At 65.8% G+C, this 56,993-nt stretch carries 52 protein-coding genes and 3 tRNA genes (1 of these 55 only partly in view); 43 read left to right on the top strand and 12 right to left on the bottom strand.

Annotation, left to right across the window (positions count from 1 at the left end; translation table 11 throughout):
* A protein-coding gene (gene greB / locus K4043_RS05600; protein ID WP_121038490.1) for a transcription elongation factor GreB crosses the window boundary here: on the bottom strand, positions 1-441 show its 5' portion. 63 nt of this gene lie to the left of the window's left edge; the window shows 441 of its 504 coding nt (coding positions 1-441); the start codon lies at positions 439-441; the stop codon falls past the left edge of the window.
* 55 nt (positions 442-496) lie between these two features.
* Complete coding sequence (locus K4043_RS05595) at positions 497-2,002, bottom strand: helicase HerA-like domain-containing protein (RefSeq protein WP_123730614.1); 1,506 nt, start codon at positions 2,000-2,002, stop codon at positions 497-499.
* A 121-nt stretch (positions 2,003-2,123) separates the two neighbouring features.
* Between K4043_RS05595 and K4043_RS05590 the strand changes: the two genes are divergently transcribed.
* Positions 2,124-3,728 (top strand): transglycosylase SLT domain-containing protein, encoded by a 1,605-nt coding sequence (locus K4043_RS05590; protein WP_265308477.1) that lies wholly within the window; start codon positions 2,124-2,126, stop codon positions 3,726-3,728.
* Positions 3,729-3,842: 114 nt separating this feature from the next.
* Complete coding sequence (locus tag K4043_RS05585) at positions 3,843-4,184, top strand: ribonuclease E inhibitor RraB (protein ID WP_121038480.1); 342 nt, start codon at positions 3,843-3,845, stop codon at positions 4,182-4,184.
* A 135-nt stretch (positions 4,185-4,319) separates the two neighbouring features.
* Here the strand turns inward: K4043_RS05585 and asd are convergent, their stop codons facing one another.
* Both asd and K4043_RS05575 read right to left on the bottom strand, forming a co-directional pair.
* Positions 4,320-5,162 (bottom strand): archaetidylserine decarboxylase, encoded by an 843-nt coding sequence (asd, locus tag K4043_RS05580; protein ID WP_265308476.1) that lies wholly within the window; start codon positions 5,160-5,162, stop codon positions 4,320-4,322.
* Positions 5,159-5,809: an SCO family protein gene (locus K4043_RS05575; protein ID WP_265308475.1), complete on the bottom strand. Its 651-nt coding sequence runs from the start codon at positions 5,807-5,809 to the stop codon at positions 5,159-5,161. The genes asd and K4043_RS05575 overlap by 4 nt, the downstream gene beginning before the upstream one ends.
* 476 nt (positions 5,810-6,285) lie before the next feature.
* Between K4043_RS05575 and prmB the strand changes: the two genes are divergently transcribed.
* From prmB to K4043_RS05535, 8 genes are all read left to right on the top strand, one after another.
* Positions 6,286-7,215 carry a 50S ribosomal protein L3 N(5)-glutamine methyltransferase gene (prmB, locus tag K4043_RS05570; RefSeq protein WP_123730619.1) on the top strand — a complete coding sequence of 310 codons (930 nt, stop codon included), beginning with the start codon at positions 6,286-6,288 and terminating at the stop codon, positions 7,213-7,215.
* The gene (gene aroC, locus K4043_RS05565) at positions 7,212-8,315 is read left to right on the top strand and encodes a chorismate synthase (protein WP_123730620.1); all 1,104 of its coding nucleotides are present in this window, start codon (positions 7,212-7,214) and stop codon (positions 8,313-8,315) included. The genes prmB and aroC overlap by 4 nt, the downstream gene beginning before the upstream one ends.
* Positions 8,308-9,363, top strand: a complete 1,056-nt coding sequence (locus tag K4043_RS05560) for a D-glycerate dehydrogenase (RefSeq protein WP_265308474.1) — start codon at positions 8,308-8,310, stop codon at positions 9,361-9,363. Before aroC ends, K4043_RS05560 begins: the two co-directional genes overlap by 8 nt.
* A 161-nt stretch (positions 9,364-9,524) precedes the next feature.
* Positions 9,525-10,550: an aspartate-semialdehyde dehydrogenase gene (locus tag K4043_RS05555; RefSeq protein ID WP_265308473.1), complete on the top strand. Its 1,026-nt coding sequence runs from the start codon at positions 9,525-9,527 to the stop codon at positions 10,548-10,550.
* An 88-nt stretch (positions 10,551-10,638) separates the two neighbouring features.
* Positions 10,639-12,687, top strand: a complete 2,049-nt coding sequence (locus tag K4043_RS05550) for a FimV/HubP family polar landmark protein (RefSeq protein ID WP_265308559.1) — start codon at positions 10,639-10,641, stop codon at positions 12,685-12,687.
* Positions 12,684-13,067 (top strand): VOC family protein, encoded by a 384-nt coding sequence (locus K4043_RS05545; RefSeq protein ID WP_123730623.1) that lies wholly within the window; start codon positions 12,684-12,686, stop codon positions 13,065-13,067. Before K4043_RS05550 ends, K4043_RS05545 begins: the two co-directional genes overlap by 4 nt.
* Positions 13,068-13,117: 50 nt before the next feature.
* On the top strand, positions 13,118-13,891 hold the full coding sequence (truA, locus tag K4043_RS05540) for a tRNA pseudouridine(38-40) synthase TruA (protein ID WP_123730624.1): 774 nt from the start codon (positions 13,118-13,120) through the stop codon (positions 13,889-13,891).
* Complete coding sequence (locus K4043_RS05535; RefSeq protein ID WP_123730625.1) at positions 13,888-14,544, top strand: phosphoribosylanthranilate isomerase; 657 nt, start codon at positions 13,888-13,890, stop codon at positions 14,542-14,544. The genes truA and K4043_RS05535 overlap by 4 nt, the downstream gene beginning before the upstream one ends.
* 45 nt (positions 14,545-14,589) lie before the next feature.
* Here K4043_RS05535 and K4043_RS05530 read toward each other — a convergent pair whose 3' ends face one another.
* Complete coding sequence (locus K4043_RS05530; protein ID WP_265308472.1) at positions 14,590-15,480, bottom strand: LysR family transcriptional regulator; 891 nt, start codon at positions 15,478-15,480, stop codon at positions 14,590-14,592.
* 95 nt (positions 15,481-15,575) lie between these two features.
* On the opposite strand from K4043_RS05530, the gene trpB reads away from it, so the two are divergent.
* The 5 genes from trpB (at position 15,576) to glmM (ending at position 20,686) form a co-directional block, all read left to right on the top strand.
* On the top strand, positions 15,576-16,802 hold the full coding sequence (gene trpB / locus K4043_RS05525; protein ID WP_265308470.1) for a tryptophan synthase subunit beta: 1,227 nt from the start codon (positions 15,576-15,578) through the stop codon (positions 16,800-16,802).
* Entirely contained in the window at positions 16,799-17,497 is a 699-nt protein-coding gene (locus tag K4043_RS05520) for a hypothetical protein (RefSeq protein WP_265308469.1), read from the top strand. The genes trpB and K4043_RS05520 overlap by 4 nt, the downstream gene beginning before the upstream one ends.
* Position 17,498: 1 nt before the next feature.
* Positions 17,499-18,320, top strand: a complete 822-nt coding sequence (trpA, locus tag K4043_RS05515; protein ID WP_265308468.1) for a tryptophan synthase subunit alpha — start codon at positions 17,499-17,501, stop codon at positions 18,318-18,320.
* Between the two features lie 129 nt (positions 18,321-18,449).
* Positions 18,450-19,334, top strand: a complete 885-nt coding sequence (gene accD, locus K4043_RS05510) for an acetyl-CoA carboxylase, carboxyltransferase subunit beta (protein ID WP_019182669.1) — start codon at positions 18,450-18,452, stop codon at positions 19,332-19,334.
* Complete coding sequence (gene glmM, locus K4043_RS05505) at positions 19,334-20,686, top strand: phosphoglucosamine mutase (protein ID WP_265308466.1); 1,353 nt, start codon at positions 19,334-19,336, stop codon at positions 20,684-20,686. The genes accD and glmM overlap by 1 nt, the downstream gene beginning before the upstream one ends.
* A 72-nt stretch (positions 20,687-20,758) precedes the next feature.
* Here the strand turns inward: glmM and K4043_RS05500 are convergent, their stop codons facing one another.
* Both K4043_RS05500 and K4043_RS05495 read right to left on the bottom strand, forming a co-directional pair.
* Positions 20,759-21,613, bottom strand: a complete 855-nt coding sequence (locus K4043_RS05500; RefSeq protein ID WP_123730632.1) for a polysaccharide deacetylase family protein — start codon at positions 21,611-21,613, stop codon at positions 20,759-20,761.
* Positions 21,600-22,751: a glycosyltransferase family 4 protein gene (locus K4043_RS05495; RefSeq protein ID WP_123730633.1), complete on the bottom strand. Its 1,152-nt coding sequence runs from the start codon at positions 22,749-22,751 to the stop codon at positions 21,600-21,602. The genes K4043_RS05500 and K4043_RS05495 overlap by 14 nt, the downstream gene beginning before the upstream one ends.
* Positions 22,752-23,144: 393 nt before the next feature.
* On the opposite strand from K4043_RS05495, the gene K4043_RS05490 reads away from it, so the two are divergent.
* The 27 genes from K4043_RS05490 to pnp all read left to right on the top strand — a co-directional run bounded on the left by K4043_RS05490 (position 23,145) and on the right by pnp (position 51,277).
* Positions 23,145-24,080, top strand: coding sequence for a 2-oxoglutarate and iron-dependent oxygenase domain-containing protein (locus K4043_RS05490; RefSeq protein ID WP_123730634.1), 936 nt, complete (start codon positions 23,145-23,147; stop codon positions 24,078-24,080).
* Positions 24,081-24,653: 573 nt separating this feature from the next.
* Positions 24,654-25,409 (top strand): triose-phosphate isomerase, encoded by a 756-nt coding sequence (gene tpiA, locus K4043_RS05485; RefSeq protein ID WP_265308464.1) that lies wholly within the window; start codon positions 24,654-24,656, stop codon positions 25,407-25,409.
* A gap of 55 nt (positions 25,410-25,464) precedes the next feature.
* Complete coding sequence (gene secG / locus K4043_RS05480; RefSeq protein WP_123730889.1) at positions 25,465-25,905, top strand: preprotein translocase subunit SecG; 441 nt, start codon at positions 25,465-25,467, stop codon at positions 25,903-25,905.
* A 49-nt stretch (positions 25,906-25,954) separates the two neighbouring features.
* Positions 25,955-26,039 (top strand) — tRNA-Leu (locus K4043_RS05475).
* A gap of 112 nt (positions 26,040-26,151) precedes the next feature.
* Positions 26,152-26,508: an NADH-quinone oxidoreductase subunit A gene (locus K4043_RS05470; RefSeq protein WP_026069699.1), complete on the top strand. Its 357-nt coding sequence runs from the start codon at positions 26,152-26,154 to the stop codon at positions 26,506-26,508.
* Complete coding sequence (locus K4043_RS05465; protein ID WP_019182677.1) at positions 26,499-27,053, top strand: NADH-quinone oxidoreductase subunit B; 555 nt, start codon at positions 26,499-26,501, stop codon at positions 27,051-27,053. Before K4043_RS05470 ends, K4043_RS05465 begins: the two co-directional genes overlap by 10 nt.
* Before the next feature lie 32 nt (positions 27,054-27,085).
* Positions 27,086-27,838, top strand: coding sequence for an NADH-quinone oxidoreductase subunit C (locus tag K4043_RS05460; protein WP_121038427.1), 753 nt, complete (start codon positions 27,086-27,088; stop codon positions 27,836-27,838).
* Positions 27,835-29,142: an NADH-quinone oxidoreductase subunit D gene (locus K4043_RS05455; RefSeq protein WP_121038424.1), complete on the top strand. Its 1,308-nt coding sequence runs from the start codon at positions 27,835-27,837 to the stop codon at positions 29,140-29,142. Before K4043_RS05460 ends, K4043_RS05455 begins: the two co-directional genes overlap by 4 nt.
* A 94-nt stretch (positions 29,143-29,236) precedes the next feature.
* Entirely contained in the window at positions 29,237-29,764 is a 528-nt protein-coding gene (gene nuoE, locus K4043_RS05450) for an NADH-quinone oxidoreductase subunit NuoE (RefSeq protein ID WP_121038421.1), read from the top strand.
* 3 nt (positions 29,765-29,767) lie between these two features.
* Complete coding sequence (nuoF, locus tag K4043_RS05445) at positions 29,768-31,108, top strand: NADH-quinone oxidoreductase subunit NuoF (protein WP_265308462.1); 1,341 nt, start codon at positions 29,768-29,770, stop codon at positions 31,106-31,108.
* Positions 31,105-33,339, top strand: coding sequence for an NADH-quinone oxidoreductase subunit NuoG (nuoG, locus tag K4043_RS05440; RefSeq protein ID WP_265308461.1), 2,235 nt, complete (start codon positions 31,105-31,107; stop codon positions 33,337-33,339). The genes nuoF and nuoG overlap by 4 nt, the downstream gene beginning before the upstream one ends.
* A complete protein-coding gene (nuoH, locus tag K4043_RS05435; RefSeq protein WP_102788058.1) occupies positions 33,336-34,427 on the top strand; it encodes an NADH-quinone oxidoreductase subunit NuoH in 1,092 nt (363 codons plus the stop codon). The genes nuoG and nuoH overlap by 4 nt, the downstream gene beginning before the upstream one ends.
* A 3-nt stretch (positions 34,428-34,430) precedes the next feature.
* On the top strand, positions 34,431-34,919 hold the full coding sequence (nuoI, locus tag K4043_RS05430; protein WP_121038409.1) for an NADH-quinone oxidoreductase subunit NuoI: 489 nt from the start codon (positions 34,431-34,433) through the stop codon (positions 34,917-34,919).
* 9 nt (positions 34,920-34,928) lie between these two features.
* Positions 34,929-35,585, top strand: coding sequence for an NADH-quinone oxidoreductase subunit J (locus K4043_RS05425; protein WP_121041162.1), 657 nt, complete (start codon positions 34,929-34,931; stop codon positions 35,583-35,585).
* The gene (gene nuoK / locus K4043_RS05420) at positions 35,582-35,887 is read left to right on the top strand and encodes an NADH-quinone oxidoreductase subunit NuoK (protein ID WP_019182685.1); all 306 of its coding nucleotides are present in this window, start codon (positions 35,582-35,584) and stop codon (positions 35,885-35,887) included. The genes K4043_RS05425 and nuoK overlap by 4 nt, the downstream gene beginning before the upstream one ends.
* Before the next feature lie 7 nt (positions 35,888-35,894).
* On the top strand, positions 35,895-38,093 hold the full coding sequence (gene nuoL, locus K4043_RS05415) for an NADH-quinone oxidoreductase subunit L (protein ID WP_265308459.1): 2,199 nt from the start codon (positions 35,895-35,897) through the stop codon (positions 38,091-38,093).
* A gap of 23 nt (positions 38,094-38,116) precedes the next feature.
* Positions 38,117-39,625 carry an NADH-quinone oxidoreductase subunit M gene (locus K4043_RS05410; protein ID WP_123730639.1) on the top strand — a complete coding sequence of 503 codons (1,509 nt, stop codon included), beginning with the start codon at positions 38,117-38,119 and terminating at the stop codon, positions 39,623-39,625.
* A gap of 36 nt (positions 39,626-39,661) precedes the next feature.
* Positions 39,662-41,122 carry an NADH-quinone oxidoreductase subunit NuoN gene (gene nuoN, locus K4043_RS05405; RefSeq protein ID WP_265308457.1) on the top strand — a complete coding sequence of 487 codons (1,461 nt, stop codon included), beginning with the start codon at positions 39,662-39,664 and terminating at the stop codon, positions 41,120-41,122.
* A 121-nt stretch (positions 41,123-41,243) separates the two neighbouring features.
* A tRNA-Met gene (locus K4043_RS05400) sits at positions 41,244-41,320 on the top strand.
* 188 nt (positions 41,321-41,508) lie between these two features.
* Positions 41,509-41,585, top strand: a tRNA-Met gene (locus K4043_RS05395).
* Between the two features lie 615 nt (positions 41,586-42,200).
* Positions 42,201-42,791: a ribosome maturation factor RimP gene (gene rimP, locus K4043_RS05390; RefSeq protein WP_123730641.1), complete on the top strand. Its 591-nt coding sequence runs from the start codon at positions 42,201-42,203 to the stop codon at positions 42,789-42,791.
* Between the two features lie 4 nt (positions 42,792-42,795).
* A complete protein-coding gene (nusA, locus tag K4043_RS05385; RefSeq protein ID WP_121038394.1) occupies positions 42,796-44,307 on the top strand; it encodes a transcription termination factor NusA in 1,512 nt (503 codons plus the stop codon).
* A gap of 95 nt (positions 44,308-44,402) precedes the next feature.
* Positions 44,403-47,042: a translation initiation factor IF-2 gene (infB, locus tag K4043_RS05380; protein ID WP_265308454.1), complete on the top strand. Its 2,640-nt coding sequence runs from the start codon at positions 44,403-44,405 to the stop codon at positions 47,040-47,042.
* Positions 47,043-47,117: 75 nt separating this feature from the next.
* Positions 47,118-47,555 (top strand): 30S ribosome-binding factor RbfA, encoded by a 438-nt coding sequence (gene rbfA, locus K4043_RS05375; RefSeq protein WP_265308453.1) that lies wholly within the window; start codon positions 47,118-47,120, stop codon positions 47,553-47,555.
* Between the two features lie 118 nt (positions 47,556-47,673).
* On the top strand, positions 47,674-48,585 hold the full coding sequence (truB, locus tag K4043_RS05370; RefSeq protein ID WP_265308452.1) for a tRNA pseudouridine(55) synthase TruB: 912 nt from the start codon (positions 47,674-47,676) through the stop codon (positions 48,583-48,585).
* Positions 48,586-48,757: 172 nt separating this feature from the next.
* Positions 48,758-49,018 (top strand): 30S ribosomal protein S15, encoded by a 261-nt coding sequence (gene rpsO / locus K4043_RS05365; protein ID WP_038687260.1) that lies wholly within the window; start codon positions 48,758-48,760, stop codon positions 49,016-49,018.
* A gap of 147 nt (positions 49,019-49,165) precedes the next feature.
* Positions 49,166-51,277, top strand: coding sequence for a polyribonucleotide nucleotidyltransferase (gene pnp, locus K4043_RS05360; RefSeq protein ID WP_121038382.1), 2,112 nt, complete (start codon positions 49,166-49,168; stop codon positions 51,275-51,277).
* A 132-nt stretch (positions 51,278-51,409) separates the two neighbouring features.
* Here pnp and K4043_RS05355 read toward each other — a convergent pair whose 3' ends face one another.
* Positions 51,410-51,793 carry a VOC family protein gene (locus K4043_RS05355; protein WP_265308554.1) on the bottom strand — a complete coding sequence of 128 codons (384 nt, stop codon included), beginning with the start codon at positions 51,791-51,793 and terminating at the stop codon, positions 51,410-51,412.
* Positions 51,794-51,941: 148 nt separating this feature from the next.
* On the opposite strand from K4043_RS05355, the gene K4043_RS05350 reads away from it, so the two are divergent.
* Positions 51,942-53,540, top strand: coding sequence for a winged helix-turn-helix transcriptional regulator (locus K4043_RS05350; RefSeq protein WP_265308451.1), 1,599 nt, complete (start codon positions 51,942-51,944; stop codon positions 53,538-53,540).
* Here K4043_RS05350 and K4043_RS05345 read toward each other — a convergent pair.
* The 4 genes from K4043_RS05345 to K4043_RS05330 form a co-directional block, all read right to left on the bottom strand.
* Positions 53,509-54,585 (bottom strand): serine hydrolase, encoded by a 1,077-nt coding sequence (locus K4043_RS05345; RefSeq protein ID WP_265308450.1) that lies wholly within the window; start codon positions 54,583-54,585, stop codon positions 53,509-53,511. The two genes, K4043_RS05350 and K4043_RS05345, sit on opposite strands and share 32 nt — an antisense overlap.
* A 108-nt stretch (positions 54,586-54,693) precedes the next feature.
* Positions 54,694-56,259, bottom strand: a complete 1,566-nt coding sequence (locus K4043_RS05340) for a PepSY-associated TM helix domain-containing protein (protein ID WP_265308449.1) — start codon at positions 56,257-56,259, stop codon at positions 54,694-54,696.
* Between the two features lie 10 nt (positions 56,260-56,269).
* Entirely contained in the window at positions 56,270-56,533 is a 264-nt protein-coding gene (locus tag K4043_RS05335; protein ID WP_123730649.1) for a hypothetical protein, read from the bottom strand.
* Entirely contained in the window at positions 56,533-56,829 is a 297-nt protein-coding gene (locus K4043_RS05330) for a hypothetical protein (protein WP_123730650.1), read from the bottom strand. Before K4043_RS05330 ends, K4043_RS05335 begins: the two co-directional genes overlap by 1 nt.
* Positions 56,830-56,993: the final 164 nt, after the last annotated feature.

The following is a 56,993-nucleotide window of genomic DNA, read 5'->3' as shown; positions in this document are numbered from 1 at the left end:
GAACTCATCGTCCACCCGCTTCTTCAACAACGCGCGCGCCAATGGCGAATCGATGCTGATCCAGCCCGCACCGGCATCGGTCTCGTCCGGGCCGACGATGCGATACACGTGGATGTCGCCCGAGTCGACGTTCTCCAACTCGATCGTCGCGCCGAAGAACACCGCGTTCGGATCGGTCGGTGCGGTATCGACAATGCGCAGTGCCTCCAGCCGTTTGGTCAGGTAGCGCACGCGCCGATCGATCTCGCCCAGCTGCTTCTTGCGGTAGGTGTACTCGGCATTCTCTGAGCGGTCGCCCTCCGCGGCGGCGGCCGCCAGTGCCTTCACCACTTCGGGGCGCTTGTGCCGCCACAGTTCGTCCAGCTCGGTCTTCAACCGCTGGTGGCCCTGTGCGGTGATCAGGGCCGTGCTTTTTTCCGCGGGGGGACGCCAACGCGACATCTGGTCTGCTTGTGCTCGTCAAAAGGTGCCGCGCCACAGGGCGCGACACGAAGTATCAGCGCTTTCCGCCGAAAATACCGCCGAGCAGTCCGCGCACGATCTGGTTGCCCAGCTTGGTGCCCACGGTGCGCGTGGTCTGCTTGGCCATGGTTTCGATCATGCCCTGGCGGCGCTTGGTGCCGAAGATCGCATCCTTGATGCTCTGGCCGAAGCCGCCTTCCTGTGCCTCATCCTGCTGGCGTGTCCGGGCTTTCGGTGCATCGGTCTGCTCGACGGTCTTCTGCGCACGCTGTGCCAGCAGTTCTGCAGCGGATTCGCGGTTGATCGCGGTGTCGTAACGGGTGCCGACCGGGCTGCCGGCGCGTACCTGCGCACGTTCGGCCTCGGTGATGGCGCCCATCCGGCAACGCGGTGGCGCGATCTGGGTCTGCTGCACGGGCGAGGGAATGCCCTTGTCCTGCAGCGTGGACACCAGCGCTTCACCGGTACCCAGCTTGGCCAGCGTGGCGGCCACATCCAGCTTCGGGTTGGGCACGAAGGTTTCGGCGGCGACCTTCACCGCTTTCTGGTCGCGCGGCGTGAACGCACGCAGCGCATGCTGCACACGGTTGCCGAGCTGGCCGAGAATGTTGGCCGGCACGTCATCCGGGAACTGTGAGCAGAAGTACACGCCCACGCCTTTGGAGCGGATCAGCCGGACCACCTGCTCGATGCGCTGCACCAGTGCCGGCGGTGCGTCATCGAACAGCAGGTGCGCCTCATCGAAGATGAAGACCAGTTTGGGCTTTTCCAGATCGCCCACTTCCGGCAGCGTTTCGAACAGCTCCGAGAGCAGCCACAGCAGGAAGGTGGAATACAGCCGCGGCTTGAGCACCAGCTGGTCGGCGGCGAGGATGCCGATCACGCCGCGGCCATCGTGGTTGACGCGCATGAGGTCGGCCAGCTCCAGCGCAGGCTCGCCGAAGAACGCTTCGCCGCCGTCCTGCGACAGGCGCAGCAGCGAGCGCTGGATTGCCGCCACGGTCTGGGCACTGACCAGGCCATATTCGGTGGAGATGTCCTTGCGCTCCTCGGCGACCAGGCCGAGCAGGGCACGCAGATCATCCAGATCGAGCAGCAGCAGGCCGCGGTCGTCGGCGAGCTTGAACACGATGTCCAGCACGCCGGCCTGGGTATCGTTGAGTTCCAGGATGCGCGCAAGCAGGGTCGGGCCCATCTCGCTGACCGTGGTGCGTACCGGGTGGCCGAGCTTGCCGTACAGGTCCCAGAAAATGGTCGGGCTGGCAGCGGGGGCGTAGTCGGTTACGCCGAGGTCGGTCGCGCGCTGCAGCAGCGCCTCGGTCCCGGCGCCGGCCACGGCCAAGCCGGACACGTCACCCTTCACATCGGCCAGGAACACCGGCACGCCGATCCGTGAAAAGCCTTCGGCCAAGGTCATCAGAGTGACGGTCTTGCCGGTGCCGGTGGCGCCGGCCACCAGGCCGTGGCGGTTGCCCAGCCGCGGCAACAGGGTCACGGGGATGTCGTCGGTGATGCCTTTGCCGAGCAGAATCGGATCCATGGTCAACTCGCAGTGTGAATAGGCGGGATTCTAAACGTCGGCATGGGCTGGCCGGCAGACGGGTTGCCCCGATGCAAGCGGCGCGGCTACTCTGCCCCATCGTTCGCACACAGTGCCAAAAATGCCCGTTCCTGTCTTGCTTGTCCGTGGTTGGCCGCTGTTGGCCGTTGCCGCGATGCTGTCGATTGTCCCCGAGGCCCATGCCCAGCGCGTCTCCGCCCGCGACAAGGCCAAGGTGGAGGCGCTCGACCAGCGCATGACAGCCGCCGAGAAGCGCTACAACGCGGCGCTGGTGCTGGTGAACAATGCCGACCCCAAGGGCACCAACGAGGCCGACGCCGCGCTGGAGGACATGGAGGATGTGATCAGCGCCTGTGTGGCCCAGAAGGGGTGTGCGGTCAGCAATCTGCTGCCGACCTACAAGCGCCTGCTCAAGAGCAACGCCGACAGCCAACAGGACAGCGAGGACGGCACGGCCATCGCCGACGGCACCCTGCTGGAGGCCGACCCGGACCATGTCGGCCCGCTGGCCGCCGATGTGCCCGAAGCCGCCCGTGCCGCCGCGCTGCTCAACGACAAGCGGCACGCCTTCGACACCATGGTCGAGTACAACCCGGCCGTGCAGGCCGGCATCCGCCGCTGGCTGACCGACATGCGCCCGGCGCTGCTCACCAGTTACGAGAACTACCAGAACCTGCGTGCGGTGATGTGGCCGGAGTGGGAAAAGCGCGGCCTGCCCGAGGCGCTGCTGTTCGGGATCATGGCCAAGGAATCCAACGGCCGCGTGCACGCCTCCTCGCGTGCCGGCGCCGCCGGGCTGATGCAGTTCATGCCCGCCACCGGGCGTCGCTTCGGGCTGGGCCCGGACGGCACCGGCTTTGATACGCGCTTTGATGCCCGCAGCGCGGCCGAGGCCAGCGCGACCTACCTCAACGAACGCATGCGTGAGCTCAACAACAGCGTCGAGCTGTCGCTGGCCGGTTACAACGGCGGTGAAGGCCGCGCCATCCGCGTGTTCCGCCAGTACCCGGGGCAGGGCTTCTGGACCGACAGCGTCTACAACCAGTTCCCGGGCGAGACCAAGGACTACGTGCCGATGGTGATCGCCGCGGCGTGGATCTATCTGCACCCGCAGCAGTACGGCGTGGAGTTCCCGAAGATCAGCGCGCAGCCGGCCACCATCCGCCTGGCCAAGTCGACCACGATCTACGAGCTGACCATCTGCCTGGGCAGCGCCGGCACCCGTGACGGCTACATGCGCGCGCTGCGCAACCTCAACCCGCGCTATGAGGCCGACGGCTGGATTCCGGCCGGCACCACCATCAACGCGACCACCCGCATCGCCGGTCTGTACAACCGGTTCTGCGTCAGCGGCCCCCGCGCCGATCTGGCCCGCACCCTCATCACCGCCGACCTCAATGCGGCGATCGTGCGGCCTACGGCGGTCAGCTACACCGGCAACGTCGCGGTGGGCAGCGTGGTGCCGGTCGCGCAGGCGCAGGCCATGCCCGCGGTGACCCCGGCCGCGCCGGTAGCCGTCCCGGCCGCCAAGCCCAAGGCCAAGCCGGCCCGCAGTTACAAAGTCGGCAAAGGCGAGACGCTGGGCAGGATCGCGGCCAGGTTCCAGTGCGATGTGCCGACCCTGGCCCGGGCCAACGGCCTCAAGGCGCCGGCCTATTCGCTCAGGCAGGGCCAGAGCATCAAGCTGCACGGCTGCGACAAGTAAGCCATAACCGGGTAGGCTCGCCGGCATTACGCCTGCGGCCGCCCGGCCCAGCGCATCCATCGCAGCGTCGGCCACGTGCCGGTGCTCACCGCAACACGCATACAGGACACCAAGATGGATATCACCGCAATCAACGAGATGTTCGCCAACATCCGTGAAAACACCGATTGGGACCTCAACGGCCCGATGCTGTGGGGCTACTTCTTCGTCAACACCACCCCGGAGCCGCTGCACGGCCTGGGCGAGAAGCTGGTCGAACTGGGGTATACCCTGGTGGAAGTGTTCGAGCCGGACCTTGAAGAAGGCGAAGACCCGTACCACGTGCTGCACGTGGAGCGCGCCGAGGTGCATACCGAAGCCTCGCTGGATGCCCGCAACCATGAGCTGCAGGCCCTGGCCGAAGCGAACGGCGTGGAAGACTACGACGGCATGGACGTCGGCCCGGTCGAGATCTGATCGCAGCGCAACGCGCCACAAAAAAACGCCCCGGTGTCCCGGGGCGTTTTTTTGTGGGCGTGAGCCCCAGGTAGTGCCGGCCGCTGGCCGGCTCCCCGTAATGCCTGCGATGCCGGCCAGCGGCCGGCACTACCGTCACTTCAGTGTGGCCAGCGCCTGCCCCAACTGAACCGCATGCTCGGCATCCAGATGCGGCGCGAACTCGGCCACGCCGGGCGGGAGCAGCACGATCACGGTCGAGCCGTAATTGAAGCGCGCCATCTCCGCGAAGCGCTCCAGGGTGATGCCCTTGCCGCGGTAATCCTTGCGCGTGATCGTATCGCCGTAGGCCGGAATCTCCTCGCCGCCCCACACCGTCTCCACGCCGGAGACCAGCAGCGCGCCGACCATCACCGAGACCATCGGGCCGAAGTCGGTATCGAAGTGACACACCAGGCGTTCGTTGCGGGCGAACAGCCCCGGCACCGTGTTCACCGCAGCCGGGCCGACACTGAACAACCGTCCCGGCACATGCACGGTCTCGCGCAGGGTACCGGTCCACGGCATGTGCACACGGTGGTAGTCCTTCGGCGACAGATACACCGTGGCGAACAGGCCCTGGTGGAACACCTCCGCATCCTTGGCATCGCCCAGCAGCTCGGCGGCGGTGAAGGACCGGCCCTTGGCCTGGAAGATGCGCCCGTCTTCAATCTTGCCCAGCTGGCTGATCCGGCCGTCGGCCGGCATCACCAGCGTGCGCGGATCGGCATCGGCCACGCGGGCGCCCGGCTTCAACGCCCGGGTGAAGAACTGATTGAAGGTCGGGTAGCTGCGCGGATCCGGATTGGCCGCCTCGGCCAGATTCACGCCGAACTTGGTAGTCACCGTATCGATCAGCCAGCGCGAGACCCGCGGGTTGCTGGAGTACGCCAGTCTGCGCGCCATGGACGACAGCAGGCGGTGGGGCAGGGCGTAGCTCAGCGTGGTCATCAAACTCATGGGGCGGATTTCTCGGTCAGCAGTTGCAGGTCGCGGGCAATGGCCTGCGCTTGGAAAGGAGGGCGGATCAGACCGGCCAGGCGGCCTTCCGGGTCCAGCACGGCCAGGCTGGCCGAGTGTTCGAGGGTGTAATCCTCGGGATTCTCATCGAAGTGCTTGCCCGGCACCTTCTGGAACACGAAGCCCAGCGAGGTGGCAAAGCGTTCCAGCGAGGGCACATCGGCCGTCGCGGCCAGCGTGTCCTTATGGAACGCATGCACGTACTCGCCCAGCCGTGCCGGCGTGTCGCGCTCGGGATCGACCGAAATGAAGACCAGCCGCGGGCGCAGCGTCTCGGGCAAGGCTTCCCATTGTTTCTGGGCCTGCGCAAGATCGGCCAGCGTGGTCGGGCACACATCCGGGCAGAAGGTGAAGCCCAGGAACACCAGGGTCCAGTGGCCCTTCAGCTCGCCCGGGATCAGGCGAGTGCCATCGGACTGGCCCAGGTTGAAATCGGGCAGCGGGCGCGGCTGCGGATAGAACGTGATCGACTCGGTGGCGGGGCGGTCACCGCTTGGCTTGGGCGCGAAGACCTTCTGCGCCACGACCAGGCCCAGCCCGGCGGCCAGGGCGATCAGCAGGATGATGCCGACATTGCGATTGAACATAAGGGCCCCGTCCCGGAAGTGGCCACCATGATAGAGGGATGCGGGCTGTGGAGCGAAGCTGCCGACTTTCGGCTCAGGGCGTCGGCACGGGTTGCTGTTGGCGAAATGCCGAGCATGGCTCGGCACTACAAAAACCGCCTTCGATGCGTGATTCGTGCGCACCCCGCCTTGGCGTTGGCTGTTCCCGAAAGAACCAACCCACTGTCAACGGCGTGGTGGGGGTGGGAGGGTGGGACCGTCAAGCGGCATGGATGCCGCTTGTCGAGCCCCCAGGGATGGGTTTACGGCGTGTCCCGCCCTCCCACCCCCGCCACGCCAGCCCACGGACTGGCAACCGCCGCATTGGCTTCTGTCTTGATCCTCGCCGTGGCCGTGGCCGTGGCCCTGGCCCTGGCTCCGGCTCGTTTCGACTGCAACGGATGCCCCGGCCCGCCCCAGCGCCTATAATCGGGGGCCACATTGCCTGTTGCCCCGCCATGACCGCCGAAACGGCCGCCGAACTCCACACGATCATCGACCTGATCCGCTACGGCACCAGCCGTTTCAACGCCGCAGGGCTGACCTTCGGGCACAGCTACGACAACGCACTGGACGAAGCCACCCAGCTCGTCCTGCACAGCCTGCACCTCCCGCATGACCTCGGCCCCGCCTACGGCCAGGCCCGCCTGCTGCAGGACGAAAAGATCCGCGTGCTGGACCTGTTCCAGCGCCGCATCGACGAGCGCATCCCGGCTGCCTACCTCACCGGTGAAGCCTGGTTCGCCGGCCTGAGCTTCAAGAGCGACACGCGCGCCCTGGTGCCGCGCTCGCCGATCGCCGAACTGATCGAGTGTGGCTTCGAGCCGTGGCTGGCCGGCCGCGATGTCCATCGCGCCCTCGACCTGTGCACCGGCTCGGGCTGCATCGCCATCGCCATGGGCCACTACTACCCGAACTGGGACGTAGACGGCGTCGACCTCAGCGACGAGGCATTGTCGCTGGCCGAAGAGAACAAGGAACGTCTGCAGACGTCCAACGTCACCCTGCTCAAGTCCGACCTGTTCAACGGCCTGACCGGCCGTCACTACGACCTGATCGTCACCAATCCCCCGTACGTCACCAACGATGAGACCGATGCCCTGCCGCAGGAATACTCCTACGAGCCGGAGATGGGCCTGCGTGCCGGCGACGACGGCCTGGACCTGGTGCTGAAGATCCTGCGCGACGCCCCGCTGCACCTGAGCGAGGATGGCCTGCTGATCTGTGAAGTGGGCGAGTCCGAGCAGCACCTGTACAAGCTGCTGCCGGAAGTGGATTTCCGCTGGGTCGAGTTCAAGGTCGGCCAGATGGGCATCTTCGCCGTGGAGTGCCGCGAACTGATCGCGCACAACGCCCGCATCACCGAACTGGCAGCGCAGCGGCCGTGAGTTCCAACAGCTTCGGCAAACTGCTGACCGTCACCACCTTCGGCGAATCGCACGGTCCGGCGATCGGCTGCGTGGTGGACGGCTGTCCGCCGGGGCTGGAGATCAGCGCCGACGAATTCGCCCATGACCTGCAGCGGCGGGCCACCGGCAAGAGCCGGCACACCTCCGCGCGGCGTGAAGCGGATGAGATCGAGATCCTGTCCGGGGTGTACGAGGGCCGCACCACCGGCACCCCGATCGGACTGCTGATCCGCAACACGGATCAGCGCAGCAAGGATTACACCAACATCGCCCAGCAGTTCCGCCCGGGCCATGCCGACTACAGCTACTGGCAGAAGTACGGCATCCGCGATCCGCGCGGTGGTGGTCGTTCTTCCGCGCGCGAAACCACCATGCGCGTCGCCGCCGGTGTCATCGCCAAGAAGTGGCTGCTGCAGCGTCATGGCGTCACCGTGCGCGGCTATCTCTCGCAGCTGGGCGAGATCACCCCGACTGGGTTTGACTGGTCGGCGGTGGAAGACAACCCGTTCTTCTGGCCGGTCGCCGATCAGGTGCCTGCGCTGGAAAGCTACATGGATGCGTTGCGCAAGTCCGGCGATTCGGTCGGTGCGCGGGTCAACGTGGTGGCTGACGGCGTACCGCCGGGCTGGGGCGAGCCGATCTACGGCAAGCTCGATGGCGATCTGGCCGCGGCGCTGATGAGCATCAACGCGGTCAAGGGCGTGGAGATCGGCGACGGCTTTGCCAGCGCCGCGCAGAAGGGCACCGAACACCGTGACCTGCTCACCCCGCAGGGTTTTGCCAGCAACCATGCCGGCGGCATTCTCGGTGGCATCTCCACCGGCCAGCAGGTCACCGCCTCGATCGTGCTCAAGCCAACCTCCAGCCTCCGCCTGCCCGGTGCAACGGTGGACGCCAGCGGTGCCTCGGTCGAGGTGATCACCACCGGCCGTCACGATCCGTGCGTAGGCATCCGCGCCGCCCCGATCGCCGAGGCGATGATGGCGCTGGTGCTGATGGACCAGGCGCTGCGCCACCGCGCCCAGTGCGGCGATGTCGGCGAAATCACGCCACGTATTCCGGGCACGATCGATGGCTGATCGGCGCCCCAAGGTCTGGGTCAGCCAGCCCCTGTTCGACGATGTCGTCGAACAGCTCGGGCAGCATTTCGACCTGACCATGACCGGCGACGTCACCCGCTATACGCCGCAGAAACTGGCCGAACAGCTGGCCCACGTCGACGGCGCGCTGATCACCCTCAACGAACGCATCGGTGCGGCCGAGATCTCCAACGCGCCGCAGCTGCGCGCGATCGCCAACGTCGGTGTGGGCTACAACAACCTGGATATCGACGCGCTCAGCGCCGCCGGCATCCTGGCCAGCAATACGCCGGACGTGCTGACCGAAACCACCGCCGATCTCGGCTTCGCGCTGTTGATGGCCACCGCCCGCCGCATCACCGAATCCGAGCGCTGGCTGCGTGACGGGCAGTGGGGGCAATGGTCGTTCCAGACCATGCTCGGTGCGGACATCCACGGTAGCACGCTGGGCATCCTCGGCATGGGCCGCATCGGCCAGGGCATCGCCCGTCGCGGTGCGCACGGCTTCGGCATGCGCGTGCTGTACCACAACCGTTCGCAGCTGCCCGAGGCCACCGAGGCCGAGGTCGGCGCGCAGTATGTGGACCTGGATACCCTGCTGGCGCAGGCCGATCACCTTGTGCTGGTACTGCCGTACAACGCCGCCTCGCACCACATCATCGATGCCGATGCACTGGCGAAGATGAAGCCGACCGCCACGCTGATCAACATCGCCCGCGGCGGCATCGTGGATGAGATCGCGCTCGCCGATGCCCTGGCCAACGGCCGCCTCGCCGCGGCCGGGCTGGATGTGTTCGAAGGCGAGCCGACGGTGCGCCCGGAGCTGCTGGCCCTGCGCAACATCGTGCTGACCCCGCATATCGGCAGCGCCAGCCAGGCCACCCGCCGCGCGATGGTGCAGCTGGCCGTGGACAACCTGACCGCCGCACTGGGGCAGGGCCCGGATGCCGGCCACCCGCCGAGTGCGATCAACGCCGACGCCGTCGCTGCCGTGAAAACCGGCGGCGCGAGCGTTGGCGGCAAAAAAATCGACGACGCAAAACGATAGGGAACCGCGCTGGCCAACAGGCGAGGTTCCCGAACCGGTAGGTACCGACCGATGGTCGGCACATATCTCCAAGGCACGGCAGGTACCGATCGTTGGTCGGTACACATCCCCAACGCACGTTACGTATCGGCCACGGGTCGGTACACCCAACAGAGGTTTTCATGAGCAATCCAGATCGTCGTTTCCACGTCGCCGTCGTCGGTGCCACCGGTGCTGTCGGCGAAACCATGCTGGCCATCCTGGCTGAGCGCAACTTCCCGATCGCCACGCTGAGCCTGCTCGCGTCCTCGCGTTCGGCCGGTGGCGAGATCGAGTACCAGGGCAAAAAGATCAAGGTCCAGGACCTGGGCACCTTCGATCCGAGCGGCGTGGACATCGCGCTCTTCTCCGCCGGTGGCAGCGTCTCCAAGGAGTTCGGCCCCAAGTTCGCCGCCGCCGGTGCGGTGGTGATCGACAACTCCTCGGCCTTCCGTTACGACGATGACGTGCCGCTGGTCGTCTCCGAAGTGAACCCGGAAGCGTTGAAGAACCGCCCGCGCGGCATCATCGCCAACCCGAACTGCTCGACCATGCAGATGCTGGTCGCACTCGCGCCGCTGCACCGCCAGTACGGCATCGAGCGCATCAACGTGGCCACCTACCAGTCGGTGTCCGGCGGCGGTCGCTCGGCGCTGGAAGAACTCGGCAAGCAGACCGGCCAGCTGCTCAGCTTCCAGGAAATCGATCCGCAGCGCTTCCCGGTGCAGATCGCGTTCAACCTGATCCCGCACATCGATGATTTCCTGGAGAACGGCTTCACCAAGGAAGAAATGAAGCTGGTCTGGGAAACCCGCAAGATCCTGGGCGATGACAGCATCCTGGTGAACCCGACCGCCGTGCGCGTGCCCGTGTTCTATGGTCACTCCGAAGCGGTCACCATCGAAACCCGCGACAAGGTCACCCCGGACGCCGCGCGTGAGCTGCTGGCACGTTCGCCGGGCGTGGAAGTGGTCGACAAGCATGAAGCCGGTGGCTATCCGACGCCGGTCACCCATGCCTCGGGTACCGATGCGGTGTATGTCGGCCGCATCCGCGAGGATCTGTCGCACCCGCGCGGCCTGAACCTGTGGATCGTCTCGGACAACATCCGCAAGGGTGCTGCCCTCAATGCCGTGCAGCTGGCCGAGCTGGTCGCCGCCGAAGGCTGATCGCGCGGTGGTCGGCGGCATGGGGATGCCGCCGACCACCCGCATCGAAACATCGCCGATCACGGGGGGAGCCGTTATATTGGCCGCCATGAAGAACCGGGTTCCGGGCGCAGTGCGTCCGCTGAAGTATGTGTCGACGCTGCTGCTGGCCCTGGCCAGCAGTTCCGCCATGGCCCTGGGCCTGGGCGATATCCGGGTGCTGTCCAAGCCGGGCCAGCCGTTGCTGGCCGAGATTCCGGTCATTTCCGCCGATCCGTCCGAACTGGAAAACCTGCGCGTCGCGCTGGCCTCTCCGGCCACCTTCGCCCGGGTCGGGCTGGAGCCGCCGTCCGGGTTGGTCAGCGAGCTGCAGTTTGAATTGACCCGCAATGCGCAGGGCCGCGCCGTGGTGCGCGTCAGCAGCCAAGCGCCGGTGGCGACGCCCTCGTTGAATTTCCTGATCGAAGCCGATTGGGGGCAGGGCCGTCTGGTCCGTGAATATTCCGCCCTGGTGGATGCGCCCAACAGCGCCGCTGCCGTGGCCGAGCCGGAGATCGTGGCTCCGGCAGGCGCGATGTCCAATGCCATCATCCGCGAGCCTGCGCCGGAGGCGGCAGCCGTCGCTGCGCCGTCGCGCCGTGCTGAAGCCGCTGCCGCACCGCGGCCGGCCACGCCGCGCCCTGTACAGAGCGCTCCTGCCGGGCCCGTCGCCGCCGATGGCAGCGTCACCGTCCAGCGCGGACAGACGCTCTCGCAGATCGCCGGTTCGCTGGCGCGCGAGCAGGGCATCAACCGCGACCAGGCGATGATCGCGCTGCTGCGGGCCAATCCCGAGGCCTTCATCCGTGGCAACGTGAACCTGCTCAAGCAGGGCGCGGTGCTGCGCACGCCGGGCGCCGAGGGCCTGGCCGGGATCGATGCACAGCAGGCCGCGGCGATCGTGCGCGAGCACACCGCGCAATGGCGGCAGTCGCGCGCTGCGATTCCGCAGCCCGCCGACAGCGGGGTCGCCGCCGTGCCATCTCCTGCACCGGCCGCACCGACCGCTGCTGGGCAGGGCGCACGCCTGGAAATCGCGCCAGCCGTCGCCGCCGGCACCACCGCAGGCACAACCACCGGCACCGCTGCCGGCACCGAGGGCGACATGCTGGGTAACGAACAACTGCGTCAGGCCAAGGAAGACGTCGCCACGCGCGATGCCGAGATCCAGGAACTGCGCGAGCGCGTGGCCGAGCTGGAGAAGCTCAAGGCCCAGCAGCAGTCCCTGATCACGATGAAGGACAACGACCTGGCCGCTGCGCAACAGCGTCTGGAGCAGGCACCCGGGACGCGCGACAGCGCCAGCGGTGGCTGGTACTGGCTGGGCCTGATCGTGTTGCTGCTGGTGGTAGGTGGTTGGGCGCTGGTGCGCCGGCGCAAGCCATCGCCGCTGCCGCCGCTGTCGCGCGATGGGCTCGATGGCACCGCATCGGCGGCTGCCGTGCCGGCCGCTGACTATGTGGACGAACTGGCCGAGCAGCGCGATGACGCACACCGCGCACCCGACGAAGAGGCCATTGCAGAGGCCGACGTCTATGCCGGGCTGCGCCGCGAGCCAGTCTTCTCGCTCGCGCCTTCCCCGCACGATGCCGAACCGCACGATCCGCTCGATGATCCTCGCTGGAGTGCCACCGCGACCGACGACGCACCGGTGCTGCCGGAGGTCGAGGCGACGGCTGCCTCCGCTTACGGCATCGAGGCTGATGCGCAGCACGTGAACGTGGATGAGGCGCTGTTCCGCGAGCCGGCGCCGCTGATCGAGCCGCCGGCCCATGCGCTGGAAGCCGCCGCGCAGCCGTCGTTCCGCGGCGTGTTCGAATTCCCCGATGAAACCGCGACTGCCGAACGCGCGGCAGACGCAAGCGAAGACAGCATCGGTGCCGACGTTGAGCCGTTGATGGCCGTCCATGACGACACCACCGACGGTGCAGACCCGGTCGCCGACAACGCACCGGTCGCGCCGATCGGCAGCCCCGGTCGTGATCGACTGGAACTGGCCATCGCCTACCTGGACCTCGGCGATGCCGAGACCGCCCGCACCCTGCTGCAGGAAGTGGCGGTGGGCGCCGACCCGCACAGTCAGGCCGAAGCGCGCGAACTGCTGGCGCGACTGGGATGAGCGACGCCCGGCCGATAGCAGCGCGGGAACGCCGCCTGGACTATGTCGAGTTCGCCTCGCGTGATCCTGCCGTCAGCCGTCGTTTCTTCGAGCAGGTGTTCGGCTGGTCATTCGTGGATTACGGCCCGGATTACACCGCGTTCGACGATGGCCGTTTCCAGGGCGGTTTCTTCCGTGCGGAGCCGCAGACCGCTTCGGCGGGTGGCGCGCCGCTGCTGGTGATCTACGCCGATGATCTGCAGCCCATGCTCGAGGCCGTGGTGGCCCAGGGCGGACAGATCATCAAACCGGTGTTCGCCTTCCCCGGCGGCAGCCGGTTCCAGTTCGTGGAGCCCGGCGGCAACGAGCTGGCCGTCTGGTCCGAACGCGACGCTGCGTGATGCAATACCCGGCGCCTGCGCCGGTTTTCCCGACAACACAGAGGTTCACCATGCGCTACGCACTGGGCGTGGAATACGACGGCAGCGAATTCAAGGGCTGGCAGCAGCTGGGCGAGAGTGGCTGCCCGAGCGTGCAGGCCAGCCTGCAGGATGCGCTGTCCTCGGTGGCCAATGCGCCGATCCAGGTGGTGTGTGCCGGGCGTACCGATGCCGGCGTACACGGCGAGTGCCAGGTCGTGCATTTCGATACGGAGGTCGTGCGCGATCCGCGCAGCTGGATGCTGGGCACCACCACGCGCCTGCCGCGCTCGATCGCCGTGCGCTGGTGCGTACCGGTGGCCGACGAGTTCCATGCGCGCTTCGCCGCGCGCGCGCGCCGCTACCGCTATCGTCTGCTCAACCGTCAGGTCCGCCCGGCGCTGTACCGGCAGACCCTGAGCTGGGAGCGCCGGCCGCTGGATGCCGAACTGATGCACGCGGCCGGGCAGGCCCTGTTGGGCGAGAACGACTTCAGCGCCTTCCGCAGCGTGCAGTGCGAGGCCCTGCATGCGCGCCGGCATATGCAATCGCTCTCGGTGACCCGTCAGGGCGAGGTGGTGGAGGTTGCCGTTCAGGCCAATGCATTCCTTCATCACATGGTGCGCAATATCGTCGGTTCATTGATCCTGGTCGGTTGTGGTGAGCAGCCGGTCGCGTGGATGGGGCAACTGCTGGCCGGGCGCGACCGCACCGTGGCCGGCCCGACCGCTCCGCCGCAGGGATTGGTCTTCGTTGGTCCCCTGTACCCCGACAACTGGCAGCTGCCTGCCGAGGTCACCTTATGAGCCGCTCCTTCTACCGCACCCGTATCAAGTTCTGCGGCATGACCCGTGCCGGCGATGTGCGCCTGGCCGGCGAGCTCGGCGTGGACGCCGTCGGCTTCATCTTCGCCCGCGAGAGCAAGCGCCGGGTCGCCCCCGCCGAGGCGCGCGCCATGCGCCAGGCGATCGCACCGATGGTGGACGTGGTGGCCCTGTTCCGCGACAACACCAAGGAAGAGGTGCGCGAAGTGCTGCGCACCGTGCGGCCGACCCTGCTGCAGTTCCACGGTGACGAAGACGAATCGTTCTGCCGCAGCTTCAACATGCCGTACCTGAAGGCCGTGGCGATGGGGGGCAAGGACGAGGTCAACGCCCGCCAGCTGCAGCTGCGTTTTCCCAGCGCGGCCGGTTTCCTGTTCGACAGCCACGCCCCCGGTGGCGGCGGTGGCACCGGCGTGGCCTTCGACTGGACCCGCCTGCCCACCGGCCTGCACCGGCCGTTCCTGCTGGCCGGCGGGATCACCCCGGACAACGTGTTCGACGCGATCGTGGCCACGCTGCCGTGGGGTGTGGATGTGTCCAGTGGCATCGAATCCGAACCGGGCATCAAGGACGGCTACAAGATGCGCAAGTTCGTCGAAGAAGTGCGTCGCGCGGACTGCCACGAAGCGGATTGATCCGCAGGCCCCACGTGTAGGCCACGACCGTGGGTCGTGGCGGCGTCATCCCGCCAGCTGCGCCGTCAGCCACCCGGCCAGCGCGTCCACCCGCGGATCGGCCGCACCCTCCGGCGTCGCCAGTACCCAGAACCCCCCGGTGGCCCCGAATCCCCACGGGGCCAGCAGCCGGCCGGCGGCCAGCTCATCGGCCACCAGCGGCTCCGGCGCGATCGCCACGCCCAGTCCGGCTACCGCCGCTTCCAGCAGGTAATACAGATGCTCGAAGCCACTGCCCAGCTGCAGCTGGGCCGGCTCCAGCCCATGCGACAGTGCCCAGGCCGGCCACGCCTGCGGGCGTGAGGTCGTATGCAACAGCGATTCGCCCAACAAGGAGGAGGGCGGCTGATGCGCCAGCCGCGCCGCGGCCGGGTGCTGCGGACTCACCACCACGCCCACCCGCTCCGGCGCCAGTTCGCGCACCTGCCAGCCGCGTGGCCACGGCGGCTGGGCGAGCAGCAGGACCGCATCCAGGCCCTGCTGCTCGGCGGTGAAGCTCCCGTCCTGGGCGGACCAATGCAGCGGCAGCTGGGGCAGGGCGCTCTGCAGCGCCTGCAGACGGGGAATCATCCAGCGCGCCAGGATGCTGCCGCTGCAGCCGAGCACCAACGCTTCGGGCCGCTGTTGGCGCTTGAGCGCCACCACCGCCTCGCGGATCTGGTCGAAGGCGCCTGTGCAGGCGGCCTGCAGATCCTCACCAGCGCGGGTCAGGCGCAGCCCACGCCCTTCGCGCTGGAACAGCACGACACCCAGGTGCTCCTCCAGCAGGCGCAGTTGGCGGCTGATCGCGCCATGGGTGACATGCAGTGCCTCCGCCGCACGGCCAACCCCGCCCAGCCGGGCGGCCGCTTCAAAGCTGCGCAGCGCATTGAGCGGGGGTAGCGGTCCGTCGGTCATGTGAGTTTTCCTGACAGGTCGTGGGAGATATTATCGATATTCCTGTCATGACAGGTGCGTTAAATTGGCAGTCTGTCTCCACCGGCTGTCGCGCTATGTCTGCTCCCCCCGTCTCCCCCATCGTCGATTTCCACGCCTACCCCGATGCCAACGGCCATTTCGGCCGCTACGGCGGGAGTTTCGTCGCCGAAACCCTGATCGGGCCGTTGCAGGAGCTGGCAGCCGCCTATGACGAAGCGCGGCGCGATCCGGCCTTCATCGCCGCCTACGACAAGGACCTGACCCACTACGTGGGCCGTCCCAGCCCGATCTATCACGCCGAGCGCCTCAGCCAGCAGGTCGGCGGCGCGCAGATCCTGCTCAAGCGCGAGGACCTGAACCACACCGGCGCGCACAAGATCAACAACACCATCGGCCAGGCGCTGCTCGCCGCGCGGATGGGCAAGACGCGCATCATCGCCGAGACCGGCGCCGGCCAGCACGGCGTGGCCAGTGCCACCGTGGCCGCCCGCCTGGGCCTGGAATGCGTGGTGTACATGGGCGCCACCGACATCGAACGGCAGAAGATCAACGTCTACCGCATGAAGCTGCTCGGGGCGACGGTGGTGCCGGTCACCTCCGGCTCGGCCACGCTCAAGGATGCACTCAACGAAGCGATGCGCGACTGGGTCACCAACGTGCGCGACACCTTCTACATCATCGGCACCGTCGCCGGCCCGGACCCGTACCCGCGCATGGTGCGTGACTTCAACGCCATCGTCGGCCGCGAAGCGCGCGCGCAGATGCTGACCGACTACGGCCGCCTGCCCGATGCGATCACCGCCTGCGTCGGTGGCGGCAGCAACGCAATCGGTCTGTTCCATGCCTTCCTCAACGACCGCGACGTGCGCATCGTCGGCGCCGAAGCCGCCGGCGACGGCATCGAGACCGGGCGCCATGCTGCTTCCATCGCGGCCGGTCGTCCGGGCGTGCTGCACGGCAACCGCACCTATGTTATCTGCGACGACGACGGCCAGATCACCGAGACCCATTCGGTCTCGGCCGGCCTGGATTATCCGGGCGTCGGCCCGGAGCATGCGTTCCTGGCCGATGCCGGCCGCGCCGAGTATGTCGGCATCACCGATGACGAAGCGCTGGCCGCGTTCCATCAACTGGCGCATAGCGAAGGCATCCTGGCCGCGCTGGAATCCAGTCATGCGGTGGCCCAGGCGATCAAGATCGCGCGCGATCTGCCGCGCGACAAGCTGGTGCTGTGCAACCTGTCCGGCCGTGGCGACAAGGACGTACATACCATCGCTGCCCGGGAGGGTCTGGTGCTGTGAATCCGCTGCTGCGCCAGGGAAGTGCGCTGCTGATGGTGGTCGGCCTGACCGGATGTACGCCCCCGGACCCGCCGGTGCTGCCCGCGCCGGCCGCACCGGTCGGTGCAGTGGCGCCGGCGCGCGAGTCGGCCAGCAATGACGATGACATCGCCAACGGCCCGATCGAGGACGCGCCGGAGCCGCCCAAGGCTGCCGATCTGCCCGCTGCGGATGACACTGCGCCGTCTGTGGTCTCGGTCGCGCTGGATCATGCCGGCGATGTGCTCATCGGGCAGCGCTTCACCGAGCTCGCCGCCGATGGCCCGTGGCATTCGGCCGGCCTGAGCGAAGGCGAGCCCAACGGCGCCTGCGAGTACTACGAGCGTGGCAACCTGCCCGAAGGCGTGTCGATGATGGTCGAGGACGACCACGTGCAGCGCTTCGAGCTGGCCCCGATCGAGGAGTCCTACGAGGCGATCACCCAGCCGGGGCCATTCGGGCTGCGCCTCGGCATGACGTTGGATGAGGCGCTCAAGCGCCTGCCGACCGGCAGCACCCGCGCGCCGCATGCCTATGACCCGGAAACGGGCGAATACCTGACCTGGCAGGACCCCGGTTCGGATCTGGCGATCCGGCTGGAGATCTTCGACGGGGTGATATCGAAGCTGTACTGGGGCGCCAGTGGCGCCGTTGAACTGATTGAAGGATGTGCCTGAGATGTCCGTGGACCGTATCGATGCCTGTTTTGCCCGCCTGCGCGATGAACGTCGCAAGGCGCTGATCCCCTTCATCACCGCCGGCGATCCGGGCCTGGAGGCCACCGTGCCGGTCATGCATGCACTGGCCGCGGCCGGCGCGGACGTGATCGAGCTCGGGGTGCCGTTCTCCGACCCGATGGCCGACGGCCCGACCATCCAGCGCAGCTCCGAGCGTGCGCTGGCGCGTGGGGCAGGGCTGCGCTATGTGCTGGAGACCGTCGCGGCCTTCCGCAAGGACGATGCCACCACGCCGGTGGTGCTGATGGGCTACCTCAACCCGATCGAGATCCATGGCACGGCCCGCTTCGCACAGTCCGCCATTGCCGCGGGCGTGGACGGCATCCTGCTGGTCGATCTGCCGCCGGAAGAAGCGGCCGAAACCCGTGAGATCTTCACCGCGGCCGGCCTGGCGTTGATCCTGCTGGCCTCGCCGACGACCGCTGATGCGCGACTGGATACGCTGTCCGCGATGGCGCAGGGCTACCTGTATTACGTCAGCTTCGCCGGCGTGACCGGCGCATCCGATCGCCTGGACAGCAGTGCCGCCGGTGCCCGCCTGCGCGACCTGCGCCGCCGCTCCAGCGTACCGGTGGTGGCCGGCTTCGGGATCAAGGATGCGGCCAGTGCCGCGGCCATGGCCGTGGAGGCCGATGGCGTGGTGGTGGGCAGTGCGCTGGTGGCTGCACTGGGTGAGGCGCCCGACGCGGCGGCCGCCGCAGCAACCGCGCAGGCATTCCTCACGCCGCTGCGACGCGCGCTCGACGCCGCCCGAGGCTCCTAAACGTACGTACCAGAATGGTTTACGCCAGCCCCCCGGCAACCGCCGGGGGGTGCCCGAGCATGGAAACGGTGAGCTAGACTGTCCGCCTTTGCGGCCCCCGGGCCGCCCTGAACGGAAGTAGCATCCCGCATGAGTTGGCTCAGCAAGTTGATGCCGTCTGGCATCCGCACCGACAACGTCCCCAGCAAGAAGCGCAGCGTCCCCGAGGGCCTGTGGGAGAAGTGCAGCAGCTGCGGCAGCGCGCTCTACCGTCCTGAGCTGGAAGAGAACCTGGAAGTCTGCCCCAAGTGTGGCCACCACATGGCCATCCGCGCGCGTGCGCGCCTGGCCGCGCTGTTCGATGCGGACAGCACCACCGAGATCGGTGCGCGCCTGGGGCCGACGGACCTGCTCAAGTTCAAGGACCAGAAGAAGTACAGCGAGCGCATCAAGGCCTCGCAGAAAAACACCGGCGAGTACGACGCACTGATCGCCATGCAGGGCCTGATGAAGGGCCGCCCGCTGGTCGCCTCGGCCTTCGATTTCGCCTTCATGGGCGGCTCGATGGGCTCGGTGGTCGGTGAGCGTTTCTCGCTGGCCGCGGAAAAAGCGCTGGAGATCGGCGCGCCCTACGTGTGCTTCTCCGCCAGTGGCGGCGCGCGCATGCAGGAAGGCCTGTTCTCACTGATGCAGATGGCCAAGACCTCGGCCGCGCTGGGTCGCCTGCGCGATGCCGGCCTGCCGTACATCTCGGTGCTGACCCATCCGACCACCGGCGGCGTGTCGGCCTCGTTCGCGATGCTGGGCGATATCAACATCGCCGAGCCGCAGGCACTGATCGGCTTCGCTGGCCCGCGCGTGATCGAGCAGACCGTGCGCGAAAAGCTGCCCGAAGGCTTCCAGCGTTCGGAGTTCCTGCTCGAGCACGGTGCGATCGATCAGATCTGCGACCGCCGCGAGATGCGCGACCGCCTGTCGGAAATCCTCGCCATGCTGGCGCGTCAGCCCGCACCCGCACCGGATGCGGCGGCCTGATGGCGTCGCGCAAGTATTTCGGCACCGACGGCATCCGCGGCAAGGTCGGTGAGGGCGTCATCTCCGCCGATTTCGTGCTGCGCCTGGGCAATGCGCTCGGGCGTGCGCTGACCGAGCGCAACGGGCACCGCCCGGTGGTGGTGATCGGCAAGGACACCCGTATCTCCGGCTACATGTTCGAAGCCGCACTGGAAGCCGGGCTGGTCGCCGCCGGCGCCGATGTGCAGCTGCTCGGCCCGATGCCGACGCCGGCGGTGGCCTTCCTCACCCGCACGCTCGGTGCGGATGCGGGCATCGTCATCAGCGCCTCGCACAACCCGCACTACGACAACGGCATCAAGTTCTTCTCCGCCGATGGCGAGAAGCTCGATGACGCCACCGAGCTGGCGCTGGAAGCCGCGCTCGATGCGCCGTTCACCACGGTCGAGTCCGAGCGGCTGGGCAAGGCCATGCGCGCCCGCGATGCGGTCGGTCGCTACATCGAATTCTGCAAGGCCAGCGTGCCGCGCGGGTTCGATCTGCGTGGGCTGAAGATCGTGCTCGACTGCGCGCACGGCGCCACCTACCACGTCGCCCCGCTGCTGTTCCGCGAGATGGGCGCGGAGGTGATCAGCATCGGCGATGCGCCCAACGGTCTGAACATCAACGATGGCGTCGGCTCGATGCACATCGACAATCTCGCGGCGAAAGTACGCGAGGTCGGTGCCGATTTCGGTATCGCCTTCGACGGTGATGGCGACCGCGTGCTGATGGCCGATGACCAGGGCAATCCGGTCGATGGCGATGACCTGCTGTTCGTGCTGGCCCAGGCCTGGCAGCGCAGCGGTCGCCTGCATGGCCCGGTGGTCGGTACGCTGATGACCAACTTCGGCCTGGAGCAGGCGCTGGAGCGGCTGAACATTCCGTTCCAGCGCAGCAACGTCGGCGACCGCTACGTGCATCAGGCCCTGGTCGAAAACAACGGCGTGCTCGGCGGCGAAGCCTCCGGCCACCTGCTGTGCCTGGATCGCGCCACCACCGGTGATGCGATCGTCAGTGCGCTGCAGGTGCTGGAAGTGCTGCGCCGTGATGGCACCTCCCTGCGCCAGGTGCTGTCGGTGCTCAACAAGGTGCCGCAGAAGACCGTCAACGTGCGCCTGCAGGGCGCGGCCAAGGCCACCGTGCAGGCCGGGAGCGTGCAGGCCGCGCTGGCGGTTGCGCAGCAGGCAGTGAAGGGGCGCGGTCGTGCGTTCCTGCGCCCGTCGGGCACTGAGCCGGTGGTACGTGTCACCGTCGAGGCGGACAGCGCCGAGCTGATGCAGTCCACGCTGGACAGCCTCTCGGCGGCGGTGAGGGCGGCTGCCGCGGCCTGAGCCGGGTAGTGAGGCCGGAAACTGAAAACGCCCCGGGGAACCGGGGCGTTTTCGTTGCAGCGCGGGAGTCCGTTACGGCCCTGCCACCATCTTCTTTTTCTTTGCCTTGAAGCGGTTGAACAGCGGCGCGATCAGCGGGTGGTAGCTGTAGGCGATGCGCTTGCGCAGCCAGCTGGCCGGGCGGTCGCGGATCGCGAACCGGTAGATGTGTTCCGGGTCGCCCCCGACCACGTTGCGGCCGAACGGATGGGTGGTATGCAGGTACTTGAAGCCGTTGGCCCGTGCGATCTGCACGTAGTCCTCGTCGAAATCCCCGTAGGGCCAGCACAGCGTGTCCGAGACTTCACCCAACTGCTGCTGCAGCACGTCGCGCGCCACCGAGAGGTCGCCGCTGATGCCCTGGCGCTTGTGCTCGCGGGAGATGTCCTGCTTGAGCCAGCGCGTATGCGTGTGCGTGTGGCAGTGCACCTCGAAGGTGCCGGCGGCGATCATCGCGCGCGCCTCGCTCCAGCGCATCATCACCTCGTCCGGGCGGTTCTCGCGCAGGATCGCCGCCTCGCAGCCGCGATGGTCCGGCGTCGCGGGCAGGGCGGCACCGGGCTGGCCCGCATGCGCGCGGACATCGCCTTCGCCCATCCAGCCGGTGACCACGAACACCACCGCGTGCATCCCGTACTTGGCCAGGATCGGGTGCGCGTACACCCAGTTGTCCAGATAGCCGTCATCGAAGGTGATCACGATCGATTTGGCCGGCGTCGGCTTGCCCGCCAGGAAATCCGCATACTGATCCAGCGTCAGCGAGGTCCAGCCGTTGGCGGCGAGCCAGGCGATCTGGCTTTCGAAGTTCGCCGGCGACACCGTGATCATTCCGGGAGACGGCGAGACGTGGTGGTGCATCAGCACCGGGACGGATCTAGCGGTGGCCATGGCCCAGTTCCTTCAACCACTGGTGATAATAGAATTCGGTCGCTTCAGTGTGACCGGTCGGGGTGAAGCGGTGTGCGCTGCGCATCCATTCCCAGCCGGCCAGGCCCATCTGCTGGCGGCGGTCAGGCTGCTCGATCAGGGTGCGCAGTGCGTTGGTCAACGCAGTCTGATCGCCCAGTGGTGCGAGCAGGGCATTGCTGCCTTCCACCACCATTTCCGGCACGCCACCGACGCGCGTGGCGACGATCGGCACGCCGACATAGGCCGCTTCCAGGAACACCGTGCCAGCGGCTTCCTTGTGCGTGGCGAGCGCGAAGATATCGAAGCCGGTCATCAGCCGGCAAGCACCCTGGCGGTAGCCCAGCAGATGCACCTGTGCGGCAATGCCGAGCTGCTCGCGAAGTCCGATCAGGCGATCCATCACCGGCTGCCCGTCGCCGACGATCACCAGCTGGACGCGCGGGTTGGCGCGGCACAGCGGTGCCATCGCCTGCAGCAGTTCCAGGTGACCCTTGGGCTCGCGCAGGACGGCGACGCAGCCGACCACGATCTGTTCGTCATCGAAGCCCAGCTCCGCGCGCACGTCCGCGCGGGTGTCCTGCAGGCACTGCCAGGGGTCGCGCTTGGCGATCTGCGACCACTGCGGCGGCACCGCGATCGGTGGGACGATGCCGACGTGTGCCTCCTCGATGCCGCGGCTGACCATCAGCCTCTTGACGAAGCTGCTGACGGTCATCACCCGATGGGGCAGGCCGGTATAGGTCAGCAGCGAGTTGATCGGGCTCATCAGATGGCGCGAGCGCACCACCAGCGGGGTCCCGCCCAGCCGGGCACCGGCGGCGGCGATCAGGCTGTCGCGGCGGCTGGTGGTATTGACCACATCGTAGCCATGGCGCCGCACCAGGCGCGAGACCGACCAGATGCCGCGCAGCATGCGCAACAGGCCGCCCATTTTCAGCGCGTGGACGGTGAAGCCGGCTTCGCGCGCCATCTCGCCCAGGCGGGCGCCGGGCTGGCAGAGCAGGGAGACCTCGTGGCCGCGGTCGCGCATGGCCAGCATGTGGCGGTAGATGTAAATCTCCTGCCCACCAAAACCCTTGGCGGCTTCCGTATGGAGAATTTTCAGTGGCGCGTTCATCGTTGGACGATCCATGTGTAAAAAAGCGCCCGCACTGCGCGAGCGGCTGTCGTTGTTGCCTGCGGGTCGCGCCAGCGCATCCGATGCGCTGTGCAGTGCCGTGGGTTTGGGGTAGTTCGGGCGGCCGGGCACGGTCTCGCCATTGCCGGCGTGAGCCGGCACAACGCCATCGGCGATGAGGGGGAGAACAGGGGCATCCATGAGGCGGATCGGGCGACGCAAGGAGTAATGGGGGCGTCGCCTGGGCGTCGCCGGTGGCCCGTTCTGGCCGTCTGGGCGCGCGCATTGTATCGGTTTGTATCAATGTATCGGTGGCGGGGTTGGCCTGATCTGGCACAATGTTCAGCCGGGCCACAGCTGGCCCACCGACCACATGAACAAGCAGGAATCGCTGTGAGCCAGATCCCCACCCTCGACATCACCCGTTTTGACACCGACCGCGACGCGTTCGTGGCCGAGCTGGGTGCGGCCTACCGCGAATGGGGCTTTGCTGGCATCCGCAACCACGGCATCCCGCAGGCTGACATCGACGCCGCCTATGAGGTCTTCAAGGCCTTCTTCGCGCTGCCGGAAGAGACCAAGCGCCAGTACCACGTGCCCGGCAGCGGCGGCGCACGCGGCTACACCGCCTTCGGCGTGGAGACGGCCAAGGGCTCGCAGCACTTCGATCTGAAGGAGTTCTGGCACATCGGTCGCGAGATTCCGGACGACTCCAAATACCGTGACGTGATGGCCCCGAACCTGTGGCCGAGCGAGGTCCCGGGCTTCCGTGAGCGTGGCTACGGCATCTACCAGGCCCTGGACACGCTGGGTTCGCGCGTCCTGTCGGCCCTGGCCCTGCACATTGGCCTGCCGGAAGATTTCTTCGCGGACAAGACCAATAACGGCAACTCGATCCTGCGTCCGATCCATTACCCGCCGATCACCGCGGACAACATCCCGAACGTGCGCGCCGGTGCCCATGGCGACATCAACTTCATCACGCTGCTGGTCGGCGCCAGCGCGGCCGGCCTGGAAGTGCAGTCGCATGAAGGCAAGTGGGTACCGTTCACCTCGGACGCGGACACCATCGTGGTCAACATCGGCGACATGCTGCAGCGCCTGACCAACCACGTGTACCCGTCGACGATCCACCGTGTGGTCAATCCCCCGGGCGAGCAGGCGCGCCAGCCCCGTTATTCGGTGCCGTTCTTCCTGCACCCGAACCCGGATTTCCTGATCGACGTGCTGCCGACCTGCATCACCCCGGAAAACCCGAGCCGCTACCCGGAGCCGATCACCGCCCACGGCTTCCTCGAAGAGCGCCTGCGCGAGATCAAGCTGAAGTAAGCCACGAAGGCCGCCGAAAGGCGGCCTTCTTCATTCGGCGTAGTGCCGGCCGCTGGCCGGCTCCAGACAATGCTGGCCCGGCTGCATTCGGCTATTCGCTGCCCCGTGCTGGGCGAGCACTGCCATGCCCAGCCGGGACGCGCCGTAAACCCGTCCCTGGGGGCTCGACGGGCGCCATCCATGGCGCCCGACGGTCCCGGCTGGGCACGGCAGCGCTCGCCCCCGACAGATTGCCTCGGCGGAGGGCAGGGCAGCCTCAAATCCGATCCGGCGCTTTGTAGCTGTCCCATGCAAGCCGACACACTGTCAGAGGGTGGGCGTGGGTGGGTTGGCGGGACCGTTATGCGCCATGGATGGCGCATCTCGAGCCCCCATGGACGGGTTCACGGCGTGTCCCGCCAACCCACCCACGCCCGCCCAGTCCGGGCACGTCCACCGGCCCCGTCGCCCTCGCTTTTGACTTGGGGCCGCAACGAAAAATAAATATCCAATTGAAATGTAAGCGTTTTCCCGCCAACGCCAATTCGTTGCATCCGTTATCATGGCCGGCTGATACCCAAAGGAGCCCCCGCCATGCGCCGCAAGATCGTCGCCGGTAACTGGAAGCTGCACGGCAGCCGCCAATTCGCCACCGACCTGGTCAGTGACCTGGTTGCCGACCTCCCACTGCAGGGCGTCGAAGTCGTGGTCCTGCCGCCGCTCCCGTATCTGGGCGAACTGGTCGAAGCCTTCGAAGGGCGCGCCGTCGCCTTCGGCTCCCAGGACGTCAGCAGCAACGAAAAGGGCGCCTACACCGGCGAAGTGTCTGCCACCATGCTGGCTGAAGTCGGTGCCCGCTACGGCCTGGTCGGCCACTCCGAACGCCGCCAGTACCACGCCGAAAGCAGTGAACTGGTCGCCCGCAAGTTCGCCGCCGCCCTGCATGCCGGCCTGACCCCCATCCTGTGCGTGGGCGAAACCCTCGAGCAGCGTGAGGCCGATCAGACCGAGGCGGTCATCGCCGCCCAGCTCGGTCCGGTGCTGGAGCTGGTGGGCGCCGCCGGCTTCGCCCACGCCGTGGTCGCCTATGAGCCGGTCTGGGCCATCGGTACCGGCCGGACCGCCTCCAAGGAGCAGGCCCAGCAGGTCCACGCGTTCATCCGTGGCGAAGTGGCCAAGCTCGATGCTAGAATTGCGGATTCACTGTCGATCCTCTATGGCGGCAGCGTGAAGCCCGACAACGCCGCGGAACTGTTCGCACAGCCCGATGTCGATGGTGGGCTGGTGGGCGGCGCCTCCTTGGTGGCCGCGGACTTCCTTGCCATCGCTGCCGCGGCGGCGGGGCGCTAATTAGTTACGTTGTCGGCCCAGCGGCCGGCACGACATGTCCGAGGACGGATTCGAAATGCTGATGTTGATCCTCAATGTGGTCTACGTGCTGGTCGCAGTGGCCATGATCGCGCTCATCCTGATGCAGCGTGGTTCCGGCGCGGCCGCAGGGTCGGGTTTCGGTGCCGGCGCCTCGGGCACTGTGTTCGGCGCGCGTGGCGCGTCCAACTTCCTGTCCAAGTCGACCAAGTGGCTGGCCGTGGTGTTCTTCGGCATCAGCCTCTTCATGGCCTGGTACGCCAGCCATGGCTCGCGCCCGGCGGCACAGCAGGATCTGGGTCTGATGTCGGCGCCGGCCGCCACTGCGCCGGCCGCACCCGCAGGCGAGCTTCCGGCCGTGCCCAAGGCCCCGGAAACCCCGGTGCAGCAGCCTGTTCCGTCGGCCACTGTGCCGGCTCAGGCGGAAACTCCGAAATCTGGTGAAGAAAAGCCTTCGGAAGGCACCCAGACTCGCTGAAGACGGTTACAATATGCGGCGCACTGGAGAACAACCGGTGCGATCGTAAGCCCAGGTGGCGGAATTGGTAGACGCACTACCTTGAGGTGGTAGCGACGAGAGTCGTAGGGGTTCGAGTCCCCTCTTGGGCACCATTTGTTTGTAAGCGGGTTCGTCTGGCGCGCAAAGCGCCAGGTAGCGGTATCCGTCCACTCCCCCATGCCAAAGCGCCTGCAGGCGCAGCGGCAGAGGCAAGAGAGAATCGCTGTGCTGGCCGAATATTTGCCGTCTCTGCTGTTTCTGATCGTTGCCACCGGTATCGGCGTTGCGCTGATGCTGGTTGGCCGATTCCTCGGTCCCCGACGTCCTGATCTGAAAAAGCTCTCGCCGTACGAATGCGGCTTCGAGGCTTTCGAGGACGCGCGCATGAAGTTCGATGTGCGCTACTACCTGATCGCGATTCAGTTCATCGTATTTGATCTGGAAATCATCTTCATCGTGCCGTGGACCCAGGTCTTCATGGAACTGGGCGCACGTTCGCTGGTCACGATGGGCCTCTTCGTAGGCATGCTTTTCCTCGGTTTCATTTACGTCTGGAAGAAGGGAGCGCTGGAATGGGAGTAATTCAGACGCTCGACGGCCTGATGAACAACCCGGTCCCGGAAGGGCGGGTCGATGACATCCTGCGCCCCGAAGGCGACAACCCCCTGCTCGAAAAGGGCTACGTGACCACCAGCGTCGATGCGCTGTTGAATTGGGCGCGTACCGGTTCGATGTGGCCAATGACCTTTGGTCTGGCCTGCTGTGCAGTGGAAATGATGCACGCCGGTGCGGCGCGTCTGGATCTTGACCGTTACGGTGTGGTGTTCCGCCCGTCGCCGCGTCAGTCCGACGTGATGATCGTGGCCGGCACCCTGGTCAACAAGATGGCTCCGGCCCTGCGCAAGGTCTATGACCAGATGCCGGACCCGAAGTGGGTCATCTCGATGGGCAGCTGCGCCAATGGTGGCGGCTACTACCACTACTCCTATGCAGTAGTGCGTGGCTGTGACCGCGTGGTGCCGGTGGACATCTATGTCCCCGGCTGCCCACCTACCGCCGAAGCGCTGGTGTACGGGATCCTGCAGTTGCAGAAGAAGATCTGGCGTACGCAGACCATCGCCCGCTGACATCCCTCCTGACAAGAGCACGCCAAGCCCCCATGGCAGAGCAAGCACATTCCTTCATCGACCGACTTTCCGCACGTTTCGCAGGTGCGCAGGTCTTCGTGGTCGAACCCCGCGGCGAAGTGACGCTGGAAGTGCCCGCCGCTGACTGGCATGCCACCGCTCTGGCGCTGCGCGACGAATTCGGTTTCGAGCAGGCGGTTGACCTGTGCGGCCTGGACTACCTCGGCTATGGCAGCGACGAATGGGATACGGCCGATGTGTCGTCCCAGGGCTTCAGCCGTGGCGTGGAGGGCAAGTCCGTCGGTCGTTTCGCCTGGGGTGAATTCCCCACCCGCGAAACCAGTGATGGCGCCCAGCCGCAGCCGATCCCGCTGCAGCGTTTCGCCGTGGTTACCCAGCTGCGTTCCTACCAGCACAACCTCACCATGCGCATCCGTTGCTTTGCGCCGAACGAGGAGCTGCCGGTGGTCGCGTCGCTGACCAACATCTGGCCGGGCCTGAACTGGTTCGAGCGCGAAGCGTTCGATCTGTTCGGCGTGATCTTCGAAGGTCACCCGGACCTGCGCCGGATCCTGACCGACTACGGTTTCGTCGGCCACCCGTTCCGCAAGGATTTCCCGCTGATCGGCAACGTCGAAGTGCGCTACGACGAAGAGAAGCAGCGCGTGATCTACGAGCCGGTGACCTCGGTCGAGCCGCGCGTCGGCGTGCCGCGTGTCATCCGTGACGACGCCCGTTTCCAGACCGCTGCCGGCGAAAGCGCGCAGACGGAGGCAAGCAAGTGAGTGAATTCCACCAGGCCAGCCAGGCCTTTGCGAGCAATCCAGCCGAACTCCGGCAGGAGATTCGCAACTACACGATGAACTTCGGCCCGCAGCATCCGGCCGCGCACGGTGTGCTGCGCCTGATCCTGGAAATGGACGGCGAAACCATCATGCGCGCGGACCCCCACGTGGGCCTGCTGCACCGTGGTACCGAAAAGCTGGCCGAGTCCAAGCCGTTCAACCAGTCGATCGGCTACATGGATCGCCTGGATTACGTGTCGATGATGTGCAACGAGCACGCCTACGTGCGCGCGATCGAGACCCTGATGGGAATCGAGGCGCCTGAGCGTGCGCAGTACATCCGCACCATGTTCGACGAAATCACCCGCATCCTGAATCACCTGATGTGGTTGGGGTCCAACGCGCTCGATCTGGGCGCGATGGCGGTCATGCTGTATGCCTTCCGCGAACGCGAAGAGCTGATGGACTGCTATGAAGCGGTCTCCGGCGCGCGCATGCACGCGGCGTACTACCGTCCGGGCGGCGTCTACCGCGACCTGCCGGACCACATGCCCAAGTACAAGGAATCGCGCTGGCACAAGGGCAAGGCCCTGAAGAACCTCAACGCCTCGCGCGAAGGTTCGCTGCTGGATTTCCTGGAGAACTTCACCGTCGAGTTCCCCAAGCGCGTGGACGAGTACGAAACCCTGCTGACCGACAACCGTATCTGGAAGCAGCGTACGGTCGGCATCGGCGTGGTCACCCCGGAACTGGCGCATGCCTGGGGCATGACCGGCGTGATGCTGCGCGGCTCGGGCATTGCCTGGGATCTGCGCAAGAAGCAGCCGTATGCCAAGTACGACGCGGTCGAGTTCGACATCCCGCTCGGCAAGGAAGGTGACTGCTACGACCGTTACCTGTGCCGCGTGGCCGAGATGCGCGAATCCAACCGCATCATCAAGCAGTGCGTGACCTGGCTGAAGGCCAACCCGGGTCCGGTCATGGTCAAGAACTTCAAGGTCGCGCCGCCCAGCCGCGAAGACATGAAGGACGACATGGAAGCGCTGATCCATCACTTCAAGCTGTTCAGTGAAGGCTACTGCGTCCCGGCCGGTGAAACCTACGCCGCCGTCGAAGCGCCCAAGGGCGAGTTCGGCTGCTACCTGATGTCCGATGGTGCCAACAAGCCGTTCCGCGTGCATCTGCGCGCGCCGGGCTTCGCCCATCTGTCTTCGATCGACTCGATCGTGCGCGGGCACATGCTCGCCGACGTGGTGGCCATGATCGGCACCTACGATCTGGTGTTCGGTGAGGTGGACCGGTGATCGCATCCGCTTGCACGACGCCTGACACCCGCCGGCTGCTGCCGGCGCTGCAGGTTCTGGTTTTTAACGATTTCGTATTCGCTGAGGTCGGCCGATGAAGGCGACAGGTAATTTCGAGGCGGCGCGCGACGTCGACCCGATGGTGGTCTTGAATGACAAGACCCGTGCGCACATCGATCACTGGCTGGCCAAGTTCCCGCCGGATCGCAAGCGCTCGGCTGTCCTGCAGGGCCTGCACGCCGCACAGGAACAGAATGCGGGCTGGCTGACCGACGAGCTGATCGCCGGCGTCGCCAAGTACCTGGATCTCCCGCCGGTGTGGGCCTACGAGGTCGCCAGCTTCTACTCGATGTTCGAACTGGAGAAGGTCGGCCGCCACAACGTCGCCTTCTGCACGAACATCAGCTGCTGGTTGAACGGTGCCGAAGACCTGGTCGCGCACGCCGAGAAGAAGCTCGGCTGCAAGACCGGTCAGTCCACCGCCGATGGCCGCATCTACCTCAAGCGCGAAGAAGAATGCCTGGCCGGTTGCGCCGGTGCGCCGATGATGGTCATCAATGGCCATTACCACGAGCGCCTGACCGTCGAGAAAGTCGACGAGCTGCTGGACGGGTTGGAGTAAGACATGGCACATCATCACGCACCCAGTGGTCCGGTCGGTCCCGCACCGTTGCCGCACCAGGTGGTCTACACCACCCTGCATTACGACACTCCGTGGTCGTATGAAAGCTACCTCAAGACCGGTGGCTACGCTGCCCTGCGCAAGATCCTCGAAGAGAAGATCTCGCCGGAGCAGGTCATCGAGATGGTCAAGCAGTCCAACCTGCGCGGCCGTGGCGGCGCGGGTTTCCCGACCGGCCTGAAGTGGTCCTTCATGCCCAAGGGCACCATGCAGAAGTACATCCTGTGCAACTCGGATGAATCCGAGCCGGGGACCTGCAAGGACCGCGACATCCTGCGTTACAACCCGCATTCGGTCGTGGAAGGCATGGCGATCGCCTGCTACGCCACCGGCTCGACCGTGGGTTACAACTATCTGCGTGGTGAGTTCCACCACGAGCCGTTCGAGAACTTCGAGCAGGCCCTGGCCGACGCGTACGCGCACGGCTGGCTGGGCAAGGACATCCTCGGCAGCGGCGTGGATATCGACATCTACGGTGCGCTGGGTGCCGGCGCGTACATCTGCGGCGAAGAAACCGCGCTGATGGAATCGCTGGAAGGCAAGAAGGGCCAGCCGCGCTACAAGCCGCCGTTCCCGGCCAACTTCGGCCTGTACGGCAAGCCGTCGACGATCAACAACACCGAGACCTATGCCTCGGTGCCGGCGATCATTCGCAACGGCCCGGAATGGTTCGCAGGCCTGAGCCTGACCAAGAACGGCGGTCCGAAGATTTTCTCGGTCTCCGGTTGCGTGCAGAAGGGCGGCAACTTCGAAGTGCCGCTGGGCACCACCTTCGACGACCTGCTGGAAATGGCCGGTGGTCTGAAGCCGGGCCGCACGCTCAAGGGCGCGGTCCCGGGCGGCGTTTCGATGCCGGTGCTGAAGGCCGAAGAGCTCAAGGGCCTGCAGATGGACTACGACACCCTGCGTGCCCTGGGCACCGGTCTGGGGTCGGGCGCCATCGTGGTGCTGGACGACAGCGTCTGCTGCGTCAAGTTCGCCTGCCGTATCAGCCAGTTCTTCCACAAGGAATCCTGCGGGCAGTGCACCCCGTGCCGTGAGGGCACCGGCTGGATGCACCGCGTGCTGGAGCGCATCGTCGCCGGCAAGGCCACGATGGAAGACCTGCATCAGTTGAAGACGGTGGCCGGCCAGATTGAAGGTCACACCATCTGCGCGTTCGGTGAAGCGGCGGCATGGCCCATCCAGGGCTTCCTGCGCCAGTTCTGGGACGAATTCGAGTACTACATCGTCAACGGTCATTCGATGGTTGACGGCAAGAAGGTGGAGGCAGCCGCCGCATGAGCGCGCAACCCGTAAACCCGAGCGTGCCACCGGATCATGTGACCGTCGAAATCGACGGCCAGTCCCTGGTCGTGCCCAAGGGCTCGATGATCATCCAGGCCGCCGACAAGGCGGGCATTCCGATCCCGCGCTTCTGCTACCACGAGAAGCTGCCGATCGCCGCCAACTGCCGCATGTGCCTGGTCGACGTGGAAAAGTCGCCCAAGCCGGCACCGGCCTGCGCCACGCCCGTCATGGATGGCATGAAGGTCGCCACCCGCAGTGAAAAGGCGCTGAAGTTCCAGCGCTCGGTGATGGAATTCCTGCTGATCAACCATCCGCTGGACTGCCCGATCTGCGATCAGGGCGGCGAGTGTGAGCTGCAGGACGTTTCGCTGGGCTATGGCCGTTCGGTCAGCCGCTTCAACGAGCGCAAGCGCGTGGTGCCCGACGAGGACATCGGTCCGCTGGTCGCCACCGAAATGACCCGCTGCATCCAGTGCACCCGCTGCGTCCGCTTCACCGCCGACGTTGCCGGTACCTATGAACTGGGTGGCATGTACCGCGGTGAGAACCTGCAGATCGGCACCTACGACGGCAAGCCGCTGACCACCGAGCTGTCCGGCAACGTGGTTGACGTCTGCCCGGTCGGTGCGCTGACCAACAAGGTGTTCCAGTTCCGCGCCCGTCCGTGGGAACTGACCGCACGCGAATCGCTGGGTTACCACGACGCGATGGGCTCGAACCTGTTCCTGCACGTGCGCCGCGGCGAAGTGCTGCGCGCGGTGCCGCGCGACAATGAAGCCGTGAACGAATGCTGGCTGTCCGATCGCGACCGCTATTCGCACCAGGGCCTGTACAGCGAAGACCGTGCGGTCAAGCCGCTGCGCAAGGTCAATGGCGAGTGGAAGGAAGTGAGCTGGGCGGAAGGCCTGGCCGCGGCCAAGGAGATCTTCGCTGCCAACCAGGGCGACGACCTCGGCGTGCTGGTGCACCCGTCGGCCTCGAACGAGGAGGGCGCACTGCTGGCCCGTCTCGCCGCCGGCCTGGGCACCACGAACATCGATCACCGCATCAACAACCGCGACTTCTCCGACGCCGCCACCGCCGAAGTCTTCGGCCTGCCGCTGGCCGAGATCGAAGGCGCGGACAGCATCGTCGTGCTCGGCAGCAACATCCGCCACGAGCTGCCGCTGCTGCATGCCCGCCTGCGCAAGGCGCAGACCACGCGCAACGCCAAGATCCACGCCGTCAACCCGGTGGACTTCGATTTCGCGTTCAAGCTGGCCAGCAAGCAGATCGTTGCCCCGTCGGCCTTCATCGACGCACTGGGCAACGCCGAGCTGCGTGATGCGGTCAAGGGCGCCAGCAACGCCGTGCTGATCGTCGGTGGCATCGCTGAAAACCACCCGCAGGCTGCCGCGATCCGCGCCGCCGCGCGTGATTTCGCCGCTGCAACCGGTGCCAAGCTGTGCCGCATCCCGCAGGGCGCCAATGCCGTGGGTCTGACCCGCGCCGGCGTGCTGCCTGCCGGCAAGGACGTCAACGCCATGCTGGCCCAGCCGCGCAAGGCCTATGCCATCTACGGCATCGAGCCGGGCCTGGACTTCGCCGACGCCGCCGCTGCCCGCAAGGCACTGGCCGGTGCCCAGGTGGTGGCCTTCAGCCAGTTCGCCTGTGCCTCCACCCGCGATGTCGCCGATGTGATCCTGCCGATCGGCGCGCTGCCGGAAGTGGATGCCACCCTGACCAACCTTGATGGTCGCGAGCAGTCGGCCCGTGCCGGCGGCAAGCTGCCGGGCGAGGCGCGTGAAGGCTGGCGTGTGCTGCGCGCACTGGGCGGCGAACTGTCGTTGGCCGGTTTCGAGTTCACCGACCTGGCCGGCCTGCGCGCCAGCCTGGCACCGGTCAGCGTCACCGTCTCGTCCTCGGCGGCAACGCCGGTGGCAGGTGAGGGCCTGGAAGTGACCTCGACCGCCGCGATCTACCGCACCGATGCGGTGGTCCGTCGCGCCCAGGCACTGCAGTCGCATCCGCTCAACACCGCCCCGCGCATCGTGCTCAACGCCGACGACGCTGCCCGCCTGCAGTTGGTGGAAGGCCAGATGGCCAAGGTCGGCACCGATGCCGGCCGCGCCACCCTGCCGGTGGTGGTCGACGCCCGCGTCGCCGCGGGTTCGGTCTGGATTGAATCGGGCCACGGTGCAACCGCACCGCTGGGTGCCGCACGCGTAACGGTGGTGGCTGCATGAACGAATTGCTGTTGAACGCGGTCGACCCGCTGCACCAGTGGCTGCTGTCACTGGGCGATATCGGCGCGCTGCTCTGGATCATCCTGAAGATCCTGGTGATCGCCATGCCGGTGATCATCTCGGTGGCCTTCTACGTGGTCTGGGAGCGCAAGCTGATCGGCTGGATGCACGTGCGTCATGGCCCGATGTATGTCGGCATGGGCATCTTCCAGGCCTTCGCCGACGTCTTCAAACTGCTGTTCAAGGAAATCATCCAGCCGAGCAGCTCGCACAAGGCGATGTTCATCCTTGCGCCGCTGATCACGCTGGGCCCTGCCTTCGCGGCCTGGTCGGTGATTCCCTTCGACGCGCAGATTGTGCTGTCCAACGCCAACGCCGGCCTGCTGTATCTGCTGGCGATGACCTCGCTGGGCGTGTACGGCATCATCCTGGCCGGTTGGGCGTCCAACTCGAAGTACGCGTTCCTGGGTGCCATGCGCGCCTCGGCGCAGATGATCAGCTACGAAATCGCGATGGGCTTCGCCCTGGTCGGCGTGATGATCGCCTCGGGCAGCCTCAATCTGAGCAACATCGTGATGGCGCAGGCGGGCAACTCCGGTCTGTTCGACTGGTTCCTGCTGCCGCTGTTCCCGTTGTTCATCGTGTACTGGGTGTCCGGCGTTGCCGAAACCAACCGCGCGCCGTTCGACGTCGTGGAAGGTGAATCGGAAATCGTGGCCGGCCACATGGTCGAATACTCCGGCGGTGCCTTCGCGCTGTTCTTCCTGGCCGAATACGCGAACATGATCCTGATCAGCTTCCTGATCTCGATCTTCTTCCTCGGTGGTTGGCTGAGCCCGCTCCAGGGGTGGATCACGGCAGACATCTCGCCGTGGATCGACTGGATCTGGAAGGGCGGCTGGCCGTGGCTGCTGCTGAAGGTCTTCTTCTTCGCCAGCTCCTACATCTGGTTCCGTGCCAGCTTCCCGCGCTTCCGTTACGACCAGATCATGCGTCTGGGCTGGAAGGTCTTCATCCCGCTCACCATCTTCTGGATTGCAGTGACGGCGTTGATGGTGTTTTACGGCGTGATCCAGAAGGGCGTCTAAGCGATGAACCGAATTACTCATTACTTCAAAAGCCTGCTGCTCCTTGAGCTGCTCGGTGGTCTGTGGCTGACCCTGAAGTACGCCTTCAAGCCGAAGTACACGATGATGTACCCGATGGAGAAGTTCCCGCAGTCGCCGCGTTTCCGCGGTCTGCATGCACTTCGCCGCTACCCCAACGGTGAGGAACGCTGCATCGCATGCAAACTGTGCGAAGCGGTGTGCCCGGCGCTGGCGATCACCATCGATTCGGCCAAGCGCGAGGACGGCACCCGCCGTACCACCCGTTACGACATCGATCTGTTCAAGTGCATCTTCTGCGGCTTCTGTGAAGAAAGCTGCCCGGTGGACTCGATCGTCGAGACCCATATTCTCGAGTACCACTTCGAGAACCGTGGCGAGAACATCGTTACCAAGCCGCAGCTGCTGGCCATCGGTGATCGGCTTGAAGCCGAGATCGCCGAGCGTCGCGCCGCCGATGCCGCTTTCCGCTGAGGTCGAATGATGGATTGGGTAAATATCAGTTTCTGGGTCTTCTCCATCGTGGCGGGCATTTCCGCTGCGGCGGTGATCAGCGTGCGCAATCCGGTCTATGCCGTGTTGTGCCTGATCCTGACCTTCTTCTCCGTGGCCTGCATCTGGATCCTGGTCGGGGCCGAGTTCCTCGGTGTCGCGCTGGTGCTGGTCTACGTCGGCGCGGTCATGGTGCTGTTCCTGTTCGTGGTGATGATGCTGGACATCGATCCCTCCAACCTGCGTGAGGGCTGGGTGCGTTACCTGCCGCTCGGCCTGGTGGTGGCGGTGACGATGCTCGTGCAGATGCTGGTGCTGATCGGCGTGAAGGGCAGGGCGGTCAATCCGTTCCCGGCCGACAACGCTGCCGCGCTGGCGGCTGACACCTCCAACATCACCTGGCTGGCCCGCAGCCTGTTCACCGAGTACCTGCTGCCGTTCGAGTTCGCCGCCGTCATCCTGACCGTGGCCGTGGTTGCCGCCGTGATGCTGACCCTGCGTCGCCGCACCGGTCTGAAGACCCAGAACCCGTCCGAGCAGACCATGGTCAAGGGCAGCGATCGCCTGCGCATCGTCAAGATGGATGTGGAGAAGCCGGTCGTGCACACCAACATCAAGCCGTCCAGCAACGAGGAGGCGCAGCCATGATCACGCTTGGCCACATTCTGGCGCTGGGTGCGGTGCTGTTCTGCATCAGCCTTGCCGGCATCTTCCTCAACCGCAAGAACATCATCGTGCTGTTGATGTCCATCGAGTTGATGCTGCTGTCGGTCAACATCAATTTCGTCGGGTTCTCGCGTGAGATGGGTGATACGGCCGGACAGCTGTTCGTCTTCTTCATCCTGACCGTGGCCGCGGCCGAGGCCGCCATCGGCCTCGCGATCCTGGTAACCCTGTTCCGTACTCGCCGCACCATCAATGTCGGCGAAGTCGATTCGCTGAAGGGCTGATCCGTAGATGGAAATCACTCTCTCCAAGAGTCTGTTGATCGCAGTGGTGCTCGCACCGCTGTTCGGCAGCATCATCGCCGGCCTGTTCGGTCGTCAGGTCGGTCGCGCTGGCGCGCAGGCGGTCACCATCCTCGGCGTGGCGGTCAGCTGCGTGCTGTCCAGCTATGTGCTGTACATGCTGCTGTGGGGCGGCGCCCAGCCGTTCAACCAGAACCTCTATACGTTCTTCGAAGTGGGTCAGTACTCGGCGCACGTCGGCTTCATGGTCGACAAGCTCACCGCGATGATGATGGTCGTGGTGACCTTCGTGTCCTTCCTGGTGCACGTGTACACCATCGGCTACATGCAGGATGACCCGGGTTACCAGCGGTTCTTCAGCTACATCTCGCTGTTCACCTTCTCGATGCTCACCCTGGTGATGAGCAACAACTTCCTGCAGCTGTTCTTCGGCTGGGAAGCGGTGGGCCTGGTTTCGTACCTGCTGATCGGCTTCTGGTTCAAGCGCCCGACCGCCATCTTCGCCAACATGAAGGCCTTCCTGGTCAACCGTGTCGGTGACTTCGGCTTCATCCTCGGCATCGCCGGTGTGCTGTGGGTGTTCGGCTCGCTGGATTACGCCACCGTGTTCGCCAATGCCCAGGTGCTGGGCCATCCGGATGCGCTGATCCAGATCTGGTCGGGCACGATCAACCTGTTCGGCACCTCCATCCCGGTGATGAGCGAGCCGGTGATCTGGTCGGTCGCCACCGTGATCTGCATCTGCCTGTTCATCGGTGCGATGGGCAAGTCGGCCCAGGTGCCGCTGCACGTCTGGCTGCCGGACTCGATGGAAGGCCCGACCCCGATCTCGGCCCTGATCCACGCCGCGACCATGGTCACTGCGGGCATCTTCATGGTCACCCGCATGTCGCCGCTGTTCGAGCTGTCGCAGACCGCGCTGAACTTCGTGCTGTTCATCGGTGCCACCACCGCGTTCTTCACCGGCCTGATCGGCATCGTGCAGAACGACATCAAGCGCGTCGTCGCGTACTCCACGCTGTCCCAGCTGGGTTACATGACCGTTGCCCTGGGTGTGTCGGCCTATTCGGCGGCCGTGTTCCACCTGATGACCCACGCCTTCTTCAAGGCGCTGCTGTTCCTCGGCGCGGGCTCGGTGATCATCGCCATGCACCACGAGCAGGACATGCGCAAGATGGGCGGCCTGCGCAAGTACATGCCGATCACCTTCATCACCATGTGGATCGGTACGCTGGCCCTGGTCGGTACCCCGTTCTTCTCCGGCTTCTACTCCAAGGACACCATCATCGAGGCCGCGCAGCACCACGCGCATGTGTCCTCGAGCTGGGTGGCGACCTACGGGTACTGGGCGGTGCTGGGTGGCGTGGTCGTGACCAGCTTCTACAGCTTCCGCCTGCTGTTCCTTACCTTCCATGGCAAGGAGCGCTTCCGCGATGCGCATGACGATCATGGCCATGGTCACGGCCATGACGATCACCACGCCGCTGACGCGCATGCCGCCGATGCCCACCATGGCGACGCGCATCATGACGATCATGGCCACGGCCATGGCGCGCATGAGCCGCACGAAACCCCGTGGGTGGTGACGCTGCCGCTGATCCTGCTGGCGATCCCCTCGATGGTCATCGGTTTCTTCAGCATCGGTCCGATGCTGTATGGCACCGACTGGGCCGGCCACCACGCCGAGACGGCCATCCCGGGCCAGACGCATTCGTTCTTCACCGGCATCGTTGATTTCTACGACCCGGCGCGCAACACCATCGGTGCGCTGGCCGAAGAGTTCCACGGCCCGGTGGCCTTCGCGATCCACGGCATGATGGCCCCGGCCTTCATCCTGACGGTGGTCGGCTTCCTGCTGGCGGCGCTGTTCTACCTGTGGAAGCCGGAACTGGCCGGCAAGGCCCGCAAGACCTTCGCGCCGATCGTGTCGGTGCTGGAGAACAAGTACGGCTTCGACAAGCTCTGGATCGGCGGTTTCGCCGGCGGCGGTATCAAGCTCGGCAAGGTTTCGCGCGCGATCGACACGAATGTGGTCGATGGTGTGGTGGTCAACGGTTCGGCGCGCCTGATCGATCTGGCGGCCAACCTGCTGCGTCGCACCCAATCCGGTTTCCTCTATCACTACGCCTTCGCGATGATCATCGGCCTGATTGCCCTTCTGGGCGTCCTGATGCATTACCTGCGTTGATGACCTGTACGGAATAAGAAGACGTGTCGAACTGGCCCCTACTTAGTGTTCTCATCTGGCTGCCGATCATCGGCGGTGCCTTGATCCTTGCCATCCGTGATGCCCAAACCGCCCGGTGGGCGTCCCTGGGCGTCGCGGTGCTGACCTTCCTGGCCAGCCTGTCGCTGCTCAGCGGCTACGACGTGGGGAACGACGCGCTGCAGTTCGTCGAGACCCGCGCCTGGATTCCTGCCTACGACATCGGCTACAACCTGGGCGTCGACGGCATCGCCATCGCGCTGATCCTGCTGACCACGCTGGTCTCGGTGCTGGCCCTGATCGGTGCCTGGAGCGCGATCGACAAGCGCGTGAACCAGTACGTGGCCGCCTTCCTGATCCTGGAAGGCGTCACGGTCGGCATCTTTGCTGCGACGGACGCGATGCTGTTCTACGTGTTCTTCGAAGCGATGCTGATCCCGATGTTCCTGATCATCGGTGTCTGGGGTGGCCCGCGCCGCATCTACGCCGCGCTGAAGTTCTTCCTGTACACCTTCCTCGGCTCGGTGCTGATGCTGGTGGCCCTGATCTACCTGTACCTGAAGGGCGGCAGCTTCCAGCTGGCCGACCTGTACCAGCTGCAGCTGTCGGGCAAGGAACAGACCTGGATATTCTTCGCATTCCTGATCGCGTTTGCGGTCAAGGTGCCGATGTTCCCGGTCCACACCTGGCTGCCGGACGCCCACGTCGAAGCGCCTACCGCCGGTTCGGTGATCCTGGCCGCGATCGCGCTGAAGATCGGTGGCTACGGCTTCCTGCGCTTCAACCTGCCGATCGTCCCGGATGCCTCGCAGGAATGGGCATGGCTGGTGATCACGCTGTCGCTGATCGCGGTGATCTACGTCGGCCTGGTCGCCCTGGTGCAGGACGACATGAAGAAGCTGATCGCCTATTCGTCGATCGCGCACATGGGCTTTGTGACCCTGGGTACCTTCATCGCTCTGTGGCTGGTGCGTGACGCCGGCAATCCGGATGCGGCCCGCCTGGGCCTGCAGGGTGCGATGGTGCAGATGGTCTCGCACGGCTTCGTGTCCGGCGCGATGTTCTCCTGCGTCGGCGTGCTGTATGACCGCATGCACAGCCGCCGCATCGCCGATTACGGCGGCGTGGTCAACGTCATGCCCTGGTTCGCCACCTTCGCCATGCTGTTCTTCATGGCCAATGCCGGCCTGCCGGGTACCAGCGGTTTCGTCGGTGAGTTCATGATCATCATGGCCAGCTTCCAGCGCAATCCGTGGCTGGCACTCGGCGCGGCGAGCACCCTGGTGATCACCGCGGCGTATACGCTGTGGCTGTACAAGCGCGTGTTCTTCGGTGAGGTGGCCAACGCCCATGTCGCCGAACTGAAGGACATCAACGGTCGCGAGTGGCTGGTGTTGGGTGTATTCGCCGTGGGCACCCTTGCCCTGGGCCTGTACCCCAAGCCGCTGACCGACCTGATGGAGCCCTCGATCGCGAAGCTGGCGATGCAGATCGCATCCAGCAAGCTGCTGTAATCGGGCCGTCGAGAGTATTGATTCCAGGATTTGATGATGACCACCTCGCCGCTGTTGCCACTGACCGCCGCTGACCTCCCGCCGCTCGCTCCCGAGCTGGTGCTGGTCGGCAGTGCGTTCGCCCTGTTGATGCTTGATCTTTTCATCAGTGAAAAGAACAAGATCTGGACCCACCTGTTCTCGGTCGCTGCGCTGGCGGTCGTGTTCTTCATGCTCGCCACCGGAGTGGGCGGGCAGGGCGAGGTCTTCCACGGCATGTTCGTCCGCGACACCGCGGCCGACGTGATGAAGACCGTGATCGTGCTGTGCAGCGGCCTGACCCTGATCTACGGCTGGAGCTACCTGCGCGAGCGCAAGCTCTACCAGGGCGAGATCCCGGTGCTGATCCTGTTCGCCACCGCGGGCATGATGATCCTGGTCTCGGCCGGCAGCCTGCTGATGGTCTACCTCGGCCTGGAACTGCTGGCGCTGTGCTCCTACGCACTGGTCGCCAGCAACCGTGAAAACGGCCTGGCTTCGGAAGCGGCGATGAAGTACATCGTGCTCGGCTCGCTTGCGTCGGGCCTGCTGCTGTACGGCATGTCGCTGATCTACGGCGCCACCGGCTCGCTGCACCTGGACGCCATCAACGCCGCCATTCCGCATACCGAAGAGAAGATGCTGCTGTTGACCGGCGCGGTGTTCATGATCGCCGGCGTGGCCTTCAAGCTGGGTGCCGCCCCGTTCCACATGTGGCTGCCCGACGTCTACCAGGGTGCCCCGGCACCGGTCGCGCTGTTCATCAGCTCGGCCCCGAAGCTGGCGGCGTTCGGCATGGCCTACCGCCTGCTGGAAATGGGCGTGGGTCCGCTGGCCGACGAGTGGAAGTACCTGATCGGTGGTCTGGCCGCACTGTCGCTGGTGATCGGCAACCTGATGGCGATCGCGCAGACCAACCTCAAGCGCATGCTCGCGTACTCCACCGTGTCGCACATCGGCTTCCTGCTGATGGGCATCGCCGGTGGCGGCGAGCGGGGCTACTCGGCGGCGCTGTTCTACGCGCTCAGCTACGCGATCATGTCCACCGCCGGCTTCGGCGCGATCATCGCGCTGTCGCGCAACGGCTTTGAAGCGGAAAAGATCGAAGACTTCAAGGGTCTGAATGCCCGCAACCCGTGGATGGCCGGCCTCGTGCTGTGCATCATGGCGTCGATGGCAGGCATCCCGCCGTTCCTGGGTTTCTGGACCAAGCTGGCCGTGCTGGGCGCCGCGATCAACGGTGGCATGCTGTGGCTGGCCATCCTGGGCGTGCTCTGCGCCGTGGTGGGTTGCTTCTACTACCTGCGTGTCATCAAGGTCATGTACTTCGATGAGCCGGTGGGCGAGCCGCTGCCGGCCAACAACGACCGCGTGCTCGGCGTGGTGCTGGGCGTGAATGCCCTGGCGCTGCTGGCCCTGGGCGTGGCGTGGAACCCGATCATGGTGTGGTGCCAGCAGGCGTTTGCACATATTTCGTAAAAAACGATACAAACGTGCGCAACTCGTGTAATATTCATCTCCTGAGTTGTTGATGCAGCGGTTTCGCCAGAACATCGTTGCTAGGAAGTCCGCCGGGTCTTCCGCACTCATCCGCTTCTGCTGCGGGGTGGAGCAGTCTGGCAGCTCGTCGGGCTCATAACCCGAAGGTCGCAGGTTCAAATCCTGCCCCCGCTACCATATAGCTCCGGTGCAAACCGGAGGCAGTGGACGAATCAAGCGATACCGGAGGCGGTGTCGCTTTTTTCGTTTCGGCGTCTGGCTCGCCTTGGTTGTTTGGCTTTGGCTTTGGCTCAAGGGCTGTTGCACAGCCGATGTTTCAAAGGGGTTGCACGGGAACTCAAACTCCCTTACAATTCCGCTTCTGCTGCGGGGTGGAGCAGTCTGGCAGCTCGTCGGGCTCATAACCCGAAGGTCGCAGGTTCAAATCCTGCCCCCGCTACCACAGAAAATCTGCAGTGCAGATGCAGTAGACGAAAAGGCGATCTCGGCAACGAGGTCGCTTTTTTCGTTGTGTCATCGCCTGAAATGTTGCCCGCCTTTGCTTGCGACTTCAGTGACTGGCCAGCCATTTCCGTAGGCAGCGGTGTGGGCAGGTTGGCGGGACCATTGGGGCGACATGGATGTCGCCCATGAGCCCCCATGGACGGGTTCACGGCGCGTCCCGCGGACCTGCCTGCACCGATGCCCTGGACGAAAGCCCAAACAGCCGGCTTCGGCCGTTCAGCTTTCCGAATACAGGCACCACAAACCACCCCAGCCATTGCACCAGCGCGGTGCAACGGCTATGATCAGTGGCTTAGCGGACTGTCTACTCATATCCTGTCAACGGAAATGAACAGGCCCCGCAACCGGCTTCCAGGAACGGCAACCTGTACCCAGGCCGCCGTGACCCCCGGAACGCTGGGCTCGCAGGAACGCACCACGTGCGCATCTGCACCGGAATCCAGCATGACCGGAGTTGTACCGGACAGGGGCCCAACGGGCCCTTTGTTGTTTCCGGAAGGTGGTCCATGCAACGGACCAGACCCGTATCTCTTTCAACGAATCAAGGCCGACTGTGAGCGACAAGGCAACCGAAATCGCGAATCTGCTCGCCCCCACCGTTCAGTCGCTGGGTCTCGAGCTGCTGGGCGTGGAATATCTGACCGCCCCGGGTGGTGCCACGCTGCGTTTGTACATCGACGTGCCGCTGGCCGAACAGCCCGAGCGCATCGTCAACATCGACGACTGCGAACGCGTCAGCCGCGAAGTGTCCGCCCAGCTGGACGTCGAGGACCCGATCACGGCGAACTACACGCTGGAAGTGTCTTCGCCCGGCGTGGACCGCCCGCTGTTCACCGGCGACCAGTTCGAGCGCGCCATCGGCGAATCGGCCAAGGTGACGCTGAGCCTGCCGCAGGATGGCCGCCGCCGTCTGCAGGGCGAGATCCTCGCCGTGGATATCGAACAAGGCACGGTCACCTTCAAGGTCGACAATGCCCCGTTTACCGCCGACATCGACAACATCGACAAGGCACGCATCATGCCGGACTGGGCCGCCCTCGGCCTGGCTCCGACCAAACCGACTGGCCCGGCACCCAAACAGGGTGGCAAGGCGAACAAGAAACCATCCAACGAGCAGGCGGCCAAAAAGCCGCGGGCGGAGTGAGCCAATGAGCAAGGAACTTTTGCTGGTAGTGGATGCGGTCGCCAACGAAAAAGGCGTCCCGCGCGAAGTCATCTTCGATGCCATCGAGGCAGCGTTGGCTTCGGCTGCCAAAAAGCGTTACCCGGAAGAAGAAGTGCTGGCCCGTGTGTCGATCGACCACAAGGACGGCAACTACGAAACCTTCCGCCGCTGGGAAGTGGTGGCCGATGACGTGGTCATGGAGTCCCCGGACCGCCAGATCCGTCTGATGGACGCCATCGATGAAGCTGACGGCGTGGAAGTCGGCGACTACATCGAAGAGCAGATCGAAAACCCGGACTTCGGCCGCATCGCCGCACAGGCCGCCAAGCAGGTGATCGTCCAGCGCGTGCGCGAGGCCGAGCGTCAGCAGGTGGTCGATGCGTGGAAGGATCGCGTCGGCGAACTGGTCACCGGTGTGGTCAAGCGCGCCGAGCGCGGCAACATCTATGTGGACCTGGGCGGCAACGCCGAGGCCTTCATTCCGAAGGACAAGGGCATTCCGCGCGACGTACTGCGCGCTGGCGACCGCGTGCGCGGTTACCTGGCCGAAGTCCGTTCGGAACCGCGTGGCCCGCAGCTGTTCATCAGCCGCGCCGCCCCGGAATTCATGATCGAACTGTTCAAGCTCGAAGTGCCGGAAGTCGGCCAGGGCCTGGTCGAGATCAAGGCCTGTGCACGTGATCCGGGCGACCGCGCCAAGATCGCCGTGCTGGCCCACGATTCGCGTACCGATCCGATCGGTGCCTGCATCGGCATGCGCGGTTCGCGCGTGCAGGCCGTGTCCAACGAGCTCAATGGCGAGCGCGTGGACATCGTGCTGTGGAACGAGAACCCCGCCAACTTCGTCATCAACGCGATGGCGCCGGCGGAAGTGCAGTCGATCATCGTCGATGAAGAAAAGCACTCGATGGACCTGGCCGTGGCGGAAGAGCGCCTGGCCCAGGCGATCGGCAAGGGCGGGCAGAACGTCCGTCTTGCCAGCCGCCTGACCGGTTGGCAGCTCAATGTGATGACCCAGGACCAGGTGACCGCCAAGTCCGAGGCAGAGCAGGGCGTTGCCCGTCAGCTGTTCATGGACAAGCTGGAAGTGGATGAAGAAATCGCCGCCATCCTGGTGACCGAAGGCTTCAACACCGTGGAAGAAATCGCCTACGTCCCGGTCGGCGAACTGCTGGCCGTGGAAGGCTTCGACGAAGACATCGTCGAAGAGCTGCGTGCCCGTGCCCGCGATGCGCTGCTCAACGAAGCGCTCGCGGTGGAAGAAGGTCTGGAAGACGGCTCGCCGTCGGAAGACCTGCTCGCCCTGGAAGGCATGGACGAGGCAACTGCCTACGCCCTGGCCGGTCACGGCGTGCGTACCAGTGAGGACCTGTCGGACCTGGCCGCCGACGAGATCCTCGAGTTCGGCATCGAGGACATGGACCAGGAGCGCGCCGCCGCCCTGATCCTTGCCGCCCGAGCCGAGGAGATCGCCCGCCTGGAGCGCGGCGAATGAGCCAGCGATGAACAGTGCCCTGACCCGCTCAGGGCTTAGACTCCGCGCTGCCTTCGCACGTTTCGAGGGAGCGCCAACCAGATCATAGGATCCGAATGTCGCAGCAAACCACCATCCGCAAGCTTGCCGAACTGGTCAACACCCCGGTCGATAAACTGCTCGTACAACTTGCCGAAGCCGGCATGAAGTTCAGCGGTCCCGACCAGGTCGTGACCAGTACCGAAAAGGTGAAGCTCCTGGGCTTCCTTCGTCGCTCGCACGGCAAGACCGAGCAGCCCGTCGAGAGCACCGACGAAGCCGCCAAGAAGATCACCCTGAACCGTCGCAAGTTGCAGGAAGTGACCGTCAGCGCCGGCCGCAGCAAGACCACCGTCAACGTGGAAGTGCGCCAGAAGCGTACCTACATGAAGGACGCCAGCGGCAAGCCGATGACCGCGGATGAGGAGCGCGCCGACATCCTGCGCAAGCTGGAGGAATCCCGCCAGCGCAATCTGGACGAGCAGCGCGCACTGGCCGAGAAGGACCGTGCGCGCGACGAAGAAATCGCCCGCAAGCGTCAGGAAGAAATCGACGCCAAGGAACGTGCCGAAGCCGAGCGCAAGGCGGCCGAAGCCGCTGCTGAAGCGGCCAAGAACGCACCGCCGGCCCCGACCCCGGCTGCGGCCAAGCCGGCTGCTGCCGATGCACCGGCCCGCAACGCGCGCCCGGCTGCACCGTCGGCTGCCCGTCCGGCACCGCGTTCGGACGATCGCAATTCGAACAACAACAACCGTCCGGGCGCCAAGCGCGATGACGATGGTGGCAACCGCTTTGCCGGTCAGCTGCATCTGTCGGCCGCCGATCGTGCCCGTCGCGGCAACAACAGCAACTCGCGCGGTCGTCCGACCGGGCGCGTGCAGCACGGCAGCCGCCGTGACAGCAACCAGTCGCGCAGCGGCGGTGGTGCCCATGGCTTCGAACGTCCGGTCGCTCCGATCGTGCGTGACGTCACCATCGGCGACACCATCACCGTCGCCGATCTGGCCCAGAAGCTGGCCGTCAAGGGCGGCGATGTGGTCAAGGCGCTGTTCAAGATGGGCGTCATGGCGACCATCACCCAGACCATCGACCATGACACTGCCGCGCTGGTGACCGAAGAACTCGGCCACAACGTGATCCGTGCCAACACCAACGACGCCGAAGACGCGCTGCTGGCGCTGGCCGGTGGCAACCAGGGCGAGCCGGTGGCACGTCCGCCGGTGGTCACCATCATGGGCCACGTCGACCACGGCAAGACCTCGCTGCTGGATTACATCCGCCGCACCAAGGTCGCCACGGGCGAAGCCGGTGGCATCACCCAGCACATCGGTGCGTACCATGTTGAAACGCCGAAGGGCGTGATCAGCTTCCTGGATACCCCGGGCCACGCGGCGTTTACGTCCATGCGTGCCCGCGGTGCCAAGCTGACCGACATCGTGGTGCTGGTGGTGGCGGCCGATGACGGCGTCATGCCGCAGACCAAGGAAGCCATCCAGCACGCCCGTTCGGCGGGTGTGCCGCTGATCGTGGCGATCAACAAGATCGACAAGTCCGGTGCCGATCCGATGCGCGTCAAGAACGAGCTGCTCACCGAGCAGGTCGTCTCCGAAGATTTCGGTGGTGACGTGCAGATGGTCGAGATCTCGGCCAAGGCCGGTCTGGGCATCGACGACCTGCTGGATGCGATCTCGATCCAGGCCGAACTGCTGGAACTGAAGGCCGTGGCCGACGGTCGCGCCACCGGCGTGGTCATCGAGTCCTCGCTGGACAAGGGCCGTGGCCCGATCGCCACCGTGCTGGTGCAGCAGGGTTCGCTGAAGAAGGGCGATTACCTGGTCTGCGGTATCCAGTACGGCCGCGTGCGCGCCCTGTTCGACGAAACCGGCGCACAGCCTGACCAGGCTGGCCCGTCGATTCCGGTGCAGGTGCTGGGTCTGTCCGGCGTGCCGGATGCCGGTGATGACTTCGTCGTGGTCGAAGACGAGCGTCTGGCCAAGGACGTTGCGCAGCAGCGCGAAACCAAGCGCCGTGAATCGCGCCTGGTGCAGTCCGCGGGCAGCCGCATGGAAGACATCATGGCGACCCTGGGCAAGGGCGATGGCCAGCAGGTGCTGAACCTGGTGATCAAGGCCGACGTGCAGGGTTCGGTGCAGGCGCTGAGCCAGGCACTGGTCGCGCTGTCCAACGACGACATCCGCATCAACGTGATCCACTCCGGCGTGGGCGGCATCACCGAATCGGACGCCAACTCGGCGGTTGCCTCCAAGGCCACCGTGATCGGCTTCAACGTGCGCGCCGACGCCTCCGCGCGTCGCATCATCGAGTCCAACGGTGTGGACCTGCGTTACTTCTCGATCATCTATGACGTGATCGATCAGGTGAAGCAGGTGGCCTCCGGTCTGCTCGGCGTGGAAATCCGCGAAGAGATCATCGGTATCGCCCAGGTCCGCGATGTGTTCCGCAGCTCGAAGTTCGGTGCGGTCGCAGGCTGCATGATCATCGAAGGTACGGTGAAGCGCAGCAAGCCGATCCGCGTCCTGCGCGACAGCGTCGTGGTCTTCGAAGGCGAGCTGGAATCGCTGCGTCGCTTCAAGGAGAACGTCGAAGAAGTCCGCAACGGTACCGAATGCGGTATCGGCGTGAAGGCTTACAACGACGTCAAGCCGGGTGATCAGATCGAGTGCTTCGAGCGTATCGAAGTGCCGCGCACCCTGTAATGTTCCAGGCCGGACCGCATCGCGCGGTCCGGCTTTTTCGCTTACGCATCACCCTTCAAGACGAGTCCGCCTACCGTGCCAAAGACCTTCCATCGAACCGACCGTGTTTCCGCCCAGATCCGCCGCGAACTGGGGACGCTCGTGCACAACGCCGTGCGTGTACACGGCCTGCCTTCGGTGAGCGTCTCCGACGTGGAAATCACCCGTGACATGGCACATGCCAAGATTTTCGTCACCGCGCTGATGCCCGAACGTTCGGTGGAGGCCATGAAAGGCCTGAAGGAATTGGCCTGGGAGCTGCGGATGGAGCTGGCGCGTGCGATGAAGCTGCGCCACGTGCCCGAGCTGCACTTCCACTACGATGATTCGGTGGATCGCGGCGAGCGCATCGACAACATCCTGCGCGATCTGCCCGATACGCTGGCGGCTGAGAAGAGCCGGCAGGGCGATGAAGGCGGCGAAGATGACGCGGACGAAGGCGAAGACGCCGACGAAGGCGACAAGAAAGCCTGATGGACCAACAGCCCGAAAGGGCTGTTGTCTTATGGGGCGGGGCCTGTCGCAGTGCGACCGCTCCGCCGGAGGCCGGATTGACCGGCAGCGCCACACGGCGCCGTTTTGAATTGAATGCATGGCACCCCGAATTTCATTCCGCCGCCTGGATGGCATCCTGCTGCTCGACAAGCCGACCGGCATGAGCTCCAACGCGGCCCTGCAGGTGGCCCGCCGCCTGTACCGCGCCGAGAAGGGCGGCCACACCGGCAGCCTGGATCCGCTGGCCACCGGGCTGCTGCCACTGTGCTTCGGTGAGGCCACCAAGATTGCCGGCCTGCTGCTCGGCTCGGCCAAGGCCTATGACGCCGAAGTGGTGCTGGGCCAGACCACCGATACCGATGACTCCGATGGCACCGTGCTGCGCGAGCGGCCGGTCCCGGCCATCAGTGCGGCCGAGCTGGAGGCGGCGCTGGCACCGCTGCGCGGTCGCATCCGTCAGCGCGCCCCGATCTACTCCGCGCTCAAGCAGGGCGGCGAGCCGCTGTACCTGAAGGCCCGCCGCGGCGAGGCGATCGACGCGCCGGAGCGCGATGTGGAGGTCCACGCCCTGGAGGTGCTGGCGCAGCAGCCGACCCGGCTGTCCCTGCGGGTGACCTGCGGTTCAGGCACGTACATCCGCAGCCTGGCCCGCGATCTTGGCGAGACGCTGGGCTGCGGCGCTCATATCGCTGGCCTGCGCCGGCTGTGGGTGGATCCCTTCCGTGAGGCGCCGATGGTCACCCTGGACACCCTGCGCGCCTTGGCCGAGCAGGGCGATGAGGCCGGCATGGAGGCCCTGTTGCTGCCGCTGGACGCGGGTCTGGCCCATTACCCGCGGGTCACGCTGGACGACGAGCAGACCCGTCGCTTCCGGGTGGGTCAGCGCATCCGCGACGCCAGCTGGCCGCAGGGTGGGGTGGTGGTCTTCGGCCCGGCCGAGGCGATCCAGGGCCTGGGCCAGGTCGACGAGACCGGTCTGCTGGCCCCGCAGCGCCTGTTCAACCTCTGAGCGACCCGGCCGGGCACCACCCCGGTCCTTGTTCCGGACGGCCGCTGACGTTACAATTTCGCGGCCTTTTCAGGCTTCCCGCGTTCTGCGGGTTCATCCTTTCGTTAACGGCGAGTCGCGCGGTACGTCAATGGGACGTTTCTGCGGGCCACGCATCCAAGAGAAAACAGATATGTCGATCGACACCCAGAAAGTCATTGAAGACAACAAGCGCAGCGCGGCTGACACCGGCTCCCCGGAAGTCCAGGTCGCTCTGCTGACCGCCCGCATCGAACTGCTGACCGGCCACTTCAAGACCCACAAGAAGGATCACCACAGCCGTCGTGGTCTGCTGCAGATGGTCAACCGCCGCCGCAGCCTGCTGGACTACCTGAAGAAGAAAGACGCTCCGCGTTACAAGGCCCTGATCGAAAAGCTCGGCCTGCGTCGCTAAGCACGAACCCCCACCGCGGCGCAGGAATGCGCCGCGGTTTTGTTTTGGCAGTACCGCATCAAACGTATGGGCCGGACAACCGGTCACCCGTCGGCGGCAAGGGTCGCCCGCGGTCCATTGAAGAAAGCATCATCCAAGGAAACCCCCGTGGCAAAAATCACCAAAACCTTCCAGTACGGCAAGCACACCGTCACGCTTGAAACCGGCGAAATCGCCCGTCAGGCCGGCGGTGCCGTCATCGTCAAGTTCGACGACACCGTGCTGCTGGTCTCCGCCGTTGCCGCCAAGAGCGCGCGTGAGGGCCAGGACTTCTTCCCCCTGACCTGCGACTATCAGGAGAAGTTCTACGCAGGTGGCCGTATCCCGGGCGGTTTCTTCAAGCGCGAAGGCCGCGCGACCGAAAAAGAGACGCTGATTTCGCGCCTGATCGATCGCCCGATCCGTCCGCTGTTCCCGGAAGACTACAAGAACGAAGTTCAGATCATCGCCACGGTGATGTCGCTGAACCCGGACATCGATGGCGACATCGCTGCCCTGATCGGCGCCTCGGCTGCGCTGTCGCTGGCCGGCACCCCGTTCAAGGGTCCGATCGCCGCCGCCAAGGTGGGTTACAAGAACGGTGAGTACATCCTCAACCCGACCGTGACCGAGCTGAAGGATTCGGAGCTGGAGCTGGTTGTCGCCGGTACCGCCAACGCCGTGCTGATGGTGGAATCCGAAGCCGCGCTGCTGTCCGAAGACGTGATGCTGGGCGCTGTGACCTTCGGTCACCGCGAAATGCAGAAGGTCATCAACGCGATCAACGAGCTGACCGTGGAAGCCGGCACCAAGCCGTCGACCTGGGAAGCCCCGGCCAAGAACGACGTGCTGATCAGCGCCCTGCAGGAAGCCATCGGCCCGCGCCTGGGCGAAGCCTTCCAGGTGCGCGACAAGCTGCAGCGCCGTGACGCCATCTCGGCGATCAAGAAGGATGTGGTCGAGTCGCTGGCTGGCCGTGTGGCCGCCGAAGGCTGGAACCCGGCCGAGCTGTCGAAGGAATTCGGCGAGCTGGAATACAGCACCATGCGCAACTCGGTGCTGGACACCAAGGTCCGCATCGACGGCCGTGCGCTGGACACCGTCCGCCCGATCTCGGTGAAGACCGGCATCCTGCCGCGTACCCACGGCTCCTCGCTGTTCACCCGCGGTGAAACGCAGGCCATCGTGACCATCACCCTGGGCACCGCCCGTGATGGCCAGGTCATCGATGCCGTCGCCGGTGAGTACAAGGAAAACTTCCTCTTCCATTACAACTTCCCCCCCTACTCGGTGGGTGAGACCGGCCGCATGATGGGCCCGAAGCGTCGCGAAATCGGTCACGGCCGTCTCGCCAAGCGCGGCGTGCTGGCAGTGATGCCGTCGCTGGAAGCCTTCCCGTACACCATCCGCGTGGTCTCGGAAATCACCGAATCCAACGGCTCCTCGTCGATGGCCTCGGTCTGCGGTTCCTCGCTGGCCCTGATGGACGCCGGTGTGCCGGTGAAGTCGCCGGTGGCCGGTATCGCCATGGGTCTGGTCAAGGAAGGCGAGCGCTTCGTCGTCCTGTCCGACATCCTGGGTGACGAAGATCACCTGGGCGACATGGACTTCAAGGTCGCCGGTACCGCTGAGGGCATCTCCGCCCTGCAGATGGACATCAAGATCGAAGGCATCACCGAAGAGATCATGAAGCAGGCACTGCAGCAGGCCAAGGCTGGCCGTCTGCACATCCTGGGTGAAATGGCCCACGGCCTGACCGCTCCGCGCGAAGAGCTGTCGGACTACGCGCCGCGCCTGCTGACCATCAAGATCCACCCGGACAAGATCCGCGAAGTGATCGGCAAGGGTGGTTCCACCATCCAGGCCATCACCAAGGAAACCGGCACCCAGATCGACATCCAGGATGACGGCACCATCGTCATCGCGTCGGTCAACGCCATCGCTGCGCAGGCTGCCAAGGCCCGCATCGAGCAGATCACCTCGGACGTCGAGCCGGGCCGCATCTACGAAGGCAAGGTCGCCAAGATCATGGACTTCGGTGCGTTCGTCACGATCCTGCCGGGCAAGGACGGTCTGGTCCACGTGTCGCAGATCTCCAGCGACCGCGTCGAGAAGGTCGGCGATGTGCTGAAGGAAGGCGATGTGGTCAAGGTCAAGGTGCTGGAAGTCGACAAGCAGGGCCGTATCCGCCTGTCGATGAAGGCCGTCGAAGAAGGCGAGGGCGCCCCGGCCGCCGAGTAATCGGCCCACGCCGATCTCGCGGTAGGTGAGGACCGTCGGTCCTCACGCCTACGCAGACAAGAAAAAGCGGGCTTCGGCCCGCTTTTTTTGTGCCCGCGTTTCGAGCCAACCAAACCACTCCGCCGTGCAGCGCTATGCCAGATAGCGCGACACCTCGATCAGATTCCGGTCCAGATCGCGGAAATACACCGACAGGATCGGTCCGGTCGCACCGGTCCGCTGTACGGGGCCTTCTTCGACGGTGACCCCCTGTGCCTGCAGATGCGCCAGGATCTCGTCCATCGTCGCGTAGGTGATCAGGCACAGGTCCGCCGAGCCCGGTGTGGGTCGCTCGGCCTTGGGCTCGAACTCGCGCCCGTGCGCATGCAGGTTGATCTTCTGCAGCCCGAAGCGCAGCGCCTTGCGGCCTTCGCCGAAGGACTCCACCTCCATGCCCAGCACACGCTGGTAGAACGCGCAGGTCGCGGCGACATCCGCCACGGTCAGGACCAGATGGTCCAATCGGTCGATATGCAGGTCGGTCATCGGTGTCACGCAGCAGTGAGGGAATGCGGTGGAACTGTAAGGCCGTGCACGCAAGCCGCAGGTGAATGCCTTGCGCTGCCGGGCCTCCTCATCGAGCGCTTCCTGCCGCGCCTGCAGGCAGTGCCCTATGCTGGGCGGCATGGGCACTTGCACACTGCTGGATCTGTATATAGACCGCACCGCACAGCAGGTGCGGCGCGGCGATGAGGTGTTGCCGGTCAACGGGCTGAGTTGGCGGCTGTTGGAGTGTCTGCTGGCGCATGGCGACGCCGTCGTCGATTTCGACACGCTGGCCGATCAGGTGTGGGCACCGGCGGTGGTCGGTGAGGATGCGATCAGCCAGCGGGTGAAGTTGCTCAGGCAGGCCTTGGGCGATGACAGCCGACGGCCACGGTATGTGCGCTCGGTGCGCGGCCGTGGCTACCAGCTGTGCGCATCGCCGAAGCCGGTAATGCACGACACCGTTGCCAACGTCACCGCCGAGGATGCCCGCGCGCCACGCAGACGCGGACGCGCACACCGGGTCTGGCTGGCAGCGGGAGTGATAGCGTCCGCAGCGGTTGCCGCGTTCATCGTGATCCGTTCCGGTATCGCGCCGACGTCGCCTGCCGATCCGGTGCTGCAGCGCGCTGCGTATTACGCGGGCATCGGCCAGGCCAGCAACAACGAGCGCGCGATCGCGTTGTACCGCCAGGCGCTGCAGATCGACCCCGAATCGTTGGCAGCGCGGCGCGGGCTTGCGCGGGCGCTGGCTGCCGATGCCTGCCTGTTCAATGGCGCCCGCGAGCGCGCGCAGGACGCATTGGTGCTGGCCGGCCAGGTGGTCCGCATGGCGCCCGACGATGCGACCGGATGGGCGGCGCGGGGCTACGCCTACGATTGCCTCGGCGCGATGCCGCAGGCCATGGCCGACTATCAACAGGCCCTGCAGCGCGACCCGGATGACGGGCGCACCCGCGCCTCGCTGGCCTATCTGCGTCAGGAGCGCGGGCACCTTGCGCAGGCACTGCAGGACAACCTGTCGCTGCGGGCTCCGGAGCGTGTCCGCTTCCGCGACGTGCAGGTCGCGCGCGAACTGGAGCTGCTCGGTTTCACCGATGCCGCCGCGCGCCGCCATGCACACAACTTCCAGCTCTATCCCGACAATGTGTTCGCCAACATTGCCTGGCCGCACAGCCTGCTGGCGATGGGCGAGCCAGGCAAGGCGCAGCAGGCCCTCGATCAGGCGCTGGCGCGCGGCACGCCGCATCCGCAACTGCTGCGCCTGCAGGGCGAACTGCGGTTGTTGAACGGAAATCGCAAGGGGGCCGCTGACGCCTTCGAGCAGAGCCGGGCACTACGCCCGCAGCAGTCGATGGGGCAGACCCTGGCTGGCCTGTATGGCGATCCAGCACCCACACCGGGATGGATTGCCGAGCGTCTGCGGCTGCTGAAAGGGCAGGGCGACGATGGCTGGTCCGACACCGCGCTGGAGCGTGCACTGTTGCTGCAGGCCCACGGCGATGAAGCAACTGCGCTGGCGGCCCTGCATCACGCAGTGGACGCCGGCTTCCGCGATGCGGCGTGGCTGCGCGCCACCCCTTTGTTTGCCCCGCTGCATGATGCGGCGGGCTGGCAGGGACTGCTCGACACGATCGAGGCGGACGTATCTGCCCAGCGTGCCCGGGTGTTGGCCGCCCCGTGGCGGCCAACAGACCTCGAGGGCCTCAGCGCAGCGCGGGCAGCAGGAACTCGGTAAGGATGCGGCGCGACTGCGGGTGGGCGTAGCTGCGGTTGTAGGCCTGGCTGGTGATCACCGCCACCAGCTTTTTCTCCGGCATCACGAACACGTAGTTGCCACCGTTGCCGGACATCGTCCAGACCGTGGTTTCGTGCCCATCGACCGGAAGCTTCAGCCCCCACCACTGATAGCCGTAGTCGCTGCCATCACCGGCGGAGGCCTGCGCGCTGAGCATCGCGCGCACATAGCGGGTCGGGATCAGTTGCTTGCCCTGCCAGCGTCCCTCGGCCAGCATCAGTTCGCCCAACCGCGCCAGGTCCCGGCTGCGGTAGCGCGTTCCACCGCCGCCCATGCCGATGCCCTCCGGTGAGCGGTTCCATGTGCTCGTGGTGATGCCCAGCGGACGCTCCAGCACCTGCGCGGCGTAGTCGGCCAAGGGCCGCTTCGTCGCCTGCTCCAGCACCGCGCCGAGTACGAAGGAATTGGCCGTGCAGTAGGCATGCGCGCGGCCGTGCGGGCTGTCTTCCGGTCGCGTCATCCACGGTGCGAAGCCTTTGACCGGCAGCGACAGCGCGAAGTCCAGCCAGTGCTCGGTCACGTACATGCGCTCTTCGTTGCCGGCCGAGAACGCATTCTCGTCATCGCACTCCCACAGGGTGCTCATGGTGAGCAGGTCTTCCACCGTCATTGCGCGCAGCCGGGGATCGACGGAATGGCCGGCGGTGAACGCGGGAAAGTAGTCGTACACACGGGCCTGCACGCCGGGCAGGGACCCGTCGCCGATGGCCGCACCGACCAGCATCGCGGTCACGCTCTTGCTGGCCGAGCGCACGTCATTGAGGGTCTCCGCCGTGCCACCGTTGAAGTAGCCCTCGTACGCCACCTGGCCGTCCACCAGTAGCAGCACGCTGGTGATCTGTTTGATGTCCTGGCTGGCGATCGCCGACTCCAGCGCGGTGATCCGGGCGCTGTCCAGCGCCGTGGGTGCGGCGGGAGCGGTCAGTGGCAGGGCGGCCGCCAGGGCGAAGACCAGGGTGGCAAATGGGTGTCGGTAGTGGTGCATGGGCAAGGCTCCTCGAGATGAGGGCCGACTACGCCATGATGCGGTCTGAAGTGCTGGAAACGTGGCTGAAGAATTCTGAAAGCCCGCCGTAGCAGGCCTCCAGGGTAATCAGCGCGGTGCACTCCAGACGCTGTTCGGGTCGCCATGCCGCGCGCGGCGCAGGCTCGCGCGCGCCAGCGTGGCAAATCCGAATGCCAGTGCGAGTGCCACCGCATCCACCCAGAACAGCGGCCAGTAGCCGCGTGCCGCGCTCGTCCACGGCCAGTAGCCGGTCAGGCCGCCGTGCGCCACCGCCACCAGTGCGGTGCTGATGGCGGCCGCCCAGAGCAGCTCACGGGCGGCCTGGTCGGGGCGGCGCAGTGCCGCCCACAGTGCACACGCGGCCCAGGTGGCGAAACAGATCCAGCGGATGCCGTGATCGACCGCCTGTGGCGCGATCTGCTCCAGGATCTGGGCGCCCACGAAGCTCGCCGAGACCGCCACGCACAGCCCGATACAGACCCCCACCGTGGCCCGGGCCATGTTGATCTGCGCGCGCCCCTGTTCCACCTGGCGCCGCTTGCGCCGCGATTCGATCCACAGCAGGTTGCCCGAGTAGAACAGGAAGGCGCCGCCCAGGCCGAGCAGGAAGTACAGCCACACCACCACGCCATTGCCGAACTCGCCGAAGTGCAGCGCGTAGGCCGCGCTGAGGGTGGCGTGGTTGGCATCGCGCTGCCCGGGCAGCTGGCTGCTCAGCAGGCGGCCGGTGGCGGCATCCAGGCCGACCGCGCCGAGCGGCCCCAGGGTGCCGCCGGATTCGCCGGTGATCTCGATCGTCGCGTTGGCATCGCCGGCATGGGCCAGCTTCAGGAAGGCCGGTTCGAAATCGGCCACGCCCTGCGCGCGCGCTACCTCGATGGCGCGTGCATGCAGCATGCGAAGCTGGGTACCATCGCCGGGCTGGCCGCTGGGCTCGCGTACCGGGGCCGTGTCCATCGCCGCCGGCACCGCCTGCAGCAGCTTGCCGTCGAAGATCAGCGGATTCAGCGCCGCCATCTGCAGGAAGATCAGGCAGAGCAGCGCGCCGGTGACCGCGAACATCAGGTGGAAGGGCAGGCTGAGCACGCCGATCACGTTGTGCGCGTCCTGCCACATCTGCTTGAGGTTGCGGCCCGGGCGCAGCGCGAACAGATCGCCCAGCAGTTTGGGCAGGTGGATGACCAGGCCACTGAGCAGGGCCAGGCCATACAGCAGGCTGACGATGCCCATCAGGTAGGTGCCCGCGACCGGCAGGCCCAGACTGTAATGCAGCTCGTTGACCAGCTCGGCCAGCCCGGTCTGTGGCGGGGTCACGCTGCCGTCGTAATGGTCCAGCCAAGCGTACAGCCAGGTGCCCTTGGCATCCTGCCAATACGCGATCGGCTGCGGATGATCCGCCCCCGGGAAGGTCATGCCCACGTGGGCGCGTGCGGCCGGGTGGCGCTCGAGCACCCCCTCGAGCAGGCGCTGCGCGTCGTCCAGGCTCGCGGCCGGGGTGTCGACCGCATGCGGGGTCTGCCACAGCGGCAGATCGTGGTGGAACAGGGTCAGCGCACCGGCGTAGAACGCCACGAACAGCGCGAAACCGGCCACCAGGCCGACCCACGTATGCAGCGTGGTGAAGGTACGCAGGGTCGGGGAACTGAACTTCATCGTATCGCTCTCATTGCACCGCGCCGGTCAGGCGCAGCAGCCACAACAGGCCAAATCCGGCCAGGGCGGTCGCGCTCATCACGGCCCACGCCCGCAGCCCGGTGCGGAAGCTGAAGGCCCAGATCGCCGCCAGCATCCACAGCGGAATGAAGGCGATCAGGCTGGGTACCAGCGCGCTCTGCCACGGCCCCGGCGGCAGCCAGGCGACCAGGCCGGTGGCTGCGGCCGCGACGAAGAACCCCGCCAGGAGGCCGGCGCCCGCGCGGGCCCACATCAGCGCATCACCTGTGCCGGGCGGTGCCAGGCAGCAAGCAGCGGCAGCAGGACCGCCGCCAGCATCCAGCTGCACAGCATCACCACCACGCCGGTGGCGATGCCCAGATTGGCGATCCACAGCCACAGCGCCGCCACCGCAGCCACCAGACTGATCTGCCGGCCAAGGCGGCCGGCACGACGCAGGCGCGGCCAGCGGCAGTGCGGTGAGGCGGCATACAGCGCCAGCGCGGAAAACGCGGAGCCGACCAGCGCCAGGCTGCAGAAGCCGAGCGAGGTCAGGGCAACAGTGATCATCGGCAATCCAATCGGCAAACCTGTCCTGGGCAGGACAGTAATCCGCGCATGGTAATCATTGCGGTTTGCGGGCGCCACACGGGCGCATTCAGGCGGTCCTGTTGCTTGGCCGCAGTCGGAGCGGCGCATTCATCGGCGGATTGGTTTAAGATCAGGTCATCTCT

The sequence above is a fragment of the Stenotrophomonas sp. SRS1 genome, from assembly GCF_026130205.1.
GTDB classification, from domain to species: domain Bacteria; phylum Pseudomonadota; class Gammaproteobacteria; order Xanthomonadales; family Xanthomonadaceae; genus Stenotrophomonas; species Stenotrophomonas rhizophila_B.
Note: the sequence above shows the minus strand (reverse complement) of the source record. Positions and strands in the feature narration are given on the sequence as shown.

Excerpts from the sequence above, each read along its gene's own strand:
- K4043_RS05595 (WP_123730614.1), bottom strand. The coding sequence starts at position 2,002 with ATGGATCCGATTCTGCTCGGCAAAGGCATCACCGACGACATCCCCGTG.
- K4043_RS05590 (WP_265308477.1), top strand. The coding sequence starts at position 2,124 with ATGCCCGTTCCTGTCTTGCTTGTCCGTGGTTGGCCGCTGTTGGCCGTT.
- K4043_RS05585 (WP_121038480.1), top strand. The coding sequence starts at position 3,843 with ATGGATATCACCGCAATCAACGAGATGTTCGCCAACATCCGTGAAAAC.
- asd (WP_265308476.1), bottom strand. The coding sequence starts at position 5,162 with ATGAGTTTGATGACCACGCTGAGCTACGCCCTGCCCCACCGCCTGCTG.
- K4043_RS05575 (WP_265308475.1), bottom strand. The coding sequence starts at position 5,809 with ATGTTCAATCGCAATGTCGGCATCATCCTGCTGATCGCCCTGGCCGCC.
- prmB (WP_123730619.1), top strand. The coding sequence starts at position 6,286 with ATGACCGCCGAAACGGCCGCCGAACTCCACACGATCATCGACCTGATC.
- K4043_RS05560 (WP_265308474.1), top strand. The coding sequence starts at position 8,308 with ATGGCTGATCGGCGCCCCAAGGTCTGGGTCAGCCAGCCCCTGTTCGAC.
- K4043_RS05555 (WP_265308473.1), top strand. The coding sequence starts at position 9,525 with ATGAGCAATCCAGATCGTCGTTTCCACGTCGCCGTCGTCGGTGCCACC.
- K4043_RS05550 (WP_265308559.1), top strand. The coding sequence starts at position 10,639 with ATGAAGAACCGGGTTCCGGGCGCAGTGCGTCCGCTGAAGTATGTGTCG.
- K4043_RS05545 (WP_123730623.1), top strand. The coding sequence starts at position 12,684 with ATGAGCGACGCCCGGCCGATAGCAGCGCGGGAACGCCGCCTGGACTAT.
- truA (WP_123730624.1), top strand. The coding sequence starts at position 13,118 with ATGCGCTACGCACTGGGCGTGGAATACGACGGCAGCGAATTCAAGGGC.
- K4043_RS05535 (WP_123730625.1), top strand. The coding sequence starts at position 13,888 with ATGAGCCGCTCCTTCTACCGCACCCGTATCAAGTTCTGCGGCATGACC.
- K4043_RS05530 (WP_265308472.1), bottom strand. The coding sequence starts at position 15,480 with ATGACCGACGGACCGCTACCCCCGCTCAATGCGCTGCGCAGCTTTGAA.
- trpB (WP_265308470.1), top strand. The coding sequence starts at position 15,576 with ATGTCTGCTCCCCCCGTCTCCCCCATCGTCGATTTCCACGCCTACCCC.
- trpA (WP_265308468.1), top strand. The coding sequence starts at position 17,499 with ATGTCCGTGGACCGTATCGATGCCTGTTTTGCCCGCCTGCGCGATGAA.
- accD (WP_019182669.1), top strand. The coding sequence starts at position 18,450 with ATGAGTTGGCTCAGCAAGTTGATGCCGTCTGGCATCCGCACCGACAAC.
- glmM (WP_265308466.1), top strand. The coding sequence starts at position 19,334 with ATGGCGTCGCGCAAGTATTTCGGCACCGACGGCATCCGCGGCAAGGTC.
- K4043_RS05500 (WP_123730632.1), bottom strand. The coding sequence starts at position 21,613 with ATGGCCACCGCTAGATCCGTCCCGGTGCTGATGCACCACCACGTCTCG.
- K4043_RS05495 (WP_123730633.1), bottom strand. The coding sequence starts at position 22,751 with ATGAACGCGCCACTGAAAATTCTCCATACGGAAGCCGCCAAGGGTTTT.
- tpiA (WP_265308464.1), top strand. The coding sequence starts at position 24,654 with ATGCGCCGCAAGATCGTCGCCGGTAACTGGAAGCTGCACGGCAGCCGC.
- secG (WP_123730889.1), top strand. The coding sequence starts at position 25,465 with ATGCTGATGTTGATCCTCAATGTGGTCTACGTGCTGGTCGCAGTGGCC.
- K4043_RS05465 (WP_019182677.1), top strand. The coding sequence starts at position 26,499 with ATGGGAGTAATTCAGACGCTCGACGGCCTGATGAACAACCCGGTCCCG.
- K4043_RS05460 (WP_121038427.1), top strand. The coding sequence starts at position 27,086 with ATGGCAGAGCAAGCACATTCCTTCATCGACCGACTTTCCGCACGTTTC.
- nuoE (WP_121038421.1), top strand. The coding sequence starts at position 29,237 with ATGAAGGCGACAGGTAATTTCGAGGCGGCGCGCGACGTCGACCCGATG.
- nuoF (WP_265308462.1), top strand. The coding sequence starts at position 29,768 with ATGGCACATCATCACGCACCCAGTGGTCCGGTCGGTCCCGCACCGTTG.
- nuoG (WP_265308461.1), top strand. The coding sequence starts at position 31,105 with ATGAGCGCGCAACCCGTAAACCCGAGCGTGCCACCGGATCATGTGACC.
- nuoH (WP_102788058.1), top strand. The coding sequence starts at position 33,336 with ATGAACGAATTGCTGTTGAACGCGGTCGACCCGCTGCACCAGTGGCTG.
- nuoI (WP_121038409.1), top strand. The coding sequence starts at position 34,431 with ATGAACCGAATTACTCATTACTTCAAAAGCCTGCTGCTCCTTGAGCTG.
- K4043_RS05425 (WP_121041162.1), top strand. The coding sequence starts at position 34,929 with ATGGATTGGGTAAATATCAGTTTCTGGGTCTTCTCCATCGTGGCGGGC.
- nuoK (WP_019182685.1), top strand. The coding sequence starts at position 35,582 with ATGATCACGCTTGGCCACATTCTGGCGCTGGGTGCGGTGCTGTTCTGC.
- nuoL (WP_265308459.1), top strand. The coding sequence starts at position 35,895 with ATGGAAATCACTCTCTCCAAGAGTCTGTTGATCGCAGTGGTGCTCGCA.
- nuoN (WP_265308457.1), top strand. The coding sequence starts at position 39,662 with ATGACCACCTCGCCGCTGTTGCCACTGACCGCCGCTGACCTCCCGCCG.
- nusA (WP_121038394.1), top strand. The coding sequence starts at position 42,796 with ATGAGCAAGGAACTTTTGCTGGTAGTGGATGCGGTCGCCAACGAAAAA.
- infB (WP_265308454.1), top strand. The coding sequence starts at position 44,403 with ATGTCGCAGCAAACCACCATCCGCAAGCTTGCCGAACTGGTCAACACC.
- truB (WP_265308452.1), top strand. The coding sequence starts at position 47,674 with ATGGCACCCCGAATTTCATTCCGCCGCCTGGATGGCATCCTGCTGCTC.
- rpsO (WP_038687260.1), top strand. The coding sequence starts at position 48,758 with ATGTCGATCGACACCCAGAAAGTCATTGAAGACAACAAGCGCAGCGCG.
- K4043_RS05350 (WP_265308451.1), top strand. The coding sequence starts at position 51,942 with ATGGGCACTTGCACACTGCTGGATCTGTATATAGACCGCACCGCACAG.
- K4043_RS05345 (WP_265308450.1), bottom strand. The coding sequence starts at position 54,585 with ATGCACCACTACCGACACCCATTTGCCACCCTGGTCTTCGCCCTGGCG.
- K4043_RS05340 (WP_265308449.1), bottom strand. The coding sequence starts at position 56,259 with ATGAAGTTCAGTTCCCCGACCCTGCGTACCTTCACCACGCTGCATACG.
- K4043_RS05335 (WP_123730649.1), bottom strand. The coding sequence starts at position 56,533 with ATGTGGGCCCGCGCGGGCGCCGGCCTCCTGGCGGGGTTCTTCGTCGCG.
- K4043_RS05330 (WP_123730650.1), bottom strand. The coding sequence starts at position 56,829 with ATGATCACTGTTGCCCTGACCTCGCTCGGCTTCTGCAGCCTGGCGCTG.